Source organism: Enterobacter sp. MGH 24 (assembly GCF_000493015.1).
Lineage (GTDB): Bacteria > Pseudomonadota > Gammaproteobacteria > Enterobacterales > Enterobacteriaceae > Enterobacter.
In genome coordinates this window covers 718,312-775,982 of the sequence record NZ_KI535657.1, presented here as the reverse complement: position 1 = coordinate 775,982, position 57,671 = coordinate 718,312, and the positions used below count along the sequence as shown (strand labels likewise).

53 protein-coding genes, 1 tRNA gene and 1 pseudogene (2 of these 55 only partly in view) are annotated in these 57,671 nt (G+C 52.1%); 38 read left to right on the top strand and 17 right to left on the bottom strand.

Features of this window, described 5'->3' with window-relative positions:
• The 6 genes from L370_RS18135 to ygjG all read right to left on the bottom strand — a co-directional run.
• Positions 1-1,188, bottom strand: the 5' portion of a protein-coding gene (locus tag L370_RS18135; RefSeq protein ID WP_023333513.1) for an arginine deiminase. 72 nt of this gene lie to the left of the window's left edge; the window shows 1,188 of its 1,260 coding nt (coding positions 1-1,188); its start codon is at positions 1,186-1,188; the stop codon falls past the left edge of the window.
• A gap of 21 nt (positions 1,189-1,209) precedes the next feature.
• Entirely contained in the window at positions 1,210-2,649 is a 1,440-nt protein-coding gene (locus L370_RS18140) for a basic amino acid/polyamine antiporter (protein ID WP_023333512.1), read from the bottom strand.
• Positions 2,650-2,770: 121 nt separating this feature from the next.
• Complete coding sequence (locus L370_RS18145) at positions 2,771-3,448, bottom strand: winged helix-turn-helix domain-containing protein (protein ID WP_023333511.1); 678 nt, start codon at positions 3,446-3,448, stop codon at positions 2,771-2,773.
• A 626-nt stretch (positions 3,449-4,074) separates the two neighbouring features.
• A complete protein-coding gene (locus tag L370_RS18150) occupies positions 4,075-4,575 on the bottom strand; it encodes a hypothetical protein (protein WP_023333509.1) in 501 nt (166 codons plus the stop codon).
• Complete coding sequence (locus L370_RS22505) at positions 4,538-5,263, bottom strand: winged helix-turn-helix domain-containing protein (protein WP_023333508.1); 726 nt, start codon at positions 5,261-5,263, stop codon at positions 4,538-4,540. The genes L370_RS18150 and L370_RS22505 overlap by 38 nt, the downstream gene beginning before the upstream one ends.
• A gap of 259 nt (positions 5,264-5,522) precedes the next feature.
• The gene (gene ygjG / locus L370_RS18155) at positions 5,523-6,899 is read right to left on the bottom strand and encodes a putrescine aminotransferase (RefSeq protein ID WP_023333507.1); all 1,377 of its coding nucleotides are present in this window, start codon (positions 6,897-6,899) and stop codon (positions 5,523-5,525) included.
• 435 nt (positions 6,900-7,334) lie between these two features.
• Between ygjG and L370_RS18160 the strand changes: the two genes are divergently transcribed.
• Together L370_RS18160 and L370_RS18165 are read left to right on the top strand one after the other, a co-directional pair.
• Positions 7,335-8,855: a methyl-accepting chemotaxis protein gene (locus tag L370_RS18160; protein ID WP_023333506.1), complete on the top strand. Its 1,521-nt coding sequence runs from the start codon at positions 7,335-7,337 to the stop codon at positions 8,853-8,855.
• A 336-nt stretch (positions 8,856-9,191) separates the two neighbouring features.
• Positions 9,192-10,751: a methyl-accepting chemotaxis protein gene (locus L370_RS18165; RefSeq protein ID WP_023333505.1), complete on the top strand. Its 1,560-nt coding sequence runs from the start codon at positions 9,192-9,194 to the stop codon at positions 10,749-10,751.
• Here the strand turns inward: L370_RS18165 and L370_RS18170 are convergent.
• Positions 10,748-11,242, bottom strand: coding sequence for a PadR family transcriptional regulator (locus L370_RS18170; RefSeq protein WP_023333504.1), 495 nt, complete (start codon positions 11,240-11,242; stop codon positions 10,748-10,750). The genes L370_RS18165 and L370_RS18170 overlap by 4 nt on opposite strands.
• Before the next feature lie 147 nt (positions 11,243-11,389).
• Here L370_RS18170 and L370_RS18175 point away from each other — a divergent pair, with 147 nt between their 5' ends.
• Positions 11,390-12,154, top strand: a complete 765-nt coding sequence (locus L370_RS18175) for a siderophore-interacting protein (protein ID WP_023333503.1) — start codon at positions 11,390-11,392, stop codon at positions 12,152-12,154.
• Here L370_RS18175 and L370_RS18180 read toward each other — a convergent pair whose 3' ends face one another.
• Positions 12,155-13,324, bottom strand: coding sequence for a coiled-coil domain-containing protein (locus L370_RS18180; protein ID WP_023333502.1), 1,170 nt, complete (start codon positions 13,322-13,324; stop codon positions 12,155-12,157).
• Between the two features lie 288 nt (positions 13,325-13,612).
• On the opposite strand from L370_RS18180, the gene L370_RS18185 reads away from it, so the two are divergent.
• The 3 genes from L370_RS18185 to L370_RS18195 are packed head-to-tail and all read left to right on the top strand — an operon-like array spanning position 13,613 to position 25,257.
• Entirely contained in the window at positions 13,613-15,262 is a 1,650-nt protein-coding gene (locus L370_RS18185; RefSeq protein WP_249431126.1) for a ShlB/FhaC/HecB family hemolysin secretion/activation protein, read from the top strand.
• 9 nt (positions 15,263-15,271) lie between these two features.
• A complete protein-coding gene (locus tag L370_RS18190) occupies positions 15,272-25,006 on the top strand; it encodes a hemagglutinin repeat-containing protein (protein ID WP_369796109.1) in 9,735 nt (3,244 codons plus the stop codon).
• Positions 25,007-25,008: 2 nt separating this feature from the next.
• A complete protein-coding gene (locus L370_RS18195) occupies positions 25,009-25,257 on the top strand; it encodes a hypothetical protein (protein ID WP_023333499.1) in 249 nt (82 codons plus the stop codon).
• A 609-nt stretch (positions 25,258-25,866) separates the two neighbouring features.
• Here the strand turns inward: L370_RS18195 and L370_RS23140 are convergent.
• Positions 25,867-26,241 (bottom strand): annotated as a pseudogene (locus tag L370_RS23140) (SymE family type I addiction module toxin); the annotation flags it as partial.
• A gap of 361 nt (positions 26,242-26,602) precedes the next feature.
• Between L370_RS23140 and L370_RS18200 the strand changes: the two are divergent.
• A complete protein-coding gene (locus tag L370_RS18200; protein WP_023333498.1) occupies positions 26,603-27,286 on the top strand; it encodes an outer membrane protein in 684 nt (227 codons plus the stop codon).
• A gap of 171 nt (positions 27,287-27,457) precedes the next feature.
• On the opposite strand, the gene L370_RS23345 is transcribed toward L370_RS18200, so the two are convergent.
• The 4 genes from L370_RS23345 to L370_RS18215 form a co-directional block, all read right to left on the bottom strand.
• Positions 27,458-27,572 (bottom strand) — tRNA-Pro (locus L370_RS23345).
• 5 nt (positions 27,573-27,577) lie between these two features.
• Positions 27,578-29,323 carry an ATP-dependent nuclease gene (locus L370_RS18205; RefSeq protein WP_023333497.1) on the bottom strand — a complete coding sequence of 582 codons (1,746 nt, stop codon included), beginning with the start codon at positions 29,321-29,323 and terminating at the stop codon, positions 27,578-27,580.
• Between the two features lie 16 nt (positions 29,324-29,339).
• The gene (locus tag L370_RS18210; RefSeq protein ID WP_023333496.1) at positions 29,340-30,338 is read right to left on the bottom strand and encodes a phage integrase; all 999 of its coding nucleotides are present in this window, start codon (positions 30,336-30,338) and stop codon (positions 29,340-29,342) included.
• On the bottom strand, positions 30,338-30,913 hold the full coding sequence (locus tag L370_RS18215; protein ID WP_023333495.1) for a phage repressor protein CI: 576 nt from the start codon (positions 30,911-30,913) through the stop codon (positions 30,338-30,340). Before L370_RS18215 ends, L370_RS18210 begins: the two co-directional genes overlap by 1 nt.
• Positions 30,914-31,045: 132 nt before the next feature.
• Here L370_RS18215 and L370_RS18220 point away from each other — a divergent pair, with 132 nt between their 5' ends.
• The 9 genes from L370_RS18220 (at position 31,046) to L370_RS22485 (ending at position 36,928) form a co-directional block, all read left to right on the top strand.
• Entirely contained in the window at positions 31,046-31,309 is a 264-nt protein-coding gene (locus tag L370_RS18220) for a hypothetical protein (RefSeq protein WP_001630878.1), read from the top strand.
• A gap of 30 nt (positions 31,310-31,339) precedes the next feature.
• Entirely contained in the window at positions 31,340-31,849 is a 510-nt protein-coding gene (locus L370_RS18225; RefSeq protein ID WP_020316738.1) for a phage regulatory CII family protein, read from the top strand.
• A gap of 7 nt (positions 31,850-31,856) precedes the next feature.
• On the top strand, positions 31,857-32,057 hold the full coding sequence (locus L370_RS22490) for a phage filamentation protein Fil family protein (protein ID WP_023333494.1): 201 nt from the start codon (positions 31,857-31,859) through the stop codon (positions 32,055-32,057).
• Positions 32,021-32,359: a DUF5347 domain-containing protein gene (locus tag L370_RS18230; protein WP_020316748.1), complete on the top strand. Its 339-nt coding sequence runs from the start codon at positions 32,021-32,023 to the stop codon at positions 32,357-32,359. The genes L370_RS22490 and L370_RS18230 overlap by 37 nt, the downstream gene beginning before the upstream one ends.
• Positions 32,360-32,426: 67 nt before the next feature.
• Positions 32,427-32,654, top strand: coding sequence for a DUF2732 domain-containing protein (locus L370_RS18235; protein WP_023333493.1), 228 nt, complete (start codon positions 32,427-32,429; stop codon positions 32,652-32,654).
• Positions 32,654-32,875 (top strand): TraR/DksA family transcriptional regulator, encoded by a 222-nt coding sequence (locus tag L370_RS18240; RefSeq protein ID WP_023333492.1) that lies wholly within the window; start codon positions 32,654-32,656, stop codon positions 32,873-32,875. Before L370_RS18235 ends, L370_RS18240 begins: the two co-directional genes overlap by 1 nt.
• A gap of 1 nt (position 32,876) precedes the next feature.
• Positions 32,877-35,093 (top strand): replication endonuclease, encoded by a 2,217-nt coding sequence (locus L370_RS18245; protein ID WP_032666542.1) that lies wholly within the window; start codon positions 32,877-32,879, stop codon positions 35,091-35,093.
• A gap of 117 nt (positions 35,094-35,210) precedes the next feature.
• On the top strand, positions 35,211-35,651 hold the full coding sequence (locus L370_RS0121750; protein ID WP_032666541.1) for a DinI-like family protein: 441 nt from the start codon (positions 35,211-35,213) through the stop codon (positions 35,649-35,651).
• 125 nt (positions 35,652-35,776) lie between these two features.
• The gene (locus L370_RS22485) at positions 35,777-36,928 is read left to right on the top strand and encodes a DNA cytosine methyltransferase (protein ID WP_032666667.1); all 1,152 of its coding nucleotides are present in this window, start codon (positions 35,777-35,779) and stop codon (positions 36,926-36,928) included.
• Here the strand turns inward: L370_RS22485 and L370_RS18255 are convergent.
• The 4 genes from L370_RS18255 to L370_RS18270 form a co-directional block, all read right to left on the bottom strand.
• Positions 36,879-37,871 (bottom strand): O-methyltransferase, encoded by a 993-nt coding sequence (locus L370_RS18255; protein ID WP_023333488.1) that lies wholly within the window; start codon positions 37,869-37,871, stop codon positions 36,879-36,881. The two genes, L370_RS22485 and L370_RS18255, sit on opposite strands and share 50 nt — an antisense overlap.
• A complete protein-coding gene (locus tag L370_RS18260) occupies positions 37,868-39,292 on the bottom strand; it encodes an ATP-binding protein (protein ID WP_023333487.1) in 1,425 nt (474 codons plus the stop codon). Before L370_RS18260 ends, L370_RS18255 begins: the two co-directional genes overlap by 4 nt.
• A gap of 399 nt (positions 39,293-39,691) precedes the next feature.
• Positions 39,692-40,729 carry a phage portal protein gene (locus L370_RS18265; protein WP_023333486.1) on the bottom strand — a complete coding sequence of 346 codons (1,038 nt, stop codon included), beginning with the start codon at positions 40,727-40,729 and terminating at the stop codon, positions 39,692-39,694.
• Complete coding sequence (locus L370_RS18270; protein ID WP_023333485.1) at positions 40,729-42,498, bottom strand: terminase ATPase subunit family protein; 1,770 nt, start codon at positions 42,496-42,498, stop codon at positions 40,729-40,731. The genes L370_RS18265 and L370_RS18270 overlap by 1 nt, the downstream gene beginning before the upstream one ends.
• Positions 42,499-42,663: 165 nt before the next feature.
• Here L370_RS18270 and L370_RS18275 point away from each other — a divergent pair, with 165 nt between their 5' ends.
• The 22 genes from L370_RS18275 to L370_RS18370 form a co-directional block, all read left to right on the top strand.
• Complete coding sequence (locus L370_RS18275; RefSeq protein WP_023333484.1) at positions 42,664-43,500, top strand: GPO family capsid scaffolding protein; 837 nt, start codon at positions 42,664-42,666, stop codon at positions 43,498-43,500.
• Between the two features lie 32 nt (positions 43,501-43,532).
• Positions 43,533-44,714, top strand: coding sequence for a phage major capsid protein, P2 family (locus L370_RS18280; protein ID WP_023333483.1), 1,182 nt, complete (start codon positions 43,533-43,535; stop codon positions 44,712-44,714).
• 3 nt (positions 44,715-44,717) lie between these two features.
• Positions 44,718-45,473 carry a phage terminase small subunit gene (locus L370_RS18285; RefSeq protein ID WP_023333482.1) on the top strand — a complete coding sequence of 252 codons (756 nt, stop codon included), beginning with the start codon at positions 44,718-44,720 and terminating at the stop codon, positions 45,471-45,473.
• A gap of 99 nt (positions 45,474-45,572) precedes the next feature.
• Positions 45,573-46,079 (top strand): head completion/stabilization protein, encoded by a 507-nt coding sequence (locus L370_RS18290; protein ID WP_023333481.1) that lies wholly within the window; start codon positions 45,573-45,575, stop codon positions 46,077-46,079.
• Entirely contained in the window at positions 46,079-46,282 is a 204-nt protein-coding gene (locus L370_RS18295) for a tail protein X (RefSeq protein WP_023333480.1), read from the top strand. Before L370_RS18290 ends, L370_RS18295 begins: the two co-directional genes overlap by 1 nt.
• The gene (locus L370_RS18300; RefSeq protein ID WP_032666540.1) at positions 46,273-46,494 is read left to right on the top strand and encodes a hypothetical protein; all 222 of its coding nucleotides are present in this window, start codon (positions 46,273-46,275) and stop codon (positions 46,492-46,494) included. The genes L370_RS18295 and L370_RS18300 overlap by 10 nt, the downstream gene beginning before the upstream one ends.
• Positions 46,478-46,987, top strand: coding sequence for a lysozyme (locus L370_RS18305; RefSeq protein ID WP_023333478.1), 510 nt, complete (start codon positions 46,478-46,480; stop codon positions 46,985-46,987). Before L370_RS18300 ends, L370_RS18305 begins: the two co-directional genes overlap by 17 nt.
• A complete protein-coding gene (gene lysB, locus L370_RS23670; protein WP_023333477.1) occupies positions 46,984-47,409 on the top strand; it encodes an Rz-like lysis system protein LysB in 426 nt (141 codons plus the stop codon). The genes L370_RS18305 and lysB overlap by 4 nt, the downstream gene beginning before the upstream one ends.
• A complete protein-coding gene (lysC, locus tag L370_RS23595; RefSeq protein ID WP_081706846.1) occupies positions 47,297-47,542 on the top strand; it encodes an Rz1-like lysis system protein LysC in 246 nt (81 codons plus the stop codon). Before lysB ends, lysC begins: the two co-directional genes overlap by 113 nt.
• The gene (locus L370_RS18315) at positions 47,505-47,972 is read left to right on the top strand and encodes a phage tail protein (RefSeq protein WP_023333475.1); all 468 of its coding nucleotides are present in this window, start codon (positions 47,505-47,507) and stop codon (positions 47,970-47,972) included. Before lysC ends, L370_RS18315 begins: the two co-directional genes overlap by 38 nt.
• Positions 47,965-48,414, top strand: a complete 450-nt coding sequence (locus L370_RS18320; RefSeq protein ID WP_023333474.1) for a phage virion morphogenesis protein — start codon at positions 47,965-47,967, stop codon at positions 48,412-48,414. The genes L370_RS18315 and L370_RS18320 overlap by 8 nt, the downstream gene beginning before the upstream one ends.
• Before the next feature lie 68 nt (positions 48,415-48,482).
• Entirely contained in the window at positions 48,483-49,124 is a 642-nt protein-coding gene (locus L370_RS18325; RefSeq protein WP_023333473.1) for a phage baseplate assembly protein V, read from the top strand.
• Positions 49,121-49,471, top strand: a complete 351-nt coding sequence (locus L370_RS18330; RefSeq protein ID WP_023333472.1) for a GPW/gp25 family protein — start codon at positions 49,121-49,123, stop codon at positions 49,469-49,471. The genes L370_RS18325 and L370_RS18330 overlap by 4 nt, the downstream gene beginning before the upstream one ends.
• A 5-nt stretch (positions 49,472-49,476) precedes the next feature.
• The gene (locus L370_RS18335) at positions 49,477-50,385 is read left to right on the top strand and encodes a baseplate assembly protein (RefSeq protein ID WP_023333471.1); all 909 of its coding nucleotides are present in this window, start codon (positions 49,477-49,479) and stop codon (positions 50,383-50,385) included.
• Entirely contained in the window at positions 50,378-50,908 is a 531-nt protein-coding gene (locus L370_RS18340; RefSeq protein WP_023333470.1) for a phage tail protein I, read from the top strand. The genes L370_RS18335 and L370_RS18340 overlap by 8 nt, the downstream gene beginning before the upstream one ends.
• Before the next feature lie 12 nt (positions 50,909-50,920).
• Positions 50,921-52,975, top strand: a complete 2,055-nt coding sequence (locus L370_RS18345; protein ID WP_023333469.1) for a phage tail protein — start codon at positions 50,921-50,923, stop codon at positions 52,973-52,975.
• A 12-nt stretch (positions 52,976-52,987) separates the two neighbouring features.
• Positions 52,988-53,392 (top strand): tail fiber assembly protein, encoded by a 405-nt coding sequence (locus L370_RS18350; protein ID WP_023333468.1) that lies wholly within the window; start codon positions 52,988-52,990, stop codon positions 53,390-53,392.
• A gap of 123 nt (positions 53,393-53,515) precedes the next feature.
• The gene (locus L370_RS18355) at positions 53,516-54,709 is read left to right on the top strand and encodes a phage tail sheath protein (protein ID WP_023333467.1); all 1,194 of its coding nucleotides are present in this window, start codon (positions 53,516-53,518) and stop codon (positions 54,707-54,709) included.
• A gap of 11 nt (positions 54,710-54,720) precedes the next feature.
• Positions 54,721-55,239 (top strand): phage major tail tube protein, encoded by a 519-nt coding sequence (locus tag L370_RS18360; RefSeq protein ID WP_023333466.1) that lies wholly within the window; start codon positions 54,721-54,723, stop codon positions 55,237-55,239.
• A gap of 56 nt (positions 55,240-55,295) precedes the next feature.
• Positions 55,296-55,616, top strand: coding sequence for a phage tail assembly protein (locus tag L370_RS18365; RefSeq protein ID WP_023333465.1), 321 nt, complete (start codon positions 55,296-55,298; stop codon positions 55,614-55,616).
• Positions 55,613-55,783 carry a GpE family phage tail protein gene (locus L370_RS22280; protein WP_369796161.1) on the top strand — a complete coding sequence of 57 codons (171 nt, stop codon included), beginning with the start codon at positions 55,613-55,615 and terminating at the stop codon, positions 55,781-55,783. Before L370_RS18365 ends, L370_RS22280 begins: the two co-directional genes overlap by 4 nt.
• Positions 55,761-57,671, top strand: partial view of a phage tail tape measure protein gene (locus L370_RS18370; protein ID WP_023333464.1) — the 5' portion only. The gene runs 540 nt beyond the window's last position; only the first 1,911 of its 2,451 coding nucleotides appear in the window; its start codon is at positions 55,761-55,763; its stop codon lies beyond the right edge, outside the window. The genes L370_RS22280 and L370_RS18370 overlap by 23 nt, the downstream gene beginning before the upstream one ends.

Sequence of the window (57,671 nt, the reverse complement as noted above, 5' to 3'; positions counted from 1 at the left end):
ACTACCAACGATTTCGATGACCTCAACGCCTTCTTTACGCAAACGATCGTTTGTTTTCGTATTACGGTCATAGGCGATAACGACTCCGGGAGACATGGCGACCACATTATTACCGCTATCCCATTGCTGACGTTCGGTGTCGTAAACATTACCTTCAGTTTCAACAACCCTAAGTTTTCCTAAATTAAGTGCTCCGGCAACCACGTCAGTTAACGGTTCTGAATAATGCTCCAGACGCATCCCGCCGGGGGAATCGTCTTTTATCAGTGCAAAGACTTCGATTTGATCAACAATGGCTGGATAGAGCGTCACTAAATCCCGGTCACAAAATGTGAATACCGTATCCAGATGCATCGCCGCTCGGAGTTTCGGCATCGCTGCAATGATTACGCGCTCGACATCGCTAAGCGGGTTTGAAAACAGGGCTGATGCGAGCTGTGCAATCGCTTGATATGACGTACGTTCGCTCATGCCAATTAAAACGGCCTTATTGCCGATAGGCATAACATCACCGCCCTCGAGGGTGGCTGAACCGTGATAACGTGTCGGATCCCCCCACCATGTATTAATCGTCTGACGGGTGAAATCAGGATGGAACTTATAAATAGCGGTAGTCAGTAGCGTTTCTTCACGACGCGCCTGCCAGTAAAGTGGATTAAGCGTAACCCCGTTGTAAATCCAGCTGGTTGTATCTCGCGTATAAAGCGTATTGGGTAACGGCGGAAGTAAGTATTCACGAAGCCCTGTCGCTCTTCCGACGAGTTCAAGCTCTTCTTTATCTCCCCTCCGTCTATTCAGCAAATCATTTGTTGAAAGCCCACCAATCATAAACTCTGCCAGATGATTTGCTGACAACGAATCCAGGAACGAACGTGTTTCATTAAGTAAACCTAATGGGATTTCATCGGCAGTGATCTGCTGTTCTGTAAGCCAGTTTCGGGCCTGGCGGTTAGCCAGCGTTTCTGCGAGCAGATCATGCATTTCTACAACTTCAACACCACATCCACGCATTTTATTAATAAAGTCGAGGTGATCGTGCCGGGCACGCTCTACCCACATGACATCATCAAATAAAAGTCTGTCGCAATTGCCTGGTGTAAGACGGCTATGCGCTAACCCAGGGGCGCACACCATTACTTTGCGTAATTGGCCGACCTCAGAGTGAACACCGAATGGTACCTCTTGCATATAGACTCCTTAAGGGATTAATTAAATGGTAATACTTCCAGTTACAATTCCATAAATACAGGCCACAGCAGCCAGTGCGATGACGGTAAATAATGTTTTCTCAGTTCCAGAGAATATTTTTTTGCCTTGCTCACGCTTGGCTATGTAATAAAGAAGCGTGCCGGGAGCATAAATGACAGCGGAGAGCAGAACATAAGTTAATCCTCCGGCATAAATCATCAAGGATGCATAGAGGGTGGCAATTAACGAGATCACCAGATCTTTATAATATCCTTTAGAAGAATGCTCATATGTTTCACGTGTAATCACCAGCTTCAGGCTATAAGCTGCAACCAGGAGGTAGGGGATCAGCGTCATTGCGCTGGTAAGTTCAAGCGCTAACTGGAATGCATAGTCGCTGAAAAAGGTGATGATTAAAAAAAGCTGTATGGCAATATTGGTCAACCATACGGCTGAAGAAGGAACAAACCAACGGTTCTCACGGGCAAACACCGAAGGCATACTCTTTTTTAATGCTGCAGAATAAATTACCTCTGCGGCAAGTAATGACCAGGAAAGATATGCCCCGAGTACAGAGATAATTAACCCCACGCTGATGAAAATCACACCCCAGCGACCCACTATGCTTTCGAGGACGCCGGCCATAGAGGGTTGCCGTAAAGCTCCCAGTTCGGCTTGAGGCATAACGCCATAAGAAAGCATGGTGACTAACATCAATAAGCACAGAACCCCGATGAAACCGAATACGGTGGCCAGGCCGACGTCTTTTCTGTTAGTCGCATAACGTGAGTAAATACTTGCGCCTTCGATCCCAAGGAATACAAATACAGTCACCAGCATGGTGCTTCTGACCTGGGAAAAGACCGATCTGAGGAGAGGAGGCTCTCCGGCGGCTCCGCCCCAGAAATTAAGCATAAACATATCTTTTTTGAACGCCATTATCAGGATGGCGATAAACACAAAAATAGGGATAATTTTGGCACACGTCGCCAGGGTATTAATGAAAGCAGCTTCTTTAATGCCCCGTAAAACAAGGAGATGGAATGACCATAAAACAATCGATGATACGGCGATCGCAAGCCAGGTGTTCCCTTCACCAAATGAAGGGAAAAAGGCGCCTAATGTGGATTTAATTAAAATAAAATAGGATACGTTACCGATACATGTACCAGCCCAAAAGCCCAGGGCGGAAATGAAGCCGGGATATTCGCCAAAACCGGCCTTGGCATAGCTGAAAACGCCAGCATTGAGTTCAGGTTTCCTTTCCGCAAGGTTCTGAAATACGAATGCCAGCATCAGCATACCGCCGCCAGCTATCACCCAGGCAATCATTGCGCCCAGCCCACCGGTTGCGCGTCCGAATGTCGCAGGTAATGAAAATATACCCGCCCCGATCATTGCTCCAACAACAAGGGTCGTTAAAGACCAAAGCGATAGCGTATTGTTCGCAGTTTTGCTCATAAAGTTTTCTTAAAAATGAAGCTGTAATTGATGAAATGAAAGCTTAGAGGCTGTTAATATACCGTTCCTAAATGAAGCTAACGTTTATGTCATAAAAGACAGCACAGTGTCTGACACCTATTCAGATGGCGCCATTTAGATCGTAGTAATAACCTTCTTCTCGCTGATGTCGGATTTGTCCGCTGTTATAAGGTGCAAGCTTCTTTCTTAAGCGACCAATAAGAACCTCGACAGTATTGTTTTCTTTCCCAATCCAGTCGTGATACAGATGTTTCATTATTTTACGTTTGCTCAAGGCCTGACCTTTGTTCTTCATCAAAAGTTTCATAATCTCGAATTCAAAACCAGTTAGCCTAATTTTTTCTTTATTAATGAAAAGTATTTTACTGTTCAAGTCGAGTTCTAAATTACCAGCAGAAATACGTTTGGAAGGGGTAAGGTAATTTCTGCGTACCAAAACCCAAATTCTAATGATAATTTCTTCAATATGACATGTTCTTACTACATAATCATCCGCACCGCTTTCAAGCGCTTTCACTTTGTGTTCAATATCGTTACTGCTGTTTAGGATCATAATGCGGATATTACGTCCTTCGCGTCGCCACTTACGAATCGCCTGTAACTCGGTCGTTGAAAGAGTCTCGCATGACATAATTAGCAATTCAGCTTTATTTGAAAACATAAATAGCTCCACTTCCTTAATGCTTGAAGACACATCAGTTAATATGCCTGCTTCCTCAATTTGTGTTTTCAAAAAATGCTGATGTACAATGTTAGGATCTAATATTAGAACACGCATATCTTCCTCTTATCTCATATGCAATATGATAACCTTGTTACATAATTACCGAGTAAAGACGCTTATAGGCCTTTGATAGATCTGATGCGTTTATTATGAATTCAAAAAGATCTTTATCTATAAAGGCTATTAACACCGCCTCTGTAATCAGGGCGATACATAATGCGTATAATAGATAAATAACCATGTTTCACCCCTCGTTTTAGTTGCGTCATTTATTGCGGTTACTGATGTTTAATGAAATAGATTTCTATGCTTATCAGGTATAAGCATCATCATCTAACGTTCGCTAAATAGTACTTTCTAAAAAAATCGAGGCAATTCTTTTAAGAGGTGAGCAGTAAATACAAAATAATAAATGCCAAAATAAAAGAAGTGCAGGGGAGATGGTGTGAAAAGCAGATGAAGTAGAATTAAATCACATTTAGTCAGGTTTAATAAGGTTTTTATTCTTTAATTCTGTAAGTGGGTGCTCATGTATAGATGAATATATGGTTTATTTGTTTGCTCTATAGTTTGTCTTTTGTTAAAGAGTAAACGTAGAAAGCGCTCTTGCTTTAACAATTAGTACATCGATAATGCATTTGTAATATTATTATAACGTGCTATGTACTTACGCAGCTGACTCATTTGCGGCAAATAAATATAGAACGCTGTAAATCGCTTATTCGCCAGGTTTCGGTGCCAAGCTTATCTATCTTGTAATGCAAAACAGGTTGGCTTGAGGTGAGTTTTTCAGTCAACTCAGAAGGCGCATTATGCTGAAGATTGGAAACAAATTTACCTTTTGTAACTTTATGGAAGCCGTTTTGAACATCTTTGTCCATCATCATATTCCCAGTGCGATCGACAAGGTACTCTTTACCAAGATAATTCAAGGTGCCGTACTCACTCACCGTTACGAGACCTTCATTTGTAATATGAAAAACTATTTTGATATTGCCGTTTATGCCTTCCCGGGCATTTTTCTCATCTGCACGGTTGATATGTACGGTTGACATACAGTTCATAGGTAAGTAGCTATAAATGCCAACAAGCTTGTGTATGCCCACCACAAGCAATGGGAGTAACAGCAGACTAAGGACAATATTAATTATTGTTAATATTGACGTAGTTTTCGCATTCATGACCTTTCCCTGTATTTACTTTGCCGCATACGGCAATGTGAGTGGAGTATACCTTGCTTTTTAAAGGGGCTCTGTTGTCATCAAAATATATTATGCTGGTTTTTTTGGTGCACTGTATGGCGATTTTCTGACCTAGCGTTGTGTTAAAAAATGCGTCGATATTTTCTTGTTTTATTACATTTACATCACTAAAAACATCGCATAATCCCACGGATTTATATTTGTGCAAATTGCTATTGTTTGCGTGGTTTAAATAAAATGTACCGAATGTAGACAGGATCAGGAATGTTAAAATTATTGTGCTGATGTGAAAACTTTTGTTCGAAGAGTATATATTCTTTAGTTTTTCGCGAGTATTGCTGCTGATAGGATTAACAGGAGTGCATTTACAGTGAAGTACAAAACCTTGCTTCGGTATTGTTTCGATTTTGTCTTCAAGTGAAAATTCAAGAAATGCTTTCCGCAATAGCGATATGTTTCGGTTTAAATTATTATCTGATGCAACCAGTCCATGCTCTTCCCACACTTTTTCAAGTAGTTCAGTACGACTTATTTGCCTGTTATTTGCATCAATGAGTGCATTTAATAATCGCGAAGTGGCCAGTGATAGCTCAACTGTATGTTTATTATCGGTTAAAGTGCGTAAGTCATTATTATAATGCACAATACCGTCAAGTAGGTACTCCATCGCCTAAACGCCCTCATAGATGAATATAAGCATTATAATTTGAGCGCTAATCTTATGCAACATTATGATTTTTGTCTGGAAAGATTGATTTTTATGGATGTAAACGCTGATGTTAAACATCAGAGGTTTATTTTTACAATGTAGCCTAAAGGTTGCATTTTTTCCCGCATTATTACGCGTTGACAGGAATATAGATAGCAGGAAACGAAGACTGTCGATTCAGGTAAAATATTTCCCCTCGGTAGAGGGGAAATATTCATTACGCATCCACACTTATTCGCAGCGCTGCCAGCGCTTTACGCGCCGCTTTAAGCACCTGCTCACACTGCTCAATCGTCAGCGTCAGCGGCGGTTCAATGCGGATGGTTTTCGAGTTGTTGAGCGTTCCGGCGACCAGTACCCGCTGGCGGAACATCTCGCTCGCGAAGCTATAGCCGGTTTCGTTATCGACAAACTCAATCGCCATCAGCATTCCTTTCCCACGCGCGTCCTGCACCAGGTCCGGATACTCCCGGCCTAACTGACGGAAACCGTCCAGCAGCATGTCGCCTTTCTGCTCCGCCTGCGCGGGCAGGTTTTGCTCCAGCAGCACGTTGATGGTTGCCAGCGCGGCCGCACAGGCCAGCGGGTTACCGCCAAAGGTGGTGGTATGCAGGAACGGGTTGTCGAACAGCACCGAGAACACCTCTTCAGTCGCAACCGTCGCACCAATCGGCATCACGCCGCCACCGAGCGCCTTCGCCAGGCACAGGATGTCCGGCTGAACGTTTTCATGCTCGCAGGCAAACATCTTGCCGGTGCGCCCCATCCCGGTCTGGACTTCGTCGAGGATCAGCAGCGCGCCAAACTCATCGCACAGCTGACGCACGGCAGGCAGATAGCCCTGCGGAGGGAGGATCACGCCGCCTTCACCCTGAATCGGCTCCAGGATCACTGCCGCCACGTCATCGCCGGTTTTACGGCATTCGCTCAGCACGGTGCGCATGGCGTTGATGTCGCCAAACTGCACGTGGCGGAAGCCCGGCAGCAGCGGCATAAACGGTTTGCGGAAGGTGGATTTGGCGGTAGCAGACAGTGCGCCCAGGGATTTCCCGTGGAACGCGCCGCTGGTGGCGATAAAGGTGAATTTCCCGCGCGGCGACTGGTACGCTTTGGCGAGTTTAATCGCCGCTTCGACCGATTCCGTGCCGCTGTTGCTAAAGAAGCTGTACTTCAGTTTGCCGGGCGTTAAGGCCGCCAGCGTTTTCGCGAGCATGGCGCGAAGCGGGTCGAGCAGTTCCTGGCTATGGAGAGGTTGTTTCGCAAGTTGATTCTGTACGGCGGAAACCACAACTGGATTACGGTGCCCCACGTTGAAGATACCAAAACCACCCAGGCAATCGATAAACTCCTGTCCCTGGGTGTCGACAAGCGTGTTAAGACTCCCCGCTTGCCACTCTACGGCTCCGTAATCCCCGCCGGCGGTAACAGATTTGCGATACTCCAGAAAACCTGGATTGACGTGCTCTTTAAAGTAATCGATGACCTCTCGGTTAAGTTGTTTCATCTCCTCATGATCGAGCGTTTGCTTCTCAATGAGATTCAGTGCGTGCGCGGTACAGGCAAGAGCCGAGGCGCTGGAAGGTAACCTGTTCAAAATGTGCTCCCGGGGATCGCGTATCACATGATACTGGTTTAAGTATTGCAGGGATTACGCCACTTCAGATGACTTAACGAAAATCGGGATAAACGCCAGGTTAAAATAATGTTGCACAATATTTAATCATGCCGAAGCAACCGAAACGGGATTTAGCGGTCCAGGACAGAGAGGACAAATGAGGGCGAAAAAGCGCAATTGCACTAAAGAAGTGCATTCGCTGCTACTTAAGTGGGCATTAACTGGTCATGCTTTACAGGTAATTTCTTATCGAAAGTATTTGAAATCAATGAATTATAAAATCGTACAAAAAGTATGGTTTAAGTCAAATCTGCGATCTTCATCAAGTTTCACAACTAAAGATAAATTGTTTACCGCCGAAAAAACATTGACCCACAAAATTAACATTCAAATAACCTGCAAGGGATGCCCACGATGTCCTCTCCAACTTATGTCACCCAGAATGAATATCCTCTGGAGGATGACACCACCTTAATGTCTACCACAGACCTCCACAGCTACATTACCCACGCCAACGACACCTTTGTGAAGGTGAGCGGCTACCAGCTCGATGAGCTGACGGGCCAGCCGCACAATATGGTGCGCCACCCCGATATGCCAAAAGCCGCGTTTGCCGATATGTGGTACACGCTGCAGCAGGGCGAGCCGTGGAGCGGGATTGTCAAAAACCGGCGCAAAAACGGCGACCACTACTGGGTGCGTGCGAATGCGGTGCCGATGGTGCGCGGCGGGCAGGTGACGGGCTATATGTCCATTCGCACCAAAGCCACAGCGGAAGAGATTGCCGCCGTGGAGCCGCTCTACCGGGCGCTGAACGACGGAAGCTGTAAGAAACGTGTGCACAAGGGGCTGGTGGTTGGAAAGGGCTGGCTGGGCAAACTGCCGTCAATGCCGCTGCGCTGGCGCGTGCGCAGCGTGATGGCGGGGCTTTTTGCCGTGCTCGCCGCCACGCTGGTCGCGACCTCCGCCGGGTGGATGCCGCTCGCCGCAGCCGGGCTAGTGATGCTGCTGGGGACACTGCTGTTTGAGCAACAGATTGTCCGCCCGGTAGAGAATGTGGCGCGACAGGCCCTGAAGGTCGCAACCGGTGAGCGCAACAGCGTGCAGCATCTGAGCCGCAGCGACGAGCTGGGGCTGACGCTGCGCGCGGTCGGGCAGCTGGGCCTGATGTGCCGCTGGTTAATCAATGACGTGTCGAGCCAGGTGGTGAGCGTCCGTGACGGCAGCGACAGGCTGGCGCAGGGAAATGAAGACCTGAACGATCGTACGCGTCAGACCGTGGCGAACGTGCAGCAGACCGTCGCAACAATGAACCAGATGGCCGCGTCCGTTCAGAGTAACTCTGAAACCGCCGCCGAGGTGGATAAACTCTCCGTGGCCGCGAGCAGCGCGGCCACGAAAGGGGGCAACGCGATGCAGACCGTGGTTAAAACCATGGACGACATTGCCGACAGTACGCAGCGAATTGGCTCGATTACCTCTCTAATTAACGATATCGCTTTCCAGACCAATATTCTGGCGCTGAACGCGGCGGTTGAAGCAGCAAGGGCAGGGGAGCAGGGCAAAGGTTTTGCCGTGGTCGCGGGCGAAGTTCGCCACCTTGCCAGCCGCAGCGCCAACGCAGCGAATGATATTCGCAAACTCATTGATGCCAGCGCCAGCAAGGTGCAGTCCGGCTCTGAGCAGGTGCACGCCGCAGGCCGCACGATGGATGATATCGTTGTGCAGGTGAAAAACGTGACGCAGCTTATCGCCCAGATCAGCCACGCGACCTCCGAGCAGGCAACCGGGCTGTCAGAGTTGACGCGCGCGGTGGCCGAACTCGACAGCATCACGCAGAAAAACGCCGACCTGGTCGAGGAGAGCGCCCACATTTCTGCAATGGTGAAGCACCGCGCCGGACGCCTTAAGGATGCGGTGACCGTGCTCCATTGAGTCAATAATGTTCCGGAAAAGCCGTTTATTTCGTAAGGAATAAACGGCTTTTTATTTTCTGGTTGTAACTATTAATGTATTTTATTGTTAATTTAACATTAAATAACTAAAGAAAGTGCCTCAGTTATTTATCCCTGCCTAAGTCAGTTATCCAGAACGCTATTTTGAAAAATCCACTTCTGGTGGTCTGGTAACGATCAATGGAGCAATATTAATAGCCTCTACCTATCCATTAAGTGAGTTATGAAATAAAAAAACGATCAAACTCATAAAGTTAGCAAAATCGTTACCGATAACAGCGATCGTCTGAGAAATAATCACATCGATGGAGAAAATATGTTCTTACATGACGTAAAGATCGGCACGAAATTATTTCTGGCGTTTGGATTCTTTATTGTCCTGATGGCGATCAGCGCGAGCCTGTCTCTGCTGAGCCTGAACCGGGCTAATAACGGGATGCAATCCATTATTACCAGTGATTATCCGACCACGGTAAAAGCGAACCAGTTAATCGATAACTTCCAGGAATTTATTAGCACTCAACAGCTGATGCTGCTGGACGAGCAGGGCACTTACACGGGGCAATCTCAGCAGCGCCTGAAGGAGATCAGTGAGCACATCACGGTGATCCTGGGCGAGCTGAACAACGCGCTGCAGGATCAAAAGTCTCAGCAGGTGCTGGCGGAAATCCGCAGCGTGCGCCAGCAGTATCTGGACTCGCGCTACCGCATTTTGCAGGCGGTGCAGAACAACAATCGTGCGGGCGCTATCCAGGAGATGATGACCACTACCCTCGCCGTGCAGCAGGCTTATAAAGCGAAGGTGAAGGAGCTGATTACCATTCAAAACAGCGAGATGCAGAGTGCCGGCGCGCAGGTGGAAGGGGATTTCAGGTCTAACCGTCTGCTGCTGATCCTGCTTACGCTCTTTAGCGTCGCGGCAGGCAGCCTGATTGGCTGGTTTATCGTGCGCGCTATCACGCGTCCGCTCGGCGAGGCGGTGCATTTTGCGAAAGCCATTTCAGAGGGCGACCTGACGGGCAGCATCACGCCACACGGCAAAGACGAAACGGGTCTGCTGCTGCATGCGCTGATGGAGATGAAAACGCGACTGCTGGACATTGTGCAGCAGGTGCAAACCGGCTCGGAGAATATCTCCAGCGCAGCCGCGCAGATTGTCGCCGGGAACCAGGATCTGGCCGCGCGCACGGAAGAGCAGGCAAGTTCTGTCGAACAGACCGCCGCCTCGATGGAGCAGATCACCGCGACGGTGAAAAATACCGCCTCGCATACCGGGGAAGCAACCAACCTCTCGGCGGATGCCGCCACGGTGGTCAAAAACAACGGTGAGATGATGAAGCAGGTGACCAGCAAAATGCGCCTGATTAACGAGACGTCGAACCGAATGTCCGACATTATCGACCTGATCGACGCCATTGCTTTCCAGACCAACATTCTGGCGCTGAACGCAGCGGTGGAGGCGGCGCGCGCCGGCGAGCACGGTCGTGGTTTTGCGGTGGTAGCGGGTGAAGTTCGCCAGCTTGCCCAGAAGAGCGCGTCGTCTGCCAGCGAAATCCGCGAGCTGATTGAAAGCTCAACCAGCCAGACTCAGGACGGGATGAACCTGGTCGAGAAAGCGAGCGCGCTGATCAACGGGATGGTAGGCAACGTAGAAGAGATGGATGTGATCCTGCGCGAGATCCGCCAGGCCAGCCATGAGCAGACGGAGGGGATCTCCCAGATCAACAGCGCGATTGGCCTGATTGATGCCACCACCCAGCAAAACTCCGCGCTGGTGGAGGAGTCCGTCGCGGCGGCGGCATCGCTTAACGAACAGGCGATGCACCTGAAGGAGCTGGTACGCGTCTTCCGCGTGAGCGAGCACGCTCCGGCTTAGTCCAGCTGGGAGATCTCGAGCGCCGCGCGGTCGATTACGCCGATAATCTGCTTAAGCTGCGCGTCGCTGAGCTCTCCCTGATTCACCTTCAGGTCTAACACCGCTTTGAAGTTATCCAGCGCCCGCTTCATCTGCGGGTTTTTGCGCAGCTGAAAACCGACGGAACGCGCTTTGATACGCACCTGGATCTGTTCCAGCTGTTCCCGGTTTTCGTCCAGCCAGCGTTGTCCTTCAGCGGTAATCGCAATCTTCTTACGACCGCTCTCTTCTTCCGTAATGGTGATAAAAGTCTGATCCTGAAGATAATCCAGGGTCGGATAGATCACTCCTGGGCTCGGGGTGTAGTTCCCCTGAGTCAGATTCTCGATCTCTTTGATCAGCTCATAGCCGTGGCTCGCGCTGCGGGTCAGGATATCCAGAATCACCAGCCGCAGATCGCCGTGGCCGAAAAAGCGCGGTCGGCGCCCGCCGCTGTCGTGTTCGTGTCGCATAAAAGGTCCTTCAATTTGATATATCTAAACTATATCTAAGATATATTCAGATGCAATCTAAAAGATCTTGCATTTTTACTGACTAGTAATCATTATCATTTGAAAATTAATTTAGATATATCGTATTCACCAGAGAAGGGGCTACAAATGGCATCTACCCGTTACCCACAGCGTGTTCGTAACGATCTGCGCTTTCGCGAGCTGACGGTGCTCCGCGTTGAGCGCGCCAGCGCGGGTTTCCAGCGTATTGTTTTAGGCGGCGAGCAGCTGGAGGGCTTTAGCTCCCGCGGTTTCGACGACCATACCAAAGTCTTTTTCCCGGCGCCCGGGGCAACGTTTGTGCCGCCGGTGGTTACCGATGAAGGCATCGAGTGGGGCGACGGCGTACGGCCGCAGGCGCGCGACTATACGCCGCTGTACGATGAGGCAACTCATGAGCTGGTGCTCGATTTCTTCATTCACGACGGCGGTATTGCCAGCGGATGGGCAGTACAGGCGAAGGTGGGAGATAAACTGACCATCGGCGGCCCGCGCGGTTCACTGGTGGTGCCTGAGGATTACGCCTGGCAGCTGTACGTGTGCGACGAGTCCGGCATGCCCGCGCTGCGTCGACGCTTAGAGAGCATTGCTAAACTGCCGGTTCGCCCGCAGGTTCATGCGGTAGTGACGGTTGGGGACGACTCTTATAAGGACTATCTGGCGCACCTGAGCGAATTCAACATTACCTGGGTTGTAGGCCACAACGCGCAGGCGGTAGCGGACCATCTGGCGGCACTGACCGTTCCGGTGGAAGATTACTTTATCTGGCTGACCGGGGAAGGGAAGGTGGTGAAGACGCTGAGCCGCCAGTATGAAACCGACGCGATTGACCAGCAACTGGTGCGTGCCAGCGCATACTGGCACGCCAAATAGTCAGGCGGCGGAATCCAGCTGCGCTTCGTTCACCTGATGTTCGAGCGAGGCGCGGACCTCGTGCAGCGCTTTCTCCTGCTGAGCGAAGTACGCTTCCATATTGTTGAGCGATGAGACCAGCAGCCAGGACTCCTCTTTCTCCAGCTCCGCCAGCTCGTTCACTAAAATGTCGATCTGCTCGCGGACCTGCGCCATTTTTTTGCGGATACGTTCCAGATCGTTCAGCCTGTCGCTTGCCATCAACGGCTCAAAGCCCTGCTGCAGACGGGCCACCAGTGAGCGAATGGTTTTAACGTCGCCACGCTGCTTCGCCTGGTTGAGCTGGACCATCATCGCGTTAGCTTCCTCTTTCAGGTCGTCCGCCACCAGGTCAGGGTGGCAGAGCTTGCTCGCCTGACGCCAGAGGCGTTTCAGCTCGTTCCGATCCTCTTCCGAAAGATCCTTGCCCTTGCGCAGCCGCACTTCGGCATCGTGATGCTGCTCGCGATACTTCTCGTACTCTTCGTTAGCGTCGTCGCGCGCCCGACGCGCAGGCTCCTCTTCGCGCGTTAAGCCGCTCTCCAGCTCCAGCGCTTCGGCCAGCAGGTTAGCAATCAGATTGCTTTGCTGCTCCAGATGCTTACGCGCCTCAGCGGCCTGGACGGAGTCGGCCGGGAGATCGCGCCAGCGCTGGGTGAGCGTCGCCAGCACCTCCACCGCCTGCGCCATATAGCGCTGGCAGCGACGGTAATCTTCCTCGCGACGACGCGCTTCCGCCTGCTGACGACGCAGGTTGAGCTCTGCCAGCGTTTTACGCAGGGCGAGGATCTGCTGCATCAGCGGGCCGAGACGGGAGAAATAGAGATCGTTGAACTCATCGAGCTGCTGCACCCGGGCGTTGCGGCGATCAATCAGATCGCGCAGACGCTCTTCCAGCGCTTTCAGCTCCAGCTTGCTGGCAGCCACCTGCGGATCGCGCCACTGGGTCACAGCGCGCTGGCCCTGCAGCCAGGCGGTAATTGCCGCCATCGCAGAGGTGTAGTTCTTCTCCTCAAGCGCCACGACGATTGCCTGTAGCTCATCGTCAAACGCTTCATTTTTCAGGCGTGTCAGCTGGCTCTGGATGATGTCGTCATCTTCCAGTTCAATGGCATTTTTAATGATTTCTAGCCGTTTGATCGGTGTGCTCATGATGCCTTTCGCTTTGGCGCTTAAGTATTTGAGTTAAGGTTAGTTGTTGTAAAAGCTACAGGAAATAATACACACGGATGATGATCGGCGCGATGGGGGATTTCTTTAATCTTGCTTCAGATATACCCCTGCAAAAATCTGAAAATGCACCAGAAATATCCTTATTCTCTTTGCTGATATTTACACTATTTACTTTTTGAAATAAGTTGCTCGTTTTTTAACAGTCAAGTTTGAAAATGGACTTTAGGCGGAGAGTAAAGAGTGTTAGGGAAAACATCAGCATACGCGCTGTTGGCGGCCATCCTGTTACTGGCACCAGGGATCGCACTCGCCGCCCTGTTATCACCGGCCGACCGTAATACCATCCAGCAGCAACAGCAGCAGTTGCTGGATGAGAGCCAGCGTCAGCGTGAATCGCTGGAGCGCAGCGTGGTGGTACCGCGTCCCGTTCAGCCCGACAGTACCGCGACTCCACAAGGCCCCTGTTTTGCTATCTCGCGCATCGAACTGACGGGTGCCAACCTTCTGTCTCCGTTAGCTAAAGAACGGCTGGTTGCGCCGTGGCTGAACCAGTGCCTTGATATTGCTGGCTTAAATACCCTGACTAACACCGTTTCCGACTGGTACATCAGCCGGGGTTATATCACCAGCCGCGCGTTTTTAACCGAGCAGGATCTCTCCGGCGGCGTACTCCATCTTGCCGTGCTGGAAGGAAAGCTTCAGCACATTCGCCTCGAAGGTGTGCCGGACCGCACATTGAACATGACCTTCCCCGGGCTTGAGGGGAAGATCCTTAATCTGCGCGATATCGAACAGGGCATGGAACAGCTCAACCGGGTACGTCAGCGGCCCGTTGAGATTGAAATTTTGCCTGGTGACAGGCAGGGCTATTCGGTGGTTAATCTGACCGCCACGCCAGAGTTCCCCCTTAGCGGCTCCGTCAGTTTTGATAACAGCGGGCAAAAGAGCACCGGGACCGGGCAGCTTACTGGCGCGTTGTACGGAAATAACCTGCTGGGTCTGGCGGATAAGTGGTTTATCAGCGGCGGGCGCAGCAGTGATTTTTCCAACAGCAAGGATGCTCAAAATTTTGCAGCAGGCGTCAGCATCCCTTACGGCTACGGACTGCTGGACTACAGCTACAGCTGGAGCAACTACCTCAGCACTATTGATAACAATGGTTACCTCTGGCGGTCGACGGGAGATACCGAAACGCACCGTCTGACGGGCTCCTGGGTATTGTTCCGCAATGGCGATATCAAAACCGGCCTGTCGGCAGGCATCACTCACCGCATCAACCGGAACTATCTCGATGATGTATTGCTGGCCACAAGCAGCCGCAAACTCTCCAGTGTTTCATTGGGCATTAACCACACGCAAAAAATCGCCTCGGGCGTGGCGACCCTGAACCCAACCTTTACGCAGGGTGTGCCGTGGTTGGGTGCGGAAGACGATAACGACAAGCAGGGTGATGTGCCAAAAGCCGAATTCCGCAAATGGAGCCTGAACGGCAGCTTTCAGCGTCCCGTTGCGGACAAACTCTGGTGGCTCACCAGCGTCTATTTTCAGTGGTCGCCGGACAGGTTGTACGGCAGCGAGCGTCTGACGTTGGGCGGCGAAACGTCCGTTCGGGGCTTTAAGGAGCAGTATATCTCCGGGGATAACGGCGGCTACTGGCGAAACGAGCTGAACTGGTCGCTGTTTACGCTGCCGTGGGTCGGCGATGTTGGCGTGCTTGCCGCAATTGACGGCGGCTGGCTGAAGAAGGACGGCCAGGATCGTTACGCCTCCGGCACGCTGTGGGGAACCGCGTTGGGGCTTACTGCGACGAATCGCGGGTACTCCAGCCAGTTTACCGTCGGCACACCGGTGGACTATCCGGACTGGCTGGCACCGGATCACCTCGTGATCTATTACCGTTTTTCAGTGGCTTTTTAAGGGACAGGGATGATGGAAAAGGATCAGGTTCGTTTTTCACAGCGTGCGCTTAGCGTGTTACTGAGCGTATTACTGGCAACCCAGCCGCTGCTGCCTGCGGTAGCCGCCACGATCGCCCCGTCCGGAAATACGCAGATGGATAAGGCGGCCAACGGTGTTCCGGTCGTGAACATTGCCACGCCGAATCAGTCCGGTATTTCCCATAATAAATACCACGATTACAACGTCGGCAAAGAAGGGCTGATCCTGAATAATGCCACGGGACAGCTGAACCAGACCCAGCTTGGCGGGATTATCCAAAACAACCCCAACCTGAAAGCCGGGCAGGAAGCCAAAGGGATCATCAACGAAGTCACCGGCACGAACCGCTCGCATCTGCAGGGGTACACCGAAGTGGCGGGCAAGGCGGCAAACGTTATTGTGGCGAACCCCTACGGTATCACCTGTAACGGCTGCGGATTTATTAATACGCCGAATGCGACGCTCACCACGGGGAAACCGGTGCTCGACGCCAGCGGTAAGCTGCAATCGCTTGATGTGACGAAAGGTGCGGTCGCCATTGAAGGCGCCGGGCTGGATGGCAGCCAGAGCGATGCCGTATCGATTATTTCCCGCGCGACCGAGATCAATGCTCAGCTGCATGCGAAAGAGGTACGCGTGGTCGCCGGGGCGAACCGCGTCGCGGCGGACGGCAGCGTCAGCGCGTTGAAAGGGGAAGGTGACGCGCCGAAGGTAGCGGTAGACACGGGTGCGCTGGGCGGGATGTACGCCAACCGTATTCGTCTGGTGTCCAGCGAAACAGGGCTGGGGGTAAACCTGGGGGATCTTAACGCGCGTCAGGGCGATATTACGCTCAGCAGCGCGGGGAAAGTGGTGCTGAAAAACACGCTTGCCAGCGGCAGCACCCGCGTTACTGCGAAAGAGGTGACGTTAACCGGCGACCATAAAGCAGGCGGGAACCTCACTGTCTCCGGGCAGAGCGCCCTGACGCTCGACCAGGCCCATATCGCCGCCGAGAACAATCTTCAGTTAGCGACCAACGGTACCCTCACGCAAAACGGCGGCGCGTTCACTGCGGGAACCGACACCACGTTGACGGCAAACGCCCTCACCCAGAGTGCGGATGCCCAGGCCGGAGCCGGTCGTAACCTTGCCGTGAACGCGGCAGAAAACGCGGCGCTTAAGGGGAAAAACATCGCCGGGCAGGATGCCACGGTTAACACGAAAACGCTGGAGACCGGGACGCAGCTGACCGCATCACGCCATATTACGCTGGAGGCGTCGCAGCGTGCCGCGCTTAACGGCTCTGTCGTCGCGGGTCAGCAACTGTCGGTGAAAGGCGGTGAGCTGACGCAGCGCGGAAGCGTAAGCGCCTCAGATATCTCGCTCAGCGGTCAGGCGCTGACTCAGGAGAGCAGCAGCAGAACCAGTGCCAGCGGGAATATCGCGCTCTCCACGTCAGGGAACACCCTGCTGAAAGGCAGTACCATTGCCGGAAAATCTCTTGCTATAAACACGACGAACCTGATCCACAGCGGGACGCTGTCCGCGGGGACGGATGCCTCGTTGAAGACCGGGACATTCAGCAATACCGGCACCGTTCAGGGCAACAGCCTGGACGTTTCAGGAACCGACATCACCAGTTCCGGCACCCTGAAAAGTGCCTCCACGCTGAGTATCAACGCTCGCAACGCCACGCTGTCTGGTGATACCGGCGCGAAAGGTAAAACGACCGTTATCGCGAGCGGTAAGCTGGATAACAGCGGCGCGCTCGTCAGCAATGACACGCTGACGCTGAAGGCTGCACAGGTGACAAACAGCGGCACGCTTTCCGGTGCCAGAGGGCTTGCTGGCTCAGCAGACGCGTTCATCACCACCGAAAAGTCAGTGACCCACAGCGATGGTGATCTGGCGCTGAACAATACGGCTACCACCCTTGCTGGCGAAACCAGCGCGGGCGGCTCCGTGAGCATTCGGGGTCAAAGCCTGACGACCACGGCAACGGCACAGACGCAGGGTAACAGCGTCAGCGTGGACGTACAGAATGCGCAGCTTGATGGGACGCAGGCTGCGAAAGGTGGGCTTATCCTGACAGCCACTGACGCTCTCAGTCACGGGGGAAAATCTTCAGCGTCAGCCCTGAAGATTGAAACCACGAATCTCAATAACAGGGGGACGCTGACGGCATCTTCGCTCGTCATCAGCAGTCCTGCAGTCATTAACAGTGGTTTGATCCACGCGGGGCAGACGCTGTCACTGGTTACCCGTCTGCTGGATAACCGCAGCAGCGGCGTGCTGTACAGTCCGGCGGCACTCACCCTTTCAGTTACTGACGTGAAAAACAGCGGTATTATCACCAGCGATGCCGGGCTGTCCCTTTCCGGTTCGCGCCTGTCCAACAGCGGTGAGCTGAGTGGGGCGTCACTCCTTGTTGATTACGGCACGCTCAATAACAGTGCGGAGGGCCTGCTGCTGGCGCAGGGGGAAAACCGCATCACGGCACAATCGGTGTCCAGTGCAGGCAGTATCGTGGGGAACACGCTGACGCTGAATGCCGATCGCCTCGACAGTCGCGGTCTCTTGCAGGGGGATACCGCGTTATCCGTAACCGCCGGGGTGCTGGATTTAGCGGCAGGCTCGCGCGCGCTTACGGGCGGGAACCTCACCTTTTCAGGTACCACGCTGATCACCGCAGGCCAGCTACAGGGGCAGAATGTCAGTCTCCGCGGCCACGACTGGAATAACAGCGGAAGCTCGCTGGCGACCGGCTCCCTTGATGCCTCCGCCACCGGGACATTCAGCAATTCCGGTGAACTGATGAGCCAGGGCGACATCATGCTGAATGCGGGCAATACCGTTAACAACGGCAATCTGTTATCGGCTGGCACGCTCTCGCTCACGGGGAATACGCTGCGCAACAGCGGAACGGTTCAGGGGAACCGTGTCACCGCGCATCAGGACAGTATCACGAACAGCGGCACGCTCACCGGGATCGCCGCGCTGACGCTGGCTGCTCGTCTGGAGATGGCTGCACCGCTCCTCTCGCTGGTGAATGAAGCATCGGGATCGCTGCTGACGGCGGGTGAGTTGACGGTGACGGCCGGTGACCTCAGTAACGCCGGGCAATGGCAGGGTAAACGGGTACTTATTCATGCGCAGGTGCTTACGAACGGCGGTGCGATCCAGGCGGCAGATGTACTGGATGCGCAGATCGTCAGCAATCTTATCAGTACGACGGGCAGCAAAATCACCTCAAACGGAGAACTGGCGCTCTCAGCACTGACGCTTGCAAACAGCGGGCAGTGGATAGCGAAGGATCTGACGCTGAAGGCGAATACGCTGACGAACAGCGGTGAAATCACCGGGGTTGATGCGCTTTCCGTCGCGCTGAACCAGACGCTGACCAACCAGGCAGGCGGGAAATTACTCACGGCTGGCGTCCTGTCGATGAATGCCGGTATTGCGACGAACGCCGGACAGATTCAGGGTAAAACGACCGCTATCGCTGCCGGGCAACTGATCAACAGCGGACGGCTTCAGGGTGAAGCGCTGACGCTGGATGTTTCCGGGGTGCTGAACAACACCGCTGGTGGCGTTCTGTTGAGCCAGAACGCGCTGAAGGCGTCGTCCGCCACGCTGAATAACCAGGGAACGGTGCAGGGCGGCGGTGAATCCACGGTGAACGCCACCACCCGTTTACAGAATGACGGCAAAATTCTCTCCGGTGGAAAGCTCACGCTGGCCACGCCAGAGCTGGCAAACGGTAGCGGCGGGCTGGTTCAGGCCGTCACGCTGCTGCTGGATGTGGTGAACGCCGTGAATGGCGGAAATGTCCTGGCGACGGGCAGCGCTGAGCTGCGTGGCAGCTCGCTCGATAACCGCGGCACGCTTCAGGGTGCGGATTTGGGGGTGAAATACCGGAACATCACCAACAGCGGCACGGTGCTGGGTACTGCCTCGCTGACGGTAGCGGGTGACGCTCTCACCGATACCGTCAGCGGTAAACTCTACAGCGGGGGCAACCTGCTGCTCGATGTCGCCAACTTCAGCGGTCATGGTCAGGTGGTTTCCCTGGGCGACGCGACGCTGAAGCTGGTCAATGCGCTCGTGAACACCGGTACGCTGGCCGCAGGTAAAACGCTGTCGGTCTCCTCGCAAAACGCCATCACCAACAGCGGCGTGATCCAGGGCAATTCCATCGCCCTCAGCGCGGGCGGAGCATTCACCAACAGCGGTACGCTCACCACCGGTAACGGCAGCAGCACGTTCAGCGCGCAGAATATTCTGCTCAACGCTACAGGTAGTCTCTCAGCAGGCGGTGACGTGGTCTTTAGCAGCCTGAGCGACATCACTGTTAATGGGTTTACCGGTACGGCAGGCAGCCTGACGATGAATGCTGTAGGCACCTTGCTCAATACCGCACTGATTTATGCTGCGCATAATATGCAGCTTTTCGCTGACCGTATCCATAACGTCTACGGCGATATTCTGGCAGGGAATAGCCTGTGGATGCAGAAAAATGCGGCGGGGGCGGCGAACAGTGAAGTGGTGAATACGTCCGGAAATATTGAGACGCAGAAAGGTGATATTACGATTAGGACCGCGCATTTATTGAATGAGCGGGATGGAAGCAATTCAAATACTCAGATAGTTGATTTGGAAAACCCTTCCTGGGTGGGGGAATCATCCTTTGTTGTAAGCCTTGATGATATGGATGAGGGGAGCTATTCCATAATAAAAAATCGCACGGATGTCTGGGTTGGAAGCTGTATGAGTTTTCCGACCTATCCAGGTGCGTGCAGCATGGATGAGCCTTTCTTTACCACCTCTTACCGGATTAATGATTCGGGTCAAACCAAACGTTTTGCTATTAAACGAACTGAGGTTGATGTAAGCAGTACTGGCCAGGCAGCGCGCATAGCATCAGCTAATAATCTAAATATCATTGCAAATTATCTCGACAATAGCGGTAGCAATATACTTGCTAATCGCGACATTAGCCTAAAAGGTGCGCAACTCAACAACCAAAGCTATCAGGCCAGTTCTGAGACTGAGTATCTTGTCTACACGGCATCAGCCATTAATGCCGGTGGTATAACCTATACACTGAGTGGACGTGAGGTCGAATCAGAAAATACCGCTAACGTTGTTAGGGCAGTAATACAGGCTGGCGGCAATGTCTCTGCTACCTTCACTGACGACATCAGCAACACGCTCGTCACGGCGAACACGGACGGCTTTAGCAATACGATTGCCGCCCCTACGCTGACCCCGCTCAGCAACCAGTCCATCGCCAACGGCGAGCAGGCGCAGTCTCTTGTCGAAGCAGATGCGCAGGACATCACCACGCCGCAATGGGGTGATGCGTTGAGCGACGCCCTGAAAGACATCGCCGACGGTTCATCCCTTTCCGATCGGAACGGCAGCAGCGGTAACTATCCGCTGCCGTCCGGTGATAACGGTTACTTCGTGCCATCTACCGACCCCGATAGCCCGTATCTGATAACGGTGAACCCCAAGCTTGATGGCCTCGGGAAGGTGGACAACAGCCTGTTTGATGGACTCTATGGCATGCTCGGCATCAAGCCTGGTGATGCACCGCGTGAGACCAACAGTGCCTACACCGATCGGAACCAGTTCCTTGGCTCGGCGTATTTCCTCGACCGTCTGGGGTTGAACCCGGATCGCGATTACCGTTTCCTCGGCGACGCGGCATTCGATACCCGTTACGTCAGCAACGCCATTCTGAACCAGACCGGCAGCCGGTATATCAACGGCATCGGTTCCGATCTCGACCAGATGCGCTATCTGATGGACAGCGCAGCCACGCAGCAGCAGGCGCTGGGCCTGAAATTTGGCGTGGCGCTGACGGCAGCGCAGGTTGCCGCGCTTGACCACAGCCTGCTGTGGTGGGAAGCGGCGAGCATTAACGGCCAGACGGTGATGGTCCCGAAAGTCTACCTTTCACCGAAGGATGTCACCGTTCACAGCGGCAGCGTGATTAGCGGTAATAACGTGCAGCTGGCGGGCGGCAACGTCACCAACAGCGGCAGCACCATCACGGCGCAGAATGCCCTGTCCATCGACAGCAGCAACAGCATCAGCAACCTCAACGCCGGGCTCATCAGCGCGGGCGGCGGGCTGAACCTGAGCGCGCTGGGGGATATCAACAACATCGGCTCCACCATCAGCAGTAAAACCGTCGGGCTTGAGAGCGTTTCCGGCAGTATCAACAACATCACCCGCACCCGGAAGTGGAATGTTGACGCGGGGAACGTGCATTTTGGCGGTACGGATGTGGGCAAAACGGCATCCATCACCGCGACAGACGGGCTGGTGATGCGTGCCGGACAGGATATCAACATCACTGGCGCAAACGTGTCGGCGGGCGGCAGTCTGGGCATGGCGGCGGGGAACGACATCAACCTCACCGCCAACGAGATGGCGACGAGCGAGGGACGTTCCGGGCGCAACCGCGCGACAACGGAGACGGCGTCCGTCACGCATCAGGGCAGTACGGTGACCGCAGGCGGCGACCTCACCCTGCAGGCGGGTAACGACTTGAATGCCCGTGCGGCGGCGATGGCCGCAGAGGGTGATGTGGGGATTCAGGCCGGACGCGACGTGAACCTGCTGGCGGAAGCCACCACCACGCGCAGCAGCAGCCAGGGCGGTAAGAAAACCGTTATCGATGAGTCCGTACGCCAGAAGGGCACGGCAATCGCCAGCGGCGGTAACACGGTCATTCTTGCCGGGCGGGACGTGACCGCACAGGCGGCAGAGGTGACAGCGCAGGGTGATATCGGCGTGGCGGCAGGTCGCGACGTGAACCTGAGCACGGCGACGGAGAGCGATTATCACTTCCAGGAACAGACCAAAACCAAAAAAGGGTTCCTCAGCAAGAAGACCACCCACACCATTGAGGAAGACAGCGCGACGCGGGAGAAGGGCTCGCTGCTGAGCGGCGACAACGTGACGGTGTTGGCAGGGAACAACCTGCGGGTGTTAGGTTCTGCGGTTGCCGGAGACGGCGACGTGGCCCTGTCCGCAGGCAATAACGTGGACATCGTGGCGGCGACCAACACCGACACCTCATGGCGCTTCAAGGAGACCAAAAAGTCCGGCCTGATGGGCACGGGCGGCATTGGCTTCACCATCGGCAGCAGCAAAACCACCCACGACCTGCGCGAGCAGGGCACGACCCAGAGCGAGAGCTTCAGCACGGTCGGCTCGACGGGCGGCAGTGTCAGCATCACGGCGGGCAAACAGGCGCATATCGGCGGGGCGGATATCATCGCGCAGAAGGATATCCGCTTGACCGGCGACAGCGTGGTGATTGAGCCGGGGCATGACAAACGCACCCGCGATGAGAGGTTCGAGCAGAAGAGCAGCGGGCTGACGGTGGCGCTGTCGGGGGCGGCGGGGAGCGCGGTGAATAACGCGGTCACCACGGCGCAGAGCGCGAAGCAGAGCAGCGACTCGCGCCTTGCCGCACTTCAGGGCACGCAGGCGGCGCTGTCCGGCGTGCAGGCGGGTCAGGCCGTGGCGCTGGACCAGGCGAAGGGCAGCTCGGACAAACGCAATAACAACACCATCGGCGTCAGCGCGTCGGTGGGAACGCAGTCGTCGATATCCTCATCCCATATGCAGAGTGAAACGACGACGGGCAGCACCCTGAGCGCGGGCAATAACGTCACGATAAAAGCCACCGGAAGCGACATCACCGTGGCGGGGAGCCAGATTAAGGCCGGGAAGGACGTGACGCTGGATGCGGCCCGGGACGTGAACCTGATTGCCTCGCAGGACACGCAGCAGACAACGGGTAAAAACAGCAGCAGCGGCGGCAGCCTTGGTGTCGGCGTGGATGTCGGCTCCGGTGGGGCGGGCATCAGCATCTCGGCGAACGCCAACAGCAGCAAGGGGCATGAGAAGGGCAACGGCACCTGGCAGAACGAGACCACGGTGGATGCGGGTAACCGCGTGACCATCACCACCGGGCGCGACGCGACGATTGCCGGGGCGCAGGTGAGCGGCGAGGCCGTGGTAGCGGATATCGGGCGTGACCTGACGATAGCCAGCACGCAGGACAGCGACCACTACAACAGCAAGCAGAACAGCGTCAGTGGCGGCGTTGGTTACACCTTTGGTGCCGGCACGGCTTCGGGCAGCATCAACGTCAGTCGCGATAAAATGACCAGCGACTACGACTCGGTGCAGGAGCAGAGCGGGATGTTCGCCGGCAGCGGCGGGTTTGACGTGACGGTGGGCAACCACACGCAGCTCGACGGCGGGGTGATTGCCTCGACGGCGACGGCGGATAAAAACAGACTTGATACGGGCACGCTGGGCTTCAGCGATATCAATAACAAGGCGGACTTTAAGACCGAACACCAGGGCGCGGGTATCAGCACCGGCGGCAGCATCGGCGGGCAGTTTGCCGGGAATATGGCGAATGCCCTGCTGGCCGGGGGCGGTAACAGCGGTCACGCGGAAGGCACGACGCAGGCTGCGGTGAGCGAGGGCAGCCTCATCATCCGCGATAAGGAGAACCAGAAGCAGGATGTGGCTGACCTGAGCCGCGATGCGGAGCACGCGAACGGCAGCATCAGCCCGATATTTGACAAGGAGAAGGAGCAGCAGCGCCTGCAGGAAGTGCAGCTGATAGGGGAGATTGGTTCGCAGGCGGCGGATGTTGCGAACACTTATGGAGAGACGGAAGGGCTGAAGGCGGCGCGGGATGCGCTGGCGAAAGAGGGCGTGACTGAGCCGGGAGCGGATGCCAGCGACGCACTGAAAAAGGTCTATCAGGATGCCCTGCGCGGGAGTGATGCGTACAAAACCACGACGGCGAAATACGGCACGGGCAGCGACCTTCAGCGGGGTATTCAGGCGGCGACGGCGGCGCTTCAGGGGCTGGCAGGTAGCGACCTGACGGCAGTACTGGCGGGGGCCTCGGCACCGGAGCTGGCGTATCGTATTGGTCACGGCATGGGGATCGATGAGAATACGGCAGCGAAAACCATCGCGCATGCCATCCTGGGCGGTGCGGTGGCGGCGCTGCAGGGGAACAGTGCCGCAGCGGGTGCTGCAGGGGCGGCGACCAGTGAACTTGCGGCGAAGGCGATAGCGGGTATGCTTTACCCTGACGTCAAAGATTTGTCGAAGCTGAGCGAGGAGCAGAAGCAGACGGTCAGTGCGCTGGCAACGATATCGGCCGGGATGGCTGGCGGGCTTGCTGGAGACAGTACGGGTTCGGCGGTGGCCGGGGGGCAGGCCGGGAAGAATGCGGTTGAGAATAATGCGCTGGGTGATAAGGATAAGAAGCTTCCGATAATAGATATCCGTCCGGGCTGGCTGAAACCGGGGGTTCTGGATGGGGATGGAGAGCCTCTTGGCGCAGGTGGTGGGATAGCTAAAGGTGGAAACCGTGCTGTTAGTTCCCTGGAAGGGGCGAAACTAAAAGAATACTATCGACAGGCTGAGAAATATGGGCAGGCTGGAGTTAAGGAGTTGGAGAATGGAAATTATCGCTTTTATGGTGATATGACGCCTTCCAGAACAACTGGAGAAATGGCAGGGGCCAGACTGGTTAGAGAGTGGGATCCAAAAACAGGCCAAACCAGAACCTGGTATGAAACACTCGATCATGCTGGAAATATTCGTAGTGTGGCTCCGAAACCTGTTACCAATGATAAGAACCACCATATTTTTGATGCTGATGGTAATTATCAAGGAAGGAGATAAGTATGAACGTATTTCCATCGCGTTATGAAATTGCTAGCGTAATTAATAAGTTAAAATCGGGTGCGCTAGACAGAACCAATGTTGCTCAATGGGCTTTTTCAATTATTGATGCGGATGATATTCGAATCACAGATCAAGTTGCCTGGAAAGTGATTCAAAGCTTAGGTGCTGTCGATCTTCCTTCCTCAGATCGAGATTACTTGTATGGTATTGATGATTTTGATGATTGGTTGCGATTATTAGAATCATGATGTTAGAGATTCCGGCCACCGAGCCGGGATCTTGTTTTTAATCGTCAGGCTTACCAACAATGTCCGTTCCCGTGCTTAATTATTGGCAGATAGCCGGTGTTGTTAAGTGCTCCCGGAAATCATCCTGCTACAGGTGTCAATGGTACACATGGTGAAACATATGTACCACCAGAGCAGACTCTATGCTGCCAAAAAGGTAAGAGCAAAATGATTACTGATGTTGAGCTTCATGAATTTGAACAATCCATATTTACCGGGGTAACGGTGGGTGTGGGATCTTTAGTTTTGCTGTTTTCATCAGGCGCTAGAGTAATGATCCAGTGCCCATTTCAGTGTTGGGAAAAAGATCGTTTACTTACAGGGCATGGTGAGGACTTATCAACCAGTAAGTTTTTATTTCCCTTGCTTAACCAGGTAGTCAGGAGGTGTTCTGTTCTTGATGGTGAAATATTGAGTCTATTCATTCGATAATGAAAAATATATAAATTTCTATCCTGAAAATAACGGATTTGAGTCTTATGTTATTACTACCAGTCACGGAGATTATCCGGTAATTATTTACTGATAGTGATCCCGGTACTTACGCCGGGATCTTCTTTTAAACGTCACTTACTCTCGCTTAATCACCGGCACATCACCCAAATCATTCAGCGCTCCAGGAAATGTCTTCAACCACTGCGCCACTTTCTTTTTATTGATATTCACCACACTCATGCCTTCAAGGCATCCCCATAACTCACGCGTATGTTGCGGCGTAATAACAATACAATCCTTCATCACCCGAATTTTGACAGGCATGCCTTTGATAAAACCTGCATTTGCGAGCCATTTTCCACTAAGGGGAAGGTATCGACAGTCTACCCGTGAATAAAGCTCACAACAGGCAGAACTGTCTTCCTGCGTTTCCGCTCGGGGGTGAACGGGGGCAGCATCAATTCGGTTGCCATGCGAACGGCAGATATCATTTTTGCGTATCAGATCGCGGACTAAATAAAATTCAGTAGATGATAAAAAGTTAATTATGGAGAATTCGAGGCAGCTTCAGGAAATTTAATTGTCTACCATCGCCTTACTCGGTAAATATCAATAACACCCATTTCGTACTGTCCATCTATCCTTGTAGTGCTTCCTAATCACCGTTAACATAAGCCGGTAACTGATTGAAATAGCGATGAATAGAGCAAAAATCCAGACAAATCCCTACGTAAAATTACCAGGTAAAACGCGCATTCATCCTAATAGTTTGCTCTTTCGGGACTGCATATGATTCATCTCACTGACTGTGTTTTCCTGGCATCGGCGAACGAGGGTTCGACGAGCGGAATAATTTTTCAACGGAGTGTAGATGAAGATGAAAGCTATTGCAGTCGCCCTGCCGATCGCGATAATCCCGATGACCGTTCTGGCGGCAAATACCGAGGAAGGGTATTATGGTTCGGCAAAATACCTGCAAATTGAACAGCGTGCGAAAGAGATGGATACCAGCGCTCGCCCGGGTGTAGGGCAGTTCACCGGCGGTAAAGAAAAAGAGCATTTTGGCGGAGCGGCGATTGCTGCGGGCTATCAGTTTGGTAACGGCTGGCGTACCGAAGGTGAATATACCTTTAAGCAGAAAACCGAATACACCAGCGGCTCCAGCACATTCGCTAATAGCTATAACCATCTCCAGACCGAAACTGAGCGTCTGATGGTGAATGTCTACCGTGATTATGAATTGGGCTACGGCGTGTCCGTATACGGTACCGCAGGGCTCGGCGTGAGTAAGATCAAAGCTGGCGGCTGGCAGGGCAACGCCGGACGTGTATACGCCTCAATGACACAACGCAACCTGACCTACGCGTTAGGCGCGGGCGTCAGCTATATGCCGGTTGAGCATCTGTATGTTGATTTGAGCTACCGTTATATCGATATGGGTAAGATCGAAAGCGGATATAACAACTTTACCAATGCGCGTGGCTTAAAAGATGAGCAAATGAAAGCGCACATTGTCTCTAATGAATTTACCCTTGGCATACGTTATGTCTTTTAACCTGTTGATATTGTCACTGCTTTAAAAACAGGGTCAACGCCGCGTTGATGCGGGGTTGGCTTTTTTGTTCTTTGTTGGCGTCTCCACGTTATCTTATCGCCACGCCAAAATTGTTAAACAAAAAAGCCACTCGTTAGAGTGGCTTAATTATATGATTTTACAGCTAAAATTTGGTGGCCCCTGCTGGACTTGAACCAGCGACCAAGCGATTATGAGTTCCTAGCAGAACAAACGAAAATCAATAATTTGCGTTATTTATCATTTGCATAGATTGCCATTGTTTGCCAGTGATTACCCATTATCCGCCATTTCTACCGCCACTTTATCGCCACTTAGCTCTTCAGTATGGGGCTCATCCCCAATAGGATAAATTTTCCCTGTATAAACCTCTTGAACGAAGCTATGTAATGGGATGAGTTCTGGGTCATCCATTTCCCTCTCAGATAAAAATTTAGTGACAAAGGCTGGGCCATGAAGCCCGGTCTCGGGACTGAAATTTTCAACTTCACCAACAGGGACCAAGTAAATTCCTAAGTTTTTTAATTCTTGGTTTAGTTCCTTAAAAACAGATCTTATATTACCATTCGGTAAACCTCCAACTCCGTGTTTTTTTACTTCGCTCCAAGGTTTTTTTTGCTTGAAAATTTCTTCAAGCATTCCTTTTGATATTTTTTTTGCATCGGTTTCTGTAATGGTTGTTAATAGTAACTCTTTAATTTCTGTATCATTCTTTTGTTTTATTTTTTGAGTGACTTCAGCATTTATTTGCTTCCAAAGGTTAACGATACTATCTTTTTTTTCTTTATTACATCCAAATGCTTCTAAAGCTACCTCGAATGTGTTTTTTTCTGATAATAGGTCAAAATCATAAATGGCTTTTACAGGGACGCCTGTTAATCTAAGAATTTTTGCAATACCAGAAATAGCGTGTTTCCCCCCCGACGGGACGAATGATGTGTCAGGGAATATAACGTTGTTTTTTTCCGTAAGATAATCGGCCACGAAATTTACTAAACGGCAATCACTATCATCTTCACATATGATAACTTGTTCGTGGAAAACGCTATCAAGAGCATTGGAATATTTAAGATTTGGTTTTAACCAAAGTTCTTTAATAGCCTCTTGATTAACCTCGTGAATTATATTTTTGTCTCCTTCTCTATGGATTCTTATAATCTTAAGATCGCCTTTTGTCCCCTCAAGAAACCCACGCATAATATCACTACTATGAGTAGCGACTATAAGTTGCCCCTTGACTTCCTCCGAAAGTGTTTGACCTAATCGGCGCATCTGAGGTGGATGAAGGAATGCTTCTGGCTCATCAATCATACATATATCATAATTAAAGGCAATGGCTTCAAAAAGAATACCAGCGTAGCCTTTTATACCATCACCTTGTTTATCTAGGAGAGGGTAGCTTCTCAATTTATCAATGTATTCATTATCTACGCGGTCATGGAATTCAGTAAATTCATTTCTGTCAATTAAATGAATTGGGAGCTTACTACCACCACGATAATCAAAGGCTAGATCTTTGTTGAACGCTTTTCTAAAAGTATTACTAATTTTTTCCATTAGCATACTATCATCATAAAGGATATGTTGTGGCTTGGTCTTTGGTTCCCCCAAAGCGATGCTGTTTTGTTGCTCGCAAATATTTAGCCGATCTTTTGCAGTGATGTTTTTAATAAACATGGATGCTAAACTATATATGGCGTTGCTACTTTCCCACGAACCGACTTGACCCTTGTGCACTTGGGCAGGACCAATATGATAAGTGTAATTTTGGAAGTGACTATTTTCATCTAAATAACTTATTAGATCTTCGAAAGAACCTGTTTTTTCAAAAACAACATCACTTAAAACTCTTTTTTCAGGAGTATCAAGTTCTAGTTTTGAAATTATTTCTCGTAACGTTTGTGATTTCCCACTATTGTTAGGGCCAACAATCAATATTTTGTCACTTTCATGAATGCTTAACTTCTGACCTCCTGAAAAAACCAATTCTTTAATTTTTAACTTTGGCTTAAATGACATAAATTGATCCTTATATTCATTGCATATTCAATGGGTTCAGTTTTACTGCATCATCAAGATGCTCCGGTGCGAAGTGGGCATAACGCATAGTCATTTTAATATCGGTATGGCCAAGTATTCGCTGAAGTACAAGTATATTTCCACCATTCATCATAAAGTGGCTGGCGAAGGTGTGGCGCAAAACGTGGGTAAGCTGTCCTGTTGGTAATTCGATGTCTGTTCTTTCCAGTGCTGACCTGAATGCGCCATAACAATCACTAAAGAGCCGACCTTTTTTATCATCAGGTAGCGAGTCATACAACTTTTCGCTGACAGGAATGGTTCTATTCTTTCTGCCCTTTGTGTTGGTATAGGTGATTTTATATTTCGCGAGCTGGCTTTTTCTCAGGCTTTCGGCCTCAGACCAACGTGCGCCAGTAGCGAGACATATTCTTACCACTGTTTCTAAATCTGGATGCTCATGGCGTTTGCACTCTGCGAGCAGTAACGCAATCTGGTCGTGAGTTAGCCAGGCCATTTCCATTTCTTCAGTGCGGAATGGGCGCATATTTTTCAGTGGGTTTTCACCCTTCCATTCTCCGAGGCGATTTAGCTCATTGAACACAGCCCGGAAGTAGGCCAGCTCAAGATTAAGCGTGCGAGGCGATACCTCTTTCACTCTGTTTGAACGGGCATACTCACCTTTTAACCGTTTTTCTCGGTAGCGGGAAAACATCTGCGCATCGAAATCGCGTGCGAGTGGTTCGCCCATACACTCAAAAGCATGGTGCATCGCTAACTGGCGTTTCAAGCCGTCTTTTAGTGTGATGCCATGAGCGCTATACCATGAATCAACCAGCTCTTTTAACGTGCGCCTGTCTTCCTTTTCTTCCTGCCACGGGTTTTGTACGGTGTACTGCTCAAACGCCAGAGCCTCGCCCTTAGTGGCGAATTTCTTTCTGATACGTTTGCCTTTTGCACCGTTTGGGTAGAGCTCACAAATCCAACCGCCAGCCGGATTTTTACGGACAGTCATCAATTAACCTCGCTGTATACACCCACTACACGGCCAATCGTTTTTATCTCATCTATCCCGCACTCAAATGGTACTTTGCCGCCAGCAACGTGTAACTTTTTACCGGGTAGGAGCGTCAATTCTCTGATGCTGGTAGCCCCCTCAATATCAACCAACCAAAGGCCATCAGAAAGTGAGGCATCTTGTTCTATGAAGTGCAGCTTTCCATCGGCGCGAACAATAATACCTTTCGACATTTGCTTGCTAAAAAAACCAGTATCAATACTCAATGGTGAATTTTCTTCAAGCTTTCCATCACTTAGAGTGAAGGAGTCTATCGTTTTCGGATCCGATGGAGACGGTTTGCCGTCATATTGTGAGCCTTGCCCCGTAAGAAGCCATAGTAGGCTTGCTCCGGTTTCTAGTGCGCACTGTACGGCGAAATCATAAGAAACAGTGCCTCGCGTGTAGCGGTTTTGTAGGGAACTGGCGGCAATATTGAAGTGCCGGGCTAGCTGGATTTTTTGAGTAAAACCATATACTTGACAGATTCTATCCAGTAATTCGTCGTTATTCACCTGAGTATCAAGTATCAAAATTTATTCCTTTGGGTATTTACTAATACTCAATCGAGCATTAATATCGTTGCTAATTCGGGCAATTAGTGGCAGAAGTTGGCAAACAGAGGCCATTGATTGCAAACATTGTCAAAATGGGAATCATGCAACATGGCGTCTGAAATCGCAATCATCAAAGTGCCTGCACCTATCGTTACTCTGCAACAATTCGCAGAGCTTGAGGGTGTTTCTGAACGTACCGCTTACCGCTGGACAACCGGCGACAACCCTTGTGTACCAATCGAACCCCGCACCATCCGTAAGGGCTGCAAGAAAGCAGGTGGCCCGATTCGTATTTATTACGCCCGCTGGAAAGAAGAGCAGTTGCGAAAGGCGTTGGGTCATTCCCGTTTTCAACTCGTCATCGGCGCTTAATTCACTTTATGTGAATTGTAAGGATGCAACATGTTTGATTTTCAGGTTTCCAAACATCCCCACTATGACGAAGCATGCCGCGCTTTTGCGCAGCGTCATAATATGGCGAAGCTGGCCGAGCGTGCGGGTATGAATGTTCAGACGTTACGTAACAAGCTCAACCCGGAACAGCCTCACCAGTTCACGCCGCCTGAATTGTGGTTGCTGACTGACCTGACCGAAGACTCAACCCTCGTTGATGGTTTTCTGGCGCAGATTCATTGCCTGCCATGCGTGCCGGTTAATGAGCTGGCTAAAGACAAATTGCAGTCCTACGTCATGCGCGCAATGCGTGAACTCGGCGAACTGGCGAGCGGTGCGGTATCTGATGAACGTCTGACCTCTGCCCGTAAGCACAACATGATTGAAAGCGTTAACGCTGGCATTCGCATGTTGTCGTTGTCGGCGCTGGCGCTGCATGCGCGTCTGCAGACTAATCCCGCTATGTCGAGCGTGGTCGATACCATGAGCGGTATTGGCGCATCGTTCGGACTGATTTGAGGTGCGTATGCTGAAAAGTGAACCGTCATTCGCGTCTCTGCTCGTTAAGCAAGGCCCCGGCATGCACTACGGCCACGGCTGGATCGCAGGTAAGGACGGCAAGCGCTGGCACCCGAGCCGCTCACAGGCTGATTTACTGGCTGGCCTCTCTACTCAAAAGCAGGGGGAATCATGGCTATCGAAGCTGTTTCCGCGACTGTTCCGCTGAAAGCGGGTGAACGTCTGGCCGGTCTCAATCATGTGGCTGAATTGCGCGCGAAATATTGGGGCGATAGCTGGAAAGAGGTTGAGCGTTTTGTCGATGATATGCGCGATAAACGTGACCCACAATTTGAAGAAAATAATCGGGCGCTGGCCGCTATTTTCTTTCTGGCAAAAATACCGGCGGCTCGTCATGAGCTCGAATTAAGTGAACTGACTACTGACGAGAAAAAAGCGCTTATTACAGCGATGAATCATTTTCGTGCAGTAGTGAGCTTATTTCCCAAACGGCTAACCATGCCGAATTAATCCAATCAGAAATTTAATGGCGTAAACCCGCCGGGTTTCTTATTGCCCGAAATCAGGAGAGTCAATTATGCGTAATACCGTAACCCGTAGTTTTAACACTGATAGCGATGCGCTGGCCGTATTGCTGACCGATGCCAAAAAAGAAGAGCGTAAAGACCGCGCGCTCGCTGTTTCAATCCGTCTTGAGGCGCTGGCTATCCATATCACTAAAGAGGGGATGAGCGGTACCGAAGCTGCTGAACTGCTGCGCCGTGAAGCAACCCGCTTTGAGAATGAATCACAGGAGTTGCACTAATGGCCGACGCAATGGATTTGGCACAACTGCGCGAGCAGGAAGACCGCGGACGCCACATCAGCAATGCCCGCAGCCGTATCGCTGCGCCTTCTCATTTCCTCTGCGAGGAATGTGACGCACCAATCCCGGAAGCTCGCCGCATTGCGATTCCGGGTGTGGCCTTTTGCGTGACCTGCCAGCAAGTCGCCGAGCTCAAACTAAAACACTATCGAGGGGTATGAATTGGCTGTTCAATTCGCTTTTCCGTGGAATGCCCCACGGTCGGCAATAGCCAGCCCATATCTTACCTATGACCAACAGTATCGCCGCGACCGTATGTTCGCGGCTTTGCTGCATGCGAGAAAGGTGCTTTCTCTCCAGCCAGAATGCGTGCGTTTTGACGTTTATCGAACCGCTGCTGTGCTGGAGCAAAATCAGGGCAGCCAACGAGCCAATGCCTTTTTAATCAGCTTCTGCAAAAAGGCATTGCCACGTCTTGAACTGGTCGCAAAAAAATACGAGTGCGCGGGTATCAACAGCAATGTATCAACCGCTGTTTTTGGTGGTCATTTTGATACCCAGCTTATGCAATATCTGGCGTCACGCATGGTTAATATGGTCGCCAGATATAACCGCCTCCCTGATATGTCGCGTGCCGATATTGACCTGCTGGCCGCTGATATCGCCAATTTCATTCGCGCTGAACTGGCTGACATTGATGACACCGGATTTAGCGAGCTTAAAACGCTGTACACCTGGTACATGCGAGCCGGTTTCATTTCCCTGCAATTCAACGTTACCCCGCCGCATTGGGAGCGGGTGACAAAGAAATATGTAGGTGAGGATGAAATTGCCCCGGCCATCACCCGCATGTTTAATGAAGTTTGGTGGCGTGGCCGCTTGCGTCGCATTGCGGCTGCATGGCGCGAACATCTGCACATTGCCGCTGGCAACGTCAGCAAGAAAAGACATGTCTACGCGAGTAAAAACTGCGTGACCGACTGGCGCGAGCAGAAGCGCCGCACGCGTGAATTTCTCAAGGGGCTGGATCTCGAAGACGAAGACGGCAACCGCATCAGCCTGATTGAAAAATATGATGGCTCGGTCGCTAACCCTGCGATACGTCGCTGCGAGCTGATGACCCGCATCCGTGGGTTTGAAAATATCTGCAATGAGCTCGGTTATGTCGGTGAGTTTTATACCCTGACCGCGCCGTCAAAATATCACGCCACAACTAAGGCGGGATACCGTAACACCAAATGGAAAGGAGCCAGCCCGTCAGATACGCAGAATTATCTCACCGGCATTTGGGCGCGCATTCGTGCCAAGCTGTACCGGGAAGAAATCCGCATTTTTGGTATCCGTGTTGCTGAACCTCATCACGACGGGACGCCTCACTGGCACATGCTTATGTTTATGCTGCCGAAAGACGTTGAGCGCGTGCGCCTCATCATTCGCGATTACGCGTGGGAGGAAGACCACCACGAGTTGAGAAGCGACAAAGCCAAAAAGGCGCGTTTTCATGCCGAGGCCATTGACCCGGAAAAGGGCTGTGCTACCGGCTATGTGGCTAAATACATTTCAAAAAATATTGACGGTTATGCTCTGGATGGTGAAACCGATGATGAAAGCGGTGAACAGCTAAAAGAGACCGCTCCAGCCGTATCAGCATGGGCGGCGCGCTGGCACATCCGTCAATTCCAGTTTATCGGCGGTGCGCCGGTGACGGTCTACCGTGAGTTGCGCCGCCTCGCTGATACAGAGACCGCAAACGGCCTGAGCGTTGAGTTTGCAGCCGTCCATGATGCCGCTGACGCCGGTGACTGGGCTGGTTACGTTAATGCGCAGGGTGGTCCGTTCGTCCGTCGCGATGATTTGCAGGTGCGCACGCTGTATGAACCGCGCGCCGAGTTTAACCAGTATGGCGAGGAAACCGTCTGCATCCGTGGCGTGTATGATTCCGCTATTGGTGCTGGCACCCCTATTTTAACCCGTCTCACGCAATGGAAAATTGTGCCGAAGCGTGCCGTTGATTTGGCCGTTGACCTTAAGGGCGCTCCTGCGCCCTCTCGGAGTTCTGTCAATAACTGTACGGGAAGCGAAAGCGATCCACCGATACTGGATTTATCGAAACCACTCTGTAGGCGTGAAAGACGAGAGCTGACGAACCGACTCAGAAAGCAAAAGCCAGCAATACGGCGAAAATTCATTCACGGAACTGATGAGCAATATGCAGCTATAGCAAAAACCATCGACGAGATACACCTGACAACCGGGACTATCATCAGCCGGGGTGAAGCCCTGCACCTGATGTCAGGTGGTAAAAGTTGCTTTAACGGAAAATGGTTGCATGGAACGGTCAATGGAGAGGTGTTTTCCGCACCCCCTTCACATCAGGCGCAAGCCCGTAAAATCCTCAGGCGCGTTGCGGCTTTAGCTGAAATGACAACGAAAGTTTAACCGATAATACTCATCCGTATCATGTACATACAGTGTGTTTGGTTGCGATTTTTACTTCCCAAATTTTGCCAATACGTGCTACTGTATGTATATACAGTATCTCGTAGGGGAGGTTGTGTGGATAGAAAACTAAACGAGCACGTTATGATTGAGCGGGTCGAAATGATTGCGCGCCTGACGGCTGAGGGTGCATGTCAGGAAAGAGATCGTGAAATTGCTTTGAATCTAATTGCGGAAATAGCAAGAGGCAACCTAATGAAAAATAATAATTTTTCTGTTGTTTTTTCCGAGCCGCCTGTTGATGAGATCGTTGCAAAAGAGGGCAAAGTGAAAGTAAATATCACGTTGGATAAAGACCAAAAAATAGGCCAGCCGGTAATTGAGGCTTTTCAGTGCGAATTGACCAGACGAATACAGTCTGTTTTCCCGTCAACGCGCGTTACGGTTAAAAAGGAATCCATGACCGGTGTCGAGATTATGGGGTTCGATAAGGATTCAGACAGCGAAGCGCTGGATGGTATCCTTCAGGAAGTATGGGAAGATGGGAGCTGGAGTTAGTATGAGCAAAATGTGTAATCTGACGAGCCATCGAACATGAATGGAATGACTATCTGTAGCAAAAAGCTAAAGTAATGGTAGAATACAGGATCTTTAATTGGATTAGTAAGCATGGTTATCTTAATATGAATGTAGTTGATTTATTCTCAGGGGTAGGCGGTTTAAGCTTGGGAGCTGCACGTGCGGGCTTTAACTTAGCTGGAGCCGTTGAAATAGATAAACATGCGATTTTTTCTCATCAATTAAATTTTCCAAACGCTGCACACCTCAAAAAGGATGTGAGTAAACTTTCTGCACAAGATATATTAGCGGCATGTAATGTCAAAGAAATAGACTGTATCATTGGTGGACCACCATGCCAAGGATTCAGTTCTATAGGTAAAGGAAATGCTGATGATACAAGAAACGAGTTATATATTCATTTCTTTCGTCTTGTAAATGAGCTATCGCCAATTTGTTTTTTAGCGGAAAATGTACCGGGTATTATGAATGAAAAATATGATCCCGTAAGAGAAAAAGCATTCTCGTTAGTGAGCGATCGATATTGTTTATTACAACCGATTAAAGTCAACGCTTCAAATTATGGAGCGCCAACAACGAGAACGCGTATATTTTTTATTGGTTTTAGAAAGGACTACGCAATCCAATTAAAGGAATCCGATTTCTTTCCAAAAAATATAATTGAGCAAGTGTTTGTTAAAGATGCTTTATATGGTCTGCCAAGAATAATAAAGAAAGAATGGCAGAATGAATCACAAGGTTGGAGAAAAGTCAAAATGGACAGGGAGGGTGAATTCTATAAAAGGCTTTGGGGACATATTCCTAGCAATGTAGGAGATGCTGAATCATTAAAAAACTTAAAGAATGGGCTAGTATCCGGTTTTTTGGGCACTGTACACACAGACGAAATAATTAAAAGATATGGAAATCTTTCCTTTGGGGAAACAGATAAGATCTCAAGATCCCAACGCCTTAATCCAAATGGATTTTGCCCAACATTGAGAGCAGGAACTGGAAGCGATAAAGGTAGCTACCAAGCTGTACGCCCTATTCATCCTACTCAGGCTCGTGTTATTACGCCCCGAGAGGCTGCTAGGCTACAAGGGTTCCCTGATTGGTTCCGATTTCATCCTACGAAATGGCATAGCTTTAGACAGATAGGTAATAGCGTTAGCCCGTTAGTTGCTGAAGCTATGCTATTACCTATATATCAGTATTGCTTGAATGTTAAAAAAGAACTTTTGAATACCACGGCACGACCTTGTAGTATTCAATAAAATTATTGAGATCTATATCGGCTCCTGCTGCATTGGAGCCTATATAGAAGCCTAAGTCTTCACAGATACTTTCTACTGTAGCCTCAGGTAATAAAGACTCAATATGAATTCTTTCTTTTAAAGACATTGCAGGAACGTTAATATCTTTTGGTTTACGCCACTCTCCTGCATAAAATGGCCAATTTCTTATTCTCGACGAATCAATAAATTTTGCTTCCTCTTCATCTGAATTATCTAAAACAATAGCCGTTAAAGTGACCATCTGTTGCCCATCTTTATACACGAAAGATGTTAGAGGATGGATTCTTATATCATTACGTCCTCTTAACCCGTTCCCAACAGCTCGTTTCAATGCGTTAATAAGTAATGTTGGATATCTCTTAAGTCCAACATCTTCCTCAGTTGAGTCTATAGGCATGAAACTTTCCGTTAAAATTTCATTTATCTTCCTAAATCTGTAGGGCCTTGGATCTCTTTCGTTTGGATCTTTTCCTAATGTTTCAGGATGTGCATTCAATGTAATCTTGAATATATCTTTTGGTTTTAATTTGGTAATTAAATTAACGACTTCATTTAACTGAGAATTAAGGCCTGATGGCATTGCATAATCTAACCAAATTATAGTTTTTTCATCGAAATCATAGCGATTAATAAAGTCGCCACTCATTTCAGGCTCTTCACCTAAGTTAATACAAGATAATGGTTTATTAAACTGTTGACGGCGATGAACATTTTCATCACCTTCAATAGATATCATCTTATTCACTTTTAAAAGGTTATGAACTTGTTTAAAATCTTCGAGGAATGGTCCTCCAAACCCAATATAAATATATTCGGATATGTTGGTATAATTATTCAGTCTTCTCAAGGTCTCTATAAATAGATTCCTTTCAATGGCTTTATTTTGCCTTAAATGATATGGGATACTTCCACCAGTACTCATTGTTTAGCCTTTTTTAAAAATTCATCAAAGCAGAACTGACCAACTTCAGTTGGTGGCTGAGTCGCATCTTCAAAGATAAATTCTGAGACCAGTTTTATTTCACTATGTCGACGACTAAATTTTATCTGGCGTAAAGGATCTGTTTCTCGTGGCATAGGAAGTTTAGGTTTGAAAACTTGACCTCCGATAGAACGACGTACTGTAGACCATTTTTCCTGCGGAATTGATTTTGTGAAATCAGTTTCAGTTGTTGAAACTAGGCTTGAAGCAGTACTTATAATCTGCTTTCTTTCTTCATTATTAGTTTTCCATTTGTAGGTGAAATCTGTAAAGAATTTAAGTCCTTCTCTCATAAAATCTTTTGTAGATAAATATAATTCTGAATTGCCATCAACACCACGTTTAGTTGTCGTTATAGGTAACAACTCAGCATTTGATGATGTAAATATAACAACACCAGAAATACCAATGAACTGGGTGTGATATTGAGGCACTCCTGCCTCCCCCCATCCAGTCAGTTTTGATTTGTCTGCATGAAGAACTACGCGATCATTGCAGATTATCGTCCAGCCTGCTTTTTCTGTAGTTGAACGGCCTGACAATAAATTATCTTCTTCCTCATCACTCGGTAAATTACGATAAAAGCCAACTGCAACTTTTATTGATACACCATTGGATTCATTTTTGTATATATATGGTGCGATGCCGTCAGTATTATCTTTAATCGAGCTTTCATCAAAAATTAGCGTTGTGCTATTGGGTTTGACAATTTTATCGTTTATTTTAACTTCGAAGCCTTTCTTTATTATAAGACTGTAATGATTTGCTATAATGTTTATTAAATCGCTTTCAAAATCACGATCTTTTGATAATGATGCTTTAATATCGTTTCTTAAGTTATTTATGGTTATGCTAACACCTGTTTCTTTTAAATCGACATCATTTCTCTCTAGCTCTAATGACCAATCATTGTCATCAGTCATCCAATCTGGTGTTATATTGACAGAAAATTGTTCCGCATCTGTTTTGCTTAAAATTTGAGCGGATGTTCCCATCTTGAATATGGCACGTTTCATACCTATACCATATACGCCGATAGTTGGAAGGTCTTCTGCTTCCCTTTCTGAAGGTCTCCCTAGTCTAAACGCATAATTTTCTGCAAGATTACCAGGGATCCCCCCACAGTTATCAACTATTTTAAAACAATTTTCATCAAACTCGATGTGTGCATGGTAACCTTTGTATACATCTGATTTTCCGAAAGTTTGTTCTGGAGTGAAGTTGTTCTTACGTAAAACCCCATCCAAACAGTTATCAAGTAAATCCAATATAGAGTCAGATAATTCAATATCTCGAGTAAGCATTTCCACAAAAAATCTTTTGGCTGGAAAAGCTGTGATTTTAACATTTGACGAAACCATAATTTATCCCTTCTACACTCATGCCCAAGTGTTGGGCACAATGGCTATGTGTCACTACAGAAGTATTAATAAAACTTAATAACTCATGAGTGATTTTGCATCAAAATGCATGCAAAAAAAAGTTGTCTGTTCACAGTCTAAGGCGAGTAGCTAATTGGGTTTTCGGACCAAATGCACCTGCATGAAAAACGCCCTATTAAGCGAGCAGGCGAGGCGGGGATAGCATTGCGCGCTGAGGCGGGTGTTTAATTTATTTTTCTCGCGTCTCAGCGACTCGCTGTTGCGTTGTAATTGTATCGGGTGACATTGGGTGGTTGTCGGTTGCGGTGGCGTGTTGTCGCTCTGAGGGCGCGTGAATGCGGATGTAAAAAAGCCGCCTGTCCGGGCGGCTGATTATGGTTAGTCGTTGTCTTCGAGTGAGTATTTATCGAAGCGGATAATCTCCTGACCTGCCCACTCGTTCAACTCCATAAATCGCGCCTGAAGCGGGATGAGCTCATTGCGAACAAAGACCTTTGCTACCTTCTCAACATCACCCACTGACCCGACGTTTTCAGGCTTGCCTCCCATTAACTGAAACGGGATGCGGTGAGCGTCAAGCAGGTCAGCGGCGCTGACTTTTTTAATGTTAAAAAAATCATCCTTCGTGGCGACCTCGCTCAGCGGCACAATTTTAATGCCGTCGGCCTTTCCGTTTGGCGCGTAAAAAAACAGATTCTTAAAGTTGCCGAGCCCTTTCGAGTCACGCATCGCCTTGCGGAGCGCCTCGACGTCGGTGCTACTCTGAGCGGCGTCAGTCACATACATGATGTAACCGGCGTGCGCCCCGTTCTGGTAATACTTACGGCGAAACAACGTGGCGGATTCATTCAGCCAAGCGGAATTGAGTGCGCTCAGGTATTCCGGCATACCGTAGAGCTCCTGATTGATATCGGGCTCAAGCAGGTGAAAGACTGAGCCTGTCGCGTACTGGTGCGGTTGCGTGTAGCTTTGAATGTACCAGTAAGTGTCATCCTCCACCCCACGACGTGTGTATTTGGCCGGGGAGGTTTCGCATTTTATCGGTTTGCCGGTGATGCTTCGACGCTCTTCCAAAAAGGCATTACCAAATACCAGATAATCGAGTGCGAACCGGCTGAAGTCCTGACGGGATAACAGCGGGTGGGGAATATAGGTCGACACCAGAATATTACGCTTAACGTAAATCGGTGAGCTGTGGTGAACAGCGGCGCGCATACTTTTTGCAAGCCCGGAGAAACTCACCGGCGGCTCGTACCACTGACCGTTATCGATGCATTCGACATAATCGAGAATGTCACGGCGGTCGAGTACCGGCGTCGGCTCGCCAAAGGTGAATGCCTCCATGCTCTGAGCAGGCTCTGCGGTATGTTTGCGGGTAAGCTGTTGCTGCTGGCGCGTGTTGCGTTTCTTACTCATTAATTCCACTCCATAATGCTGGATGATGCCTGGCCGCTGGCGGCGGTTAATGGTTCGTTGATTAATACGTGCATGGTCGCCCATGCGAGGTCAGCGTGACTCGCTTCTTCGGTGCGGCTGGCTTCATAAGTCGAACTGCGCCCGCTGCTGGTCATTGTTTTGCGAATCGACATAAACGACTGCGTGAGGTCGGTCGCGCTGACGTCGTACTCAAGGCATCCACGACCGATGGTGTCCTTCGCTTTGAGCACCATTGCGGTTTTAATTTCTGGCGTGTAGCGAATTTCTCGCGCTGCCGGGTAGAACGAGCGCACAAGCTGGAAAACGCCCTGGCCGAGGCCGGTCGCATCGATGCCGATATACTCGACGTTATATTTCTGTGTGAGCTCGCGAATGGATTCGGCCTGCTGGGCGAAGTCCATGCCTTTCCACTGGTGACGTTCAAGGATGCGGAATTTACCCCCGGCGACGACCGGTGGCGCTATCACCACGCAACCGGCACTATCACCGCGTAATGACGGGTCATAGCCGATCCACACAGGGCGATGCTCAAATGGCCGGTCAGAGAATGGTGTGTAGTCGTCCCACGCTTCGAGACTGTCGACCATGCAGCGCTGTAATTCTTCGAACGGGAATACCGACGCTTTATCGTCAACAAATTCGCACATAAACAGATTGCGGAACTCATCGACGCTGTTTTCACGCTTCAGCGTATCGATGTTAAACAGGGTGCACCCTTTGGCGAGCGCGTCCTCAATAGTGACAATTTGCCGCCACTGGCCGTCCGGGCAGGCGACACCCCTCGCGAGCGCAGCGTGGGTTATATCAATATCAACGCGCTCGCTGGTGTCTGAGCGTCCCCGGTTGAACTGCTCACCCGACCAGAACGGATAGGCGCCATGTGCCAGCGACGAGGGGGTCGAAAAGTAGGTCGTGCGTAAATGTTCCTGCGACGACATCCCGCCTGCGACCCGCTTCAGCTTCTGAAAGTTGGGTATCCAGAAAATTTCATCGACGTACAAATCGCCGTTATGACTCTGCGCCGTGTTGGCGTTGGTACCGAGAAACATCAGTTCGGCACCGTTATTGCCGAGCACAATCGGATCGCCGGTGAGCTCGACGTCAACCTGTCGGGCAAAGGCGATGATGTATTTACGGAATACATATGCCTGCGTTTTACTGGCCGACAGGAAAATCTGGTTATGGCCGGTTTTGAGCGCCTGAAGTAGCGCTTCACGCGCAAAGTAAAATGTTGCGCCAATCTGGCGGGATTTGAGAATGTGCCGGATGCGGTGAGCCAGTCCGGCGCGCCACCATTCGAGCTGATAATCGAAAGACTGGTCGAGGAAAATCTCTTCGAGTTTCTCGATGGCCTCTTCGCTGAAAAAATTCTTTTTCGGCTTCTTCTTTTCCCCTTTGTTTCGGTTGGCAACATTCGGGTTTAAATCCACTTCGTTGCCGGTCTGGCCGTAGCGATTCACTCGCGCGAGTCGCTCCATCTGGCGCGCCAGAAAATCTGCGACCTTAAAGTCATGAGCTGTCAGGTCAGGCTTTGCGTAAAGCTGAATTAATCGCGCTTCAAGTGTGAACTCAACCCGATTTAATGGGGCGGTTTCTTCCCATTTGTCGCGCATCTTCCAGCTCTGCACGGTTGGCCGCTTGACCTGCAACTGCTCCGCGATTTGTGGCACGGAATATCCCTGCCAGAAAAGCAATGCGGCCTGTCGTCGTGGGTCATTAACCAGTGATGTATCTGTGGTTTGAGTCATTTCAACCTCGCCGTTATGAGTACACGGCAAGGCTAAAGATTCAGAGACGATGAATCGCTAAACCCCTGTTGTGTCAGGGGTTGCACTTCTGTAACCGGTGGCTGGTCGGGCGCGGAGTCGGGAAACTACATCCGACCCGATAACCCAACTCAGGACACCTGACTAATGGCAAAAAAAATCTCTAAATGGTTTCGCATCGGCGTCGAGGGTGACACCTGCGACGGTCGCGATATCAGCGCGCAAGATATTCAGGAAATGGCCGACGGCTTTGACCCGCGCGTCTACGGTTGTCGCATCAATCTGGAGCACATCCGTAGCGTTGTTCCCGACACACCATTCTGTCGCTATGGCGATGTGATCGAGCTGAAAGCCGAAGTGATTGAAGATGGCTCAGCACTCAACGGCAAGCTGGCGCTATTCGGCAAAATTGCACCGCTAGACAACCTGCTCGCCATGCTGGCGAAAGGCCAGAAAGTTTATACCTCCATGGAAATTCGCCCGAATTTTGCCAATACCGGCAAATGCCACCTCATCGGCTTGGCCGTGACGGATGACCCGGCAAGTCTCGGGACTGAATACCTGCAATTCTGTGCCGCCGGTAAAAAAGAACAGGCGGATGACTTGTTTAGCGTGGCGACGCTCGCCGAGCTGGAATTCGAAGACCAGCCGGAAACGCTACTTACCAAAGTCACGGACACCGTCAAAAGCATTTTCAGCCGTAAACAGTCCAGCGATGACGCCCGATTCAATGACGTGCGTGAAGCTGTGACGACCATTGCCGAACGAGTGCAGACCAGCGACGAAAATGCTGAGACCCGATTCAGCCAGATTGAGTCCGAGCTCGCTGACGTCAGAAAATCGCTGACCGAGCAGGCCACCACCACCACGCAGCAACTCAGCACCATCAAAACCACGCTGGATAAAACCGAAAACATCACGCAACCGCGCCGCAAGCTGAGCACCGGCGGCGATGTTGCGACGACCACGCTGACCGACTGCTAATTAATCCGACACCCTGAAGGAAAACAAAAACAATGCGTAAAGAAACCCGCTTTAAGTTCAATCAGTACATGAGCCGTATCGCCGAACTGAACGGCGTCGAGGTGGCTGACCTGAACAAGAAATTCAACGTTGAGCCGTCTGTCACTCAAACCCTGTTTGATAAAATTCAGCAGTCGTCCTCTTTCCTGAAACTCATCAACATGGTGACGGTGGCCGAGCTGACCGAAGAGAAAGTCGGTATCGATGTTACTGGCACCATTGCCAGTAATGCTGACACCGCGAACGGCGTTGAGCGTCAGACCGCTGATTTCTCGAAACTGGATGCATACCGTTATTTCTGTAATCCGGTCAACTTTGACTATCACCTTACCTATAACAAGCTCGACCTGTGGGCGCGTTATCAGGATTTCCAGATTCGTATCCGTAACGCCATCATCAAACGTCAGGCGCTGGACTACATCACCATTGGTTTTAATGGTGTGAGCCGTGCGGCGACGTCCGATCGTAAACAAAATCCGCTGCTTCAGGATGTGGCTGTGGGCTGGTTGCAGAAATACCGCAACGATGCGCCTGAGCGCGTCATGTCCAGCGTCACCGACGCTGAAGGCAACGTGATTTCAAACTCCATCAAAATCGGCAAAGGCGGTCACTACGCGAACCTTGACGCGCTGGTGATGGACGCATTCGAGTCGCTTGTCGAAGAAATTCACCGCGAAAACCCGGAAATGGTTGTCATCTGTGGCCGTCGCATCCTGACCGACAAATACTTCCCGATGATTAACAAATTCCAGGCGAACACGGAACAGCTCGCCGGTGAGCTGATTATCAGCCAGAAAACCATCGGTCAGCTGCAGGCGGTGCGCGCGCCGTTCTTCCCGGCAAACAGTATTTTCATCACCACGCTGGATAACATCTCCATCTATCTGTATGAGGACGGCCACCGCCGCCACATCATCGAAAACCCTAAACTCGACCGAGTGGAGAACTACGAACAGGTCAAAGTCGACTTTGTTATCGAAGACTACGAGGCTGGTTGCCTGATTGAAAATATCGAGATTCTGGAGCCCGAAGAGGACGCGACTAGCGAGCCAGCCAGCGCGGACGCATTCGCTGCCGCCATTGTGAAAGCGGTACAGGCGATGGGCGCTGCTGCCCCTGTTGCTCAGTCTGAAACGGCTGAAGTGCCTGAATCTGCTGAAAACGGGGAGGCATAATTTATGGCGAGCCCCGCTCAGCGTCACGCGATGCGGGTCTCGGCCATGAAAGCATCGCAGCGGGATAACGCCCCGCTGCGTCATGCTTCCGCTTACGAGCAAATGCTCGTCAAGCTGGCCGCAGACCGCCGGACGTTAAAAACAATCCATTCGAAAGAGCGCAAAGCCGAGAAGAAACGCGAGCTGCTGCCGCTGTATCTGCCGTGGGTCGCTGGCGTGCTGGAAAATGGTAAGGGCGCACAGGATGACATCCTGATGACGGTCATGCTCTGGCGTCTCGATGCTGGAGATATCACCGGCGCGATTGAAATTGCCCGTTATGCGCTGCGCTACAACCTGTCAATGCCGGGTCATGCCCGCTCAGTGCCTTACATGCTGGCGGAAGAGGTTGCGCTTGCAGCCCTGCGCGCCCGCGCCGCAGGTGAGCCGGTCAATGTAACCGAACTATTGAGCGTTATTGAGCTGACGCTTTCCGCTGACATGCCTGACGAGGTACGCGCCCGTCTGCATAAAGTCACCGGTCTGACCCTGCGAGACGATGGTCAGCTCAATGAGGCGCTGACACACCTGAAACGGGCGTTACAGCTCGATACGCATGTCGGCGTGCGTAAAGACATTGAGACCCTTAACCGTGAACTGACCCCGAAGCCTGTTGCTGTCGAAAAGACCACGCCCAAAGCGCCGAAAAAGACATCGGCTAAAAACACGAATTCACCGGCGAGACGAGGGCGCGGACGCCCGAAGAAAGTCGCCAGTTAACCAAATGCTCCCCGAGCCGGGCGGCACGCCGGTCAACGCGGGTATCAATTGCCCTGACTGCGACCGGCGTCCACCGCCCACCTATTACCCGAGGTTGTCATGACGACGCTGATTATTGAGCAAAACAAAGAGCCGCAGGATGTGCCGGGCGTGGTGATACCGCCGCCGGGTGTGAGCGAGCCGGTAATCAAAAACACCCCGTTTTACCCTGATGTTGACCCGAAGCGCGTGCGCGAAGAAATGCGACTTGAGCAGACCGTTTCCCCTGTGCGCCTGCGCCGGGCGATTAAAACCGCCATCGCGGAGACTAACGCGGAGCTGGGCGAGTGGCGCGAGTACCAGCAGGACACCGGTTATGCCCGGCTGGAAGATGTACCGGCCGACCAGATCGACGGCGAGAGCGTGCGCGTTTTCCACTACTTCAACGCCGTGTGCTCGATGACGACCGCCACGCTGTATGAGCGTTTTCGCGGCGTAGATGCGACCGTCAAAGGCGATAAAAAGGCCGACAGTATCGACAGCACTATCGATGAGATGTGGCGGGATATGCGCTGGTCAGTCGCGCGCATCCAGGACAAGGCGCGCTGCATTGTGGGGCAAATCTGATGAAAGCGTATGCGCTGCAGGGCGACACCCTCGACGCGATTTGCGCGCGGTACTACGGGCGCACTGAGGGTGTGCTCGAAACCGTGCTGGAAGCGAATCCCGGCCTGCCTGAGCTCGGCGTGATCCTGCCGCATGGTACGGCGGTTGAACTGCCCGAGGCCGACAGCGCGGCCAGAACTGAAACGGTGAATCTATGGGACTGAGTATGGAGAAAATCACCACGTTTATCGCCTACTGGCTGGCCGTGGGGTTGGCATATGTCGGGGCAATGTCACCCGAAAAGATGGCGCTTTACGTGGGCGGCGGATGCGCCATTTTTACCGCGCTGACGAACTACTGGTTTAAGCGCAAAACCTATCTCTATCTGACATCACTCGGACTCGATAAGGGGGCAATTCGTGGGCTCAATCATTAAACGATGCAGTGTGGCCGCAGTGCTGGCGCTGGCGGTGCTGATGCCTGACTTTCGTCTGCTTAACACCTCGCCCGAGGGGCTGGCGCTGATTGCCGACCTCGAAGGATGTCGCCTGACGCCTTACCAGTGCAGCGCGGGAGTGTGGACGTCAGGCATCGGCCACACTGCAGGCGTCGTCCCGAAAGGGGAAATCACCGAGCGTCAGGCGGCGGCGAATCTGGTCGCGGATGTGTTGAACGTGGAAAAGCGTCTGGCGGTCTGCGTGCCGGTGGAAATGCCGCAGCGCATTTACGACGCGCTGGTCAGTTTCTCATTCAACGTGGGAACAGGTGCGGCCTGCCGGTCGACGCTGGTCTCGTATATCAAACGCCAGCAATGGTGGCAGGCGTGCGACCAGCTCACCCGATGGGTTTATGTGAACGGCTCTGTTAACAAAGGGCTGGAAAACCGACGCGCGCGTGAGCGTGCTTACTGCATCAGGGGCATTCCATGAAAGTGACGTTGTTTTTAGTGGCCGCACTGATTGCGGTTGTGCTGTGGCAACGCCACGAGAACGGCAACCTGACGCGCTCTTTTGAACGGGCGAACAAGGTCGCCACCGAACAAAAAACCGCGATCGGAATGCTGAAAAATCAGCTTTCCGTGTCGCAGGGAATTGCCAGGCGAAATGAAACCGCGCAGGTCAGTTTACGCGGGGAACTGATTGCCGCCGGTGCGATGGCCGTGCGGCGTGAAGAAACCATTACGAGGCTGATAAATGAGAATGAAACGTTACGTCGCTGGTATAGCGCTGAGTTGCCTGATGTTGTGCGCAGGCTGCACACCCGCGCCGGTTGCGCCTCCGCCGGTCATTGTTTACAGCGCGTGTCCGAAGGTGAGCTATTGCCCGATGCCGGGAAGCGAACCGGCCACTAATGGCGACCTGAGCGCAGACATCCGCAGGCTTGAGCACGCGCTCACCGCCTGCGCGCTGCAGGTTGAAACCGTCAAAGACTGTCAGGATAAACTCGATGAAGAAAGCTCACAGCCTGCGCGAAGCCTTAATTAACGCCGTCCCGCAGTTAAAAACCAATCCCGAAATGATGCGCATCTTTGCCGATGAGGGGAATATCGACGCGCGTCTCGCGGCCTCGCTGTCACACGAAAAGATTTACACCCTGAATGTGATCGTGTGTGATTTTGTGGGCGACCCGGATTTGATATTCGTGCCGGTGGCCGCATGGCTCAGGGAAAACCAGCCGGATATCTGCACGCTCGATGACGGACGAAAGAAGGGCTACCGTTTCCAGATGGATTTAAACGACGGGGACAGTGTCGACATCAGTATCAGCCTGCAGCTCACAGAGCGCACCCTCATCAAAGAGGAAAACGGCGCGCTGCATGTGAGCTATGCCCCTGAGCCGCCATTGCCTGAGCCTGTTACCCGACCAAAAGAGCTCTATATCAACGGCGAACTGGTGAGCAAGTGGGATGAGTGACTTTAAGCCCTTTGACGACCAGCTCGCCGGGCTGATTGCTGCCCTGTCACCTGCAGGGCGACGACGGCTTGCCGGTGAGATTGCAAAGGAGCTGCGCAAGTCGCAACAGCAACGTATCAAACAGCAAAAAGCCCCGGACGGCTCACCGTATCAGGCGCGAAAACGCCAGCCGCTCAGGGCAAAGACCGGGCGAATCAAAAAGGCGATGTTTCAGAAGCTCCGCACAAGCCGGTACATGAAAGCCAGTGGCCGTGAAAATAGCGCGGTGGTGGAGTTCACCGGCAAAGTGGAGCGCATCGCGCGTGTCCATCAGTACGGTCTCAAAGACCGGCCAAACGTGCACGCTCAGGATGTGCAGTATGCAGAACGCCAGTTACTCGGATTTAGCCGGGAAGATAAACAGCTCGTCGAGACGCTGATAATTAAATACCTCAGTCACTGATTGTTGTTTCATCCCTCATCAAACCCGCCTCAATTGCCGCCGGTCTTGCCCGGCGGCATCCTTTCCCCATGAATAATTTAAATTCTCTGCAGGACATCGCACGCGCGATCCGCAACCTCATCCGCACCGGCATTGTGACCGATATCGACCTCGACGAGGGGCTTTGTCGTGTCCAGACGGGCGGGATGAAAACCACCTGGCTGAACTGGCTCACCTGTCGCGCCGGTCGCTCGCGTGTGTGGTGGGCTCCCTCGGTCGGTGAGCAGGTGCTAATCCTTGCTATCGCTGGCGAGCTCGACACGGCCTTTGTGTTACCGGGCATTTTCTCTGATGACCATCCCGCACCGTCTGCCTCCCCTGATGCGCTTCATGTGTCTTTTCCTGACGGGGCGGTTATCGAGTACGAGCCCGAAAGCGGGGCGCTCACCGTTTCAGGTATCAAAACCGCCGACGTGACCGCGTCAGATTCCATTACGGCCACTGTGCCGCTGGTACTGGTGAAAGCGGAAACCCGTATCACGCTCGACACACCCGAGGTGGTGTGCACTAACAAGCTGACGACCGGCACGCTCGAAGTGAAGAAAGGCGGGAAGATGACCGGCGACATCGAGCATACCGGCGGGAAACTGACCTCGAACGGTGTGCAGGTGGATGACCACGACCACGGCGGTGTTAAGCGCGGCGAAGACAGAACGGTGGGGACGAAATGACGGTGCGTTATCTGGGAATGAACAGCCAGACCGGGCTCAGTATCTCTGAGGTCGAGCATATCAGGCAAAGCGTGCGCGACATTCTGGTCACGCCGGTTGGCTCGCGCGTCATGCGCCGTGAATACGGCTCGCTGTTATCGGCGCTGATTGACCAGCCGCAGACCCCGGCACTGCGCCTGCAGATTATGGCCGCGTGTTATTCCGCGATCCAGAAGTGGGAGCCGCGTGTAAGCCTGACAACCATCACCTTTGAACGGTCGGACACCGACGGCGGGTTGTATGTCGATATCACCGGCACGCACTCGACATCGAGCCAGCCGTTTTCCCTCACCATTCCACTGAGTTAAACGCTATGGCAATTGTTGACCTGAGCCAGCTCGCCGCGCCGGATGTCGTGGAAGATCTGGACTATGAAACCATCCTGAGCGAACGAAAGGCGACTCTCGTCTCGCTTTACCCCGAAGACCAGCAGGAGGCGGTCGCGCGCACGCTGACGCTTGAATCTGAGCCGATTGTGAAGCTGTTGCAGGAAAACGCCTATCGGGAAGTTATCTGGCGACAACGCGTCAACGAGGCCGCGCGTGCGGTCATGCTGGCCTACGCCACCGGCGCTGACCTCGACCAGATAGGGGCTAATTCCAGCGTTGAGCGCCTTGTGATTACCCCTGCTGATGACACCACGTTACCCCCGACGCCTGCCGAAATGGAATCGGACACTGACTACCGTCTGCGCATCCAGCAAGCCCCGGAGGGACTGAGCACCGCAGGCTCAACCGGTGCATATCAGTTTCATGGCCGCAGCGCCGACGGGCGGGTCGCGGATATTTCCGTCATCAGTCCCCAGCCTGCGTGCGTGACGGTCTCGGTGCTGTCCCGCGAAAATAACGGCGTGGCCTCTGACGAGCTGCTCGCCATCGTGCGTACTGCCCTTAACGATGAGGACGTGAGGCCGGTCGCTGACCGCGTGACCGTGCAGTCGGCAAGCATTGTCGACTATAAAATCACCGCATCGCTTTACCTTTACCCTGGCCCCGAAAGTGAGCCGGTGCTCAGTGCCGCGAAAACAAAGCTGCAGGCATACATCACCGCACAGCACCGGCTCGGGCGTGATATCCGTAAATCAGCCATCTATGCCGCGCTCCATGTCGAGGGCGTGCAGCGTGTCGAACTGGCCGAACCGGTAGCTGACATCGTGCTCGATGATACGCAGGCGTCATGGTGCAGTGAGTACAGCGTCACCATCGGGGGTAACGATGAATGATACCCGCCTGTTGCCGGTGGGCTCGTCGCCGCTTGAGGTGGCGGCGGCGCGTGCCTGCGCTGACATTGAAAAAACGCCAATCCCGCTGCGCCGACTCTGGAGCGCTGACGACTGCCCGACAAATCTGCTGCCGTGGCTGGCGTGGGCGTTTTCTGTTGACCGGTGGGATGAGAACTGGCCGGAAGCCACCAAACGGGAGGTGATCCGCGCGGCGCGATTTATCCATGAGCACAAAGGGACGATTGGGGCGGTGCGCCGTGTGGTGGAGCCGCTCGGCTACCTGATTAACGTCACTGAGTGGTGGGAAGCTAACGACCCGCCCGGCACGTTTCGGCTTGATATCGGGGTGCTGGAAACCGGCATCACCGAGGAAATGTATTACGAAATGGAGCGGCTTATTGCGGATGCAAAGCCAGCCAGCCGCCATCTTATCGGCCTGACCATTATTCAGGATATTCCGGGCTATCTGTACACCGGAGCCCTGACCTATGACGGCGACATCATCACGGTTTACCCCGGATAAGTGAGCATAAAAATGACAGTGAAATATAAAACGGTCATCACCAAAGCCGGTGCGGAAAAACTGGCTGCAGCAACCGTCCCGAACGGGAAAAAGGTGAATTTTACAGCGATGGCCGTCGGTGACGGTGGCGGCACGCTGCCGACCCCGAACGCCAGCCAGACAAAACTGGTGCGTGAGGTCTGGCGCCATACCCTGAACAAAATCAGCCAGGACAATAAAAACAAAAATTACGTTGTTGCTGAGCTGGTCATTCCCCCGGAAACCGGCGGTTTCTGGCTGCGGGAAATGGGGCTTTATGATGACACCGGCACGCTGATTGCGGTCGGCAATATGGCCGAAAGCTACAAGCCAGAACTGGCGGAAGGGTCAGGGCGTGCGCAGACCCTGCGAATGGTCATCATGGTAAGTGATATCGAGTCGGTCGAACTGGCCATTGATACCACACTGGTGATGGCCACGCAGGACTATGTCGATGATAAGCTCGCGGAGCATGAGCAGTCACGCCGCCACCCCGACGCCTCGCTCACCGCAAAAGGTTTCACTCAGTTAAGCAATGCGATCGACAGCACGTCTGAGGTGCTCGCAGCGACGCCGAAAGCGGTTAAGGTGGCATATGACCTTGCAAAAGCGAAATATACGGCTCAGGACGCCACCACGGCGCAGAAAGGCATTATTCAGCTCAGTAGCGCGACCGACAGCACGTCTGAGGTACTGGCAGCGACACCAAAAGCCGTAAAAACTGCCAACGATAACGCGAAAGCGGCCAATGACAATGCGAATACCCGTTTACCGCTAGCTGGCGGTTGGCTGACGGGCGGGTTTGGAATTAAAACCACGATTGGCAACGTGTCGTTTGGGGTGGGCAACTCTGATGTTTATATCGCTAACGGTACGTCGAATAAGTTTCTGCAACTGAAGCATACAGGTGAGCTGAAGTATGACGACAAGGCTGTTTACCATGAGGGATATAAGCCCACGGCTGACGATGTGGGGGCGCTGCCAGTAAAGGGTACTGCCGAAGCGGCTAAGAAGATTGCCACGGCGCGGAAAATTGCCGGAGTGGCTTTTGATGGTACATCCGATATCACCCTGAAAACTTCGAATCTGGATGATGCGGGTACAGCGGCCACAAAAGATGTGACCACCTCCAGCACCGATACCACCTCCGGGCGAGTTTTGCGGGTAGGTGATTTTGGTCTCGGTGCTATTGCCGGCGTTAACGTGTCAGATGCCAATAACGTCAACTATAACGGCTTTTTTAATATGAGCGCTGAGGGCATTCATGGCCCTGTCGCTAATAATGTGAATGAGTTTATCCATATCCAGTACAACCAAAACACTGGTCGGCAAATTGGCTGGCGTGCAGGGCGTCCCGATGAGCCGATTCGCCACAGGACTAAAGTCAATGGAGGCTGGCAATCCGACTGGATAAAAATCTACGATTCAAATAACCCGCCAGCAGCTGATGAAGTCGATGCAGTGTCAGCGTCAAAAGGGGGCACTTTCCAGAAAGAGGTTATGTTCTCGGAAGGCGTAAAAATCAGGAACGGAACCGGGATTTATCAGGGCGAGGATAACGCAGGTTTTTCCAGTAATAACCTGATGCTGAAATCATGGAACGGGATTGGGTTTTATTGCACCCTCACAGGGAGTGACGGAGTCACGGTCTTTGTTGATACCCGTGGCGGGCATGTGGAGGCGAGAGGCCAGATTAAGCCGGGCAGCTATGAAAATTTCGATAACCGGTTTTATACCAAGACGATTGCTAACAGCACCTTCCAGAAGGTCAACACCGCATCCAAAGGTTCGCGAGGATGGTTCAAAGATTCAAACACGGGAATGATTTTTCAGTGGGGGATTGAGAGTGTTTCCGGGGCGACCACGCGGACATTCAGTTTCCCGGTTTCGTTTCCTGTTGGCTGCGCATCGCTGACGGTATCAAACAACATAGAGCGAACCGCTGGCGAAAACTCGATGACGGGATTTATTAAATCGGCTTCACAATATTCCCTGTCAAATACTGCCGCAACAGACCGCCAGTTATGCTGGTTTGCAGTTGGCTATTAGGACGATAAAACGATGAACTATTATTTTTCGAAAGCGGAGCTGGGGTTCTATTGCGATGAGGTTAACGAATCCATTCCGGCTGATGCAGTGGAAATCAGCGAAGAATTTTATTTTTCTCTGCTGGAGGGGCAATCCACGGGAAAAGTGATCGGCTCAAATGTGGAGGGCATCCCGTTCTTAACTGACCCACCGGAGCCCACCACCGAAGAGTTAGTTGCGCTGGCGGAAGAAAAACGAACGGTGCTGATGAAGGAAGCTAACGCGAGAATAACCCCCCTGCAGGATGCTTTCGATTTGGGGCTGGATACCGATGAAGAAAAGCAATTGTTGATCGCGTGGAAAAAATATCGGGTGTTGTTAAGCCGGATAGATACGTCGACCCCCCATGAAATTGTATGGCCTGAATTACCCGCCTGACGTGAGCCCTCCACCCGGAGGGCTTTTTGTTTGTTGTGTTATTCCTCCACCAACGGCATTGAATCGCTCCCAGACTGCACACAACAGAAAATAGTTGCTCCACTTCACCACGGAGTTTTACTGATGGGCGACTATCATCACGGCGTCGAGGTCATCGAGATTAACGATGGCACGCGCACCATTTCCACCGTCTCGACGGCCATCATCGGCATGGTCTGCACGGCCAGCGATGCTGACGCAAAGACATTCCCGCTTAATGAGCCGGTGCTGATTACCAGTGTACAAACTGCGATCGGGAAAGCCGGTACAAAAGGCACGCTGGCAAAATCCCTGCAGGCCATCGCTGACCAGTGCAAACCGGTCATTGTGGTGGTGCGCGTTCCCGAAGGTGTCGAAGACCCGGAAGACCCGGAGGCGGCGCAAAAACAAACCATTTCCAACATCATCGGCACGACCGACGAAAACGGCAAATATACCGGGCTGAAAGCGCTGTTAACCGCAAAAACCGTCACCGGCGTTAAGCCGCGCATTCTCGGTGTGCCGGGGCTGGATTCTCAGGAAGTGGCGACCGCGCTCGCGTCGACCTGCCAGAGCCTGCGCGCATTTGGCTATATCAGCGCGTGGGACTGCAAGACCATTTCAGAAGCGATGGCCTATCGAGAGAATTTCAGTCAGCGCGAGCTGATGGTCATTCACCCTGATTTTCTGGCGTGGGACACCACGGCGAATGAAACCGATATTGCATGGGCGACTGCCCGCGCGCTCGGTCTGCGCGCCAAAATCGACCAGACAATCGGCTGGCACAAAACGCTGTCCAACGTCGGCGTGAATGGCGTCACCGGCGTCAGTGCCTCGGTCTCATGGGATTTGCAGGAACAGGCCACCGACGCGAACCTGCTCAATCAGGCCGGTGTGACAACACTCATCCGTAATGACGGCTTTAAGTTCTGGGGCAACCGCACCTGCTCAGACGATCCGTTATTCGTGTTTGAGAACTACACCCGCACCGCGCAGGTGCTGGCCGACACGATGGCGGAAGCGCACGCGTGGGCGATGGATAAACCCGTCACCGCAACGCTTATCCGCGACATCGTCGCCGGTATCAATGCCAAATTCCGCGAGCTGAAAAACAACGGCTATATCGTTGACGGCACGTGCTGGTACGACCCGGAATCAAACAGCGTGGAAACGCTGAAAGTGGGGAAACTGTATATCGATTACGACTATACCCCCGTCCCGCCGCTGGAAAACCTGACCCTGCGCCAGCGCATCACCGATACCTATCTGGCGAACCTGTCAGAGTCGGTTAACAGCTAAGGAGCCGGAACATGGCACTGCCACGCAAACTGAAATACCTGAATATGTTTAACGACGGCCTCAGCTACATGGGCGTTGTTGAATCCGTCACCCTGCCAAAGCTGACCCGTAAGCTCGAAAAATACCGCGGCGGCGGGATGCCGGGCTCGGTGTCGATTGACCTCGGTCTCGATGACGATGCGCTGTCGCTGGAATGGACGCTCGGCGGTCTGCCTGATGTCGAGTTGTGGGCGCAGTACGCGTCACCGGGCGCGGCCAGCGTGCCGCTGCGTTTCACCGGCTCTTATCAGCGCGATGACACCGGCGCGATTTCCGCCGTTGAGGTGGTCATGCGTGGCCGTCACAAAGAGTACGACGGCGGCGAAAACAAGCAGGGGGAAAGCGGCACGACCAAGATGTCGACCGAGTGTGCTTACTACCAGCTCACGATTGACGGCAAAGAAGTCATCGAGATTGACGTCATCAACATGGTGCTGAAAGTCGACGGCGTCGACCGTCTGGCAGAACACCGTAAGGCCATCGGCCTGTAACCTCTTAACCGGTCAGCCAGGCTGGCCGGTCATCCAACGTTGAAGAGAGCAATATCATGAAAAAAAACACCGAAACCGCCATCACCGAAACTGAAATCGAAACCAAAAACCCGAACATTGTGATCCTCGATAATCCCGTCATGCGTGGTGAGCAAAAAATCGAACAGGTGACCGTGTTTAAACCCAATGCGGGAACCCTGCGCGGTGTGAGTCTTGCCGCACTGGCAAACTCTGACGTCGATGCGCTGATTAAGGTGCTGCCGCGCATGACTTACCCGGCACTCACCGAGCATGAGGTCACACGTCTGGAAGCATCAGACCTGATTTTGTTTGCTGGTCAGGTGGTCGGTTTTTTGTCGCCATCTTCGGCTCGCTGAAATTTCCCGACAACCTGTCGGTCGATGACCTGATGGCGGATATCGCAGTGATTTTTCACTGGCCGCCATCAGAGCTGTATTCCCTGAGCGTGACCGAGCTCATCACATGGCGCGATAAGGCGCTGCAGCGAAGCGGAAACCACCATGAGCAAAAACGTCAGACTTGAGGTGCTGCTTAACGCAGTAGACCGGGCAAGCCGACCGCTTAAAGCTATCCAGACCGCCAGCAAATCCCTTGCTGGCGACATCCGCACTTCACAAACCAGCCTGCGTGACCTCAATGCGCAGGCGTCCCGAATTGACGGATTCAGGAAAGCGAGCGCACAGCTTGCCGTGACCGGTCAGTCGCTTAACAAAGCGAAACAGGAGGCCGCTGCGCTGGCCGTCCAGTTTAAAAACACGGAAAACCCCACGAATGCGCAGGCGCGCGCGATGGAGGCGGCAAAGAAATCCGCTGCTGACCTGCAGCTCAAATATAACGGGCTCAGGCAGTCGGTACAGCGCCAGCGAACCGAGCTTGCGCAGGCCGGGATAAATACCCGCACGCTGTCGGCGGATGAGCGCCGTCTGAAATCCAGCATCAGCGAGACGACCGCGCAGCTTAACCGGCAACGTGATGCGCTGGCGCGCGTCAGCCAGCAACAGGCCAGACTCAGCGCGGTTAAACGTCGCTATGAATCCGGGCAACAGCTCGCCGCCGGTGCGCGTAATGCCGGGATGGTGGGCGTCGGGGTGGCGACCGCCGGGCTGTATGGTGCATCGCGCTTTATTGCACCGGGCATCGGTTTTGACAAACAGATGTCAGGCACGCAGGCGATCCTCAGTCTCGATAAGGGGGATGACAAGCTCGCGGCCATTCGTCAGCAGGCGCGCGATATCGGCGCGACAACCGCCTTTTCACCGGGTGACGTGGCGCGCACGCAGACCACGCTCGCACGCTCGGGCTATAACGCCGATGACGTGCTGGCCGCAACCGGGTCAACCGTCAATCTGAGCCTCGCGGCTGACGTGGATATCGCCGAAGCTGCAGACATTATCACCAATATGCAGTCGGCCTTTAATCTGCCGACCACGGAGATTGAGCGCGTCGCGGATGTGATGACTAAAGGTTTTACGTCATCCAATACCGGCCTTGTCGAGCTGGGCGAGGCGATGAAGTATGTCGCGCCTATCGCGGAAGCTGCAGGGGCGAGCATTGAAGACACGACCGCCATGCTCGGCATTCTGGCTGATAACGGGATTAAGGGCTCGATGGCCGGTACAGGCGCGAGTGCCATTTTCAACCGCCTGCAGGCTCCAATGGGAAAAGCCGTGGACGCCATTGCAGAGCTGGGCGTGAAAACCCGCGACAGCAAAGGGAACATGCTGCCGGTCGAGAAAATCCTCAAAGATATTAATAAGTCCTTCGTGAAAAATAAGCTCGGTACGGCTGAGCAGGGCGAATATCTGAAAGTGATTTTCGGCGAGGAAGCCATGAAGGGCGCGATTAAGCTGGTCGCCGCTGCCGGTGATGGCTCGCTCGACAATAAACGCCAGCAAATCCGTGACTCAAAAGGCACGACTGAACGTATTGCGAAAATCCAGACCGATAACCTCGACGGCGATCTGAAAAACCTGCAGTCAGCATGGGAAGACCTGCAGATTGAGGTTTTCGAAAAAGAGGATTCAGCGCTGCGCCGCCTGACGGTTTCCGCAACCGATATGCTCGGGAAGGTTGCCGCCTGGGCGAAAGCAAACCCTGAGCTTACGCAAACCCTGTTTAACCTTGTCGCCGGTGGGATGGCGCTGATTGGGGTGCTCGGGGGTATTGGTCTGATAGCGTGGCCGGTAGTAACGGGTATCAACATGATTATCGCCGCTGCCGGTGTTCTTGGAACAAATCTGGCCGCAATGGGCACGGCCATTGTATCTGTCCTCGGTGCTATCACCTGGCCGGTTGTGGCCGTGGTTGCGGCATTTGTGGCCGGGGCGCTGCTGATTCGTAAATACTGGGAGCCTATCAGCGCATTCTTTTCGGGCGTGGTGGAGGGGCTTAAAGCGGCCTTTGCACCGGTG

Coding starts and splice junctions, on each gene's coding strand:
- L370_RS18140 (WP_023333512.1), bottom strand. CDS start 2,649: ATGAGCAAAACTGCGAACAATACGCTATCGCTTTGGTCTTTAACGACC.
- L370_RS18145 (WP_023333511.1), bottom strand. CDS start 3,448: ATGCGTGTTCTAATATTAGATCCTAACATTGTACATCAGCATTTTTTG.
- L370_RS18150 (WP_023333509.1), bottom strand. CDS start 4,575: ATGAATGCGAAAACTACGTCAATATTAACAATAATTAATATTGTCCTT.
- L370_RS22505 (WP_023333508.1), bottom strand. CDS start 5,263: ATGGAGTACCTACTTGACGGTATTGTGCATTATAATAATGACTTACGC.
- L370_RS18160 (WP_023333506.1), top strand. CDS start 7,335: ATGTCCTCTCCAACTTATGTCACCCAGAATGAATATCCTCTGGAGGAT.
- L370_RS18165 (WP_023333505.1), top strand. CDS start 9,192: ATGTTCTTACATGACGTAAAGATCGGCACGAAATTATTTCTGGCGTTT.
- L370_RS18170 (WP_023333504.1), bottom strand. CDS start 11,242: ATGCGACACGAACACGACAGCGGCGGGCGCCGACCGCGCTTTTTCGGC.
- L370_RS18175 (WP_023333503.1), top strand. CDS start 11,390: ATGGCATCTACCCGTTACCCACAGCGTGTTCGTAACGATCTGCGCTTT.
- L370_RS18180 (WP_023333502.1), bottom strand. CDS start 13,324: ATGAGCACACCGATCAAACGGCTAGAAATCATTAAAAATGCCATTGAA.
- L370_RS18190 (WP_369796109.1), top strand. CDS start 15,272: ATGATGGAAAAGGATCAGGTTCGTTTTTCACAGCGTGCGCTTAGCGTG.
- L370_RS18195 (WP_023333499.1), top strand. CDS start 25,009: ATGAACGTATTTCCATCGCGTTATGAAATTGCTAGCGTAATTAATAAG.
- L370_RS18200 (WP_023333498.1), top strand. CDS start 26,603: ATGAAGATGAAAGCTATTGCAGTCGCCCTGCCGATCGCGATAATCCCG.
- L370_RS18205 (WP_023333497.1), bottom strand. CDS start 29,323: ATGTCATTTAAGCCAAAGTTAAAAATTAAAGAATTGGTTTTTTCAGGA.
- L370_RS18210 (WP_023333496.1), bottom strand. CDS start 30,338: ATGACTGTCCGTAAAAATCCGGCTGGCGGTTGGATTTGTGAGCTCTAC.
- L370_RS18220 (WP_001630878.1), top strand. CDS start 31,046: ATGGCGTCTGAAATCGCAATCATCAAAGTGCCTGCACCTATCGTTACT.
- L370_RS18225 (WP_020316738.1), top strand. CDS start 31,340: ATGTTTGATTTTCAGGTTTCCAAACATCCCCACTATGACGAAGCATGC.
- L370_RS22490 (WP_023333494.1), top strand. CDS start 31,857: ATGCTGAAAAGTGAACCGTCATTCGCGTCTCTGCTCGTTAAGCAAGGC.
- L370_RS18230 (WP_020316748.1), top strand. CDS start 32,021: ATGGCTATCGAAGCTGTTTCCGCGACTGTTCCGCTGAAAGCGGGTGAA.
- L370_RS18235 (WP_023333493.1), top strand. CDS start 32,427: ATGCGTAATACCGTAACCCGTAGTTTTAACACTGATAGCGATGCGCTG.
- L370_RS18240 (WP_023333492.1), top strand. CDS start 32,654: ATGGCCGACGCAATGGATTTGGCACAACTGCGCGAGCAGGAAGACCGC.
- L370_RS22485 (WP_032666667.1), top strand. CDS start 35,777: ATGAATGTAGTTGATTTATTCTCAGGGGTAGGCGGTTTAAGCTTGGGA.
- L370_RS18255 (WP_023333488.1), bottom strand. CDS start 37,871: ATGAGTACTGGTGGAAGTATCCCATATCATTTAAGGCAAAATAAAGCC.
- L370_RS18260 (WP_023333487.1), bottom strand. CDS start 39,292: ATGGTTTCGTCAAATGTTAAAATCACAGCTTTTCCAGCCAAAAGATTT.
- L370_RS18265 (WP_023333486.1), bottom strand. CDS start 40,729: ATGAGTAAGAAACGCAACACGCGCCAGCAGCAACAGCTTACCCGCAAA.
- L370_RS18270 (WP_023333485.1), bottom strand. CDS start 42,498: ATGACTCAAACCACAGATACATCACTGGTTAATGACCCACGACGACAG.
- L370_RS18275 (WP_023333484.1), top strand. CDS start 42,664: ATGGCAAAAAAAATCTCTAAATGGTTTCGCATCGGCGTCGAGGGTGAC.
- L370_RS18280 (WP_023333483.1), top strand. CDS start 43,533: ATGCGTAAAGAAACCCGCTTTAAGTTCAATCAGTACATGAGCCGTATC.
- L370_RS18285 (WP_023333482.1), top strand. CDS start 44,718: ATGGCGAGCCCCGCTCAGCGTCACGCGATGCGGGTCTCGGCCATGAAA.
- L370_RS18290 (WP_023333481.1), top strand. CDS start 45,573: ATGACGACGCTGATTATTGAGCAAAACAAAGAGCCGCAGGATGTGCCG.
- L370_RS18295 (WP_023333480.1), top strand. CDS start 46,079: ATGAAAGCGTATGCGCTGCAGGGCGACACCCTCGACGCGATTTGCGCG.
- L370_RS18300 (WP_032666540.1), top strand. CDS start 46,273: ATGGGACTGAGTATGGAGAAAATCACCACGTTTATCGCCTACTGGCTG.
- lysB (WP_023333477.1), top strand. CDS start 46,984: ATGAAAGTGACGTTGTTTTTAGTGGCCGCACTGATTGCGGTTGTGCTG.
- lysC (WP_081706846.1), top strand. CDS start 47,297: ATGTTGTGCGCAGGCTGCACACCCGCGCCGGTTGCGCCTCCGCCGGTC.
- L370_RS18315 (WP_023333475.1), top strand. CDS start 47,505: ATGAAGAAAGCTCACAGCCTGCGCGAAGCCTTAATTAACGCCGTCCCG.
- L370_RS18320 (WP_023333474.1), top strand. CDS start 47,965: ATGAGTGACTTTAAGCCCTTTGACGACCAGCTCGCCGGGCTGATTGCT.
- L370_RS18325 (WP_023333473.1), top strand. CDS start 48,483: ATGAATAATTTAAATTCTCTGCAGGACATCGCACGCGCGATCCGCAAC.
- L370_RS18330 (WP_023333472.1), top strand. CDS start 49,121: ATGACGGTGCGTTATCTGGGAATGAACAGCCAGACCGGGCTCAGTATC.
- L370_RS18335 (WP_023333471.1), top strand. CDS start 49,477: ATGGCAATTGTTGACCTGAGCCAGCTCGCCGCGCCGGATGTCGTGGAA.
- L370_RS18340 (WP_023333470.1), top strand. CDS start 50,378: ATGAATGATACCCGCCTGTTGCCGGTGGGCTCGTCGCCGCTTGAGGTG.
- L370_RS18345 (WP_023333469.1), top strand. CDS start 50,921: ATGACAGTGAAATATAAAACGGTCATCACCAAAGCCGGTGCGGAAAAA.
- L370_RS18350 (WP_023333468.1), top strand. CDS start 52,988: ATGAACTATTATTTTTCGAAAGCGGAGCTGGGGTTCTATTGCGATGAG.
- L370_RS18355 (WP_023333467.1), top strand. CDS start 53,516: ATGGGCGACTATCATCACGGCGTCGAGGTCATCGAGATTAACGATGGC.
- L370_RS18360 (WP_023333466.1), top strand. CDS start 54,721: ATGGCACTGCCACGCAAACTGAAATACCTGAATATGTTTAACGACGGC.
- L370_RS18365 (WP_023333465.1), top strand. CDS start 55,296: ATGAAAAAAAACACCGAAACCGCCATCACCGAAACTGAAATCGAAACC.